General features: G+C 67.4%; 49 protein-coding genes and 2 pseudogenes (1 of these 51 only partly in view). 30 read left to right on the top strand and 21 right to left on the bottom strand.

The window, feature by feature from the left end:
- Nucleotides 1-3,487, bottom strand: the 5' portion of a protein-coding gene (locus tag HB681_RS03375) for a M48 family metallopeptidase (protein WP_213953364.1). Its footprint begins 365 nt before the window's first position; 3,487 of the gene's 3,852 nt are visible here — the first part of the coding sequence; its start codon is at nucleotides 3,485-3,487; its stop codon lies off the left edge, out of view.
- A gap of 121 nt (nucleotides 3,488-3,608) precedes the next feature.
- Between HB681_RS03375 and HB681_RS03370 the strand changes: the two genes are divergently transcribed.
- The 6 genes from HB681_RS03370 to HB681_RS03345 all read left to right on the top strand — a co-directional run bounded on the left by HB681_RS03370 (nucleotide 3,609) and on the right by HB681_RS03345 (nucleotide 8,196).
- Nucleotides 3,609-4,736 carry a sterol desaturase family protein gene (locus HB681_RS03370; protein WP_213953363.1) on the top strand — a complete coding sequence of 376 codons (1,128 nt, stop codon included), beginning with the start codon at nucleotides 3,609-3,611 and terminating at the stop codon, nucleotides 4,734-4,736.
- A complete protein-coding gene (locus HB681_RS03365) occupies nucleotides 4,736-5,521 on the top strand; it encodes a YaeF family permuted papain-like enzyme (RefSeq protein WP_256354107.1) in 786 nt (261 codons plus the stop codon). Before HB681_RS03370 ends, HB681_RS03365 begins: the two co-directional genes overlap by 1 nt.
- A 21-nt stretch (nucleotides 5,522-5,542) precedes the next feature.
- Entirely contained in the window at nucleotides 5,543-6,793 is a 1,251-nt protein-coding gene (locus tag HB681_RS03360; RefSeq protein WP_256354106.1) for an NAD(P)/FAD-dependent oxidoreductase, read from the top strand.
- A gap of 153 nt (nucleotides 6,794-6,946) precedes the next feature.
- Entirely contained in the window at nucleotides 6,947-7,159 is a 213-nt protein-coding gene (gene rpsU, locus HB681_RS03355; RefSeq protein WP_007833691.1) for a 30S ribosomal protein S21, read from the top strand.
- A gap of 94 nt (nucleotides 7,160-7,253) precedes the next feature.
- Nucleotides 7,254-7,703, top strand: a complete 450-nt coding sequence (locus HB681_RS03350) for a GatB/YqeY domain-containing protein (RefSeq protein ID WP_213953361.1) — start codon at nucleotides 7,254-7,256, stop codon at nucleotides 7,701-7,703.
- A gap of 28 nt (nucleotides 7,704-7,731) precedes the next feature.
- Entirely contained in the window at nucleotides 7,732-8,196 is a 465-nt protein-coding gene (locus HB681_RS03345; protein ID WP_213953360.1) for an NUDIX domain-containing protein, read from the top strand.
- A 141-nt stretch (nucleotides 8,197-8,337) separates the two neighbouring features.
- Here HB681_RS03345 and HB681_RS03340 read toward each other — a convergent pair whose 3' ends face one another.
- Nucleotides 8,338-9,084 carry a sulfite exporter TauE/SafE family protein gene (locus HB681_RS03340; protein ID WP_213953359.1) on the bottom strand — a complete coding sequence of 249 codons (747 nt, stop codon included), beginning with the start codon at nucleotides 9,082-9,084 and terminating at the stop codon, nucleotides 8,338-8,340.
- A gap of 164 nt (nucleotides 9,085-9,248) precedes the next feature.
- Between HB681_RS03340 and HB681_RS03335 the strand changes: the two genes are divergently transcribed.
- A complete protein-coding gene (locus tag HB681_RS03335; protein ID WP_213953358.1) occupies nucleotides 9,249-10,145 on the top strand; it encodes a LysR family transcriptional regulator in 897 nt (298 codons plus the stop codon).
- Here the strand turns inward: HB681_RS03335 and pmbA are convergent.
- On the bottom strand, nucleotides 10,140-11,522 hold the full coding sequence (gene pmbA, locus HB681_RS03330; RefSeq protein ID WP_213953357.1) for a metalloprotease PmbA: 1,383 nt from the start codon (nucleotides 11,520-11,522) through the stop codon (nucleotides 10,140-10,142). The genes HB681_RS03335 and pmbA overlap by 6 nt on opposite strands.
- A gap of 101 nt (nucleotides 11,523-11,623) precedes the next feature.
- On the opposite strand from pmbA, the gene yjgA reads away from it, so the two are divergent.
- The 3 genes from yjgA (at nucleotide 11,624) to HB681_RS03315 (ending at nucleotide 13,950) form a co-directional block, all read left to right on the top strand.
- The gene (yjgA, locus tag HB681_RS03325) at nucleotides 11,624-12,280 is read left to right on the top strand and encodes a ribosome biogenesis factor YjgA (protein WP_213953356.1); all 657 of its coding nucleotides are present in this window, start codon (nucleotides 11,624-11,626) and stop codon (nucleotides 12,278-12,280) included.
- Nucleotides 12,277-12,870, top strand: coding sequence for a molybdopterin adenylyltransferase (gene mog, locus HB681_RS03320; protein ID WP_213953355.1), 594 nt, complete (start codon nucleotides 12,277-12,279; stop codon nucleotides 12,868-12,870). Before yjgA ends, mog begins: the two co-directional genes overlap by 4 nt.
- Before the next feature lie 63 nt (nucleotides 12,871-12,933).
- Nucleotides 12,934-13,950: a DUF1887 family protein gene (locus tag HB681_RS03315; protein WP_213953354.1), complete on the top strand. Its 1,017-nt coding sequence runs from the start codon at nucleotides 12,934-12,936 to the stop codon at nucleotides 13,948-13,950.
- Between the two features lie 36 nt (nucleotides 13,951-13,986).
- Here the strand turns inward: HB681_RS03315 and cysE are convergent, their stop codons facing one another.
- Both cysE and HB681_RS03305 read right to left on the bottom strand, forming a co-directional pair.
- On the bottom strand, nucleotides 13,987-14,805 hold the full coding sequence (gene cysE, locus HB681_RS03310; protein ID WP_213953353.1) for a serine O-acetyltransferase: 819 nt from the start codon (nucleotides 14,803-14,805) through the stop codon (nucleotides 13,987-13,989).
- Nucleotides 14,789-15,556 carry an RNA methyltransferase gene (locus tag HB681_RS03305; protein WP_213953352.1) on the bottom strand — a complete coding sequence of 256 codons (768 nt, stop codon included), beginning with the start codon at nucleotides 15,554-15,556 and terminating at the stop codon, nucleotides 14,789-14,791. The genes cysE and HB681_RS03305 overlap by 17 nt, the downstream gene beginning before the upstream one ends.
- Before the next feature lie 113 nt (nucleotides 15,557-15,669).
- Here HB681_RS03305 and HB681_RS03300 point away from each other — a divergent pair, with 113 nt between their 5' ends.
- From HB681_RS03300 to HB681_RS03255, 10 genes are all read left to right on the top strand, one after another.
- Nucleotides 15,670-16,686, top strand: coding sequence for an inositol monophosphatase family protein (locus HB681_RS03300; protein ID WP_213953351.1), 1,017 nt, complete (start codon nucleotides 15,670-15,672; stop codon nucleotides 16,684-16,686).
- An 8-nt stretch (nucleotides 16,687-16,694) separates the two neighbouring features.
- Complete coding sequence (locus HB681_RS03295) at nucleotides 16,695-18,968, top strand: FUSC family membrane protein (RefSeq protein WP_345944613.1); 2,274 nt, start codon at nucleotides 16,695-16,697, stop codon at nucleotides 18,966-18,968.
- A gap of 34 nt (nucleotides 18,969-19,002) precedes the next feature.
- Nucleotides 19,003-20,109 (top strand): mechanosensitive ion channel domain-containing protein, encoded by a 1,107-nt coding sequence (locus HB681_RS03290; RefSeq protein ID WP_213953349.1) that lies wholly within the window; start codon nucleotides 19,003-19,005, stop codon nucleotides 20,107-20,109.
- Nucleotide 20,110: 1 nt separating this feature from the next.
- Nucleotides 20,111-20,287: a hypothetical protein gene (locus HB681_RS03285; RefSeq protein WP_213953348.1), complete on the top strand. Its 177-nt coding sequence runs from the start codon at nucleotides 20,111-20,113 to the stop codon at nucleotides 20,285-20,287.
- A gap of 4 nt (nucleotides 20,288-20,291) precedes the next feature.
- Nucleotides 20,292-20,717 carry a DUF1810 domain-containing protein gene (locus tag HB681_RS03280; protein WP_213953347.1) on the top strand — a complete coding sequence of 142 codons (426 nt, stop codon included), beginning with the start codon at nucleotides 20,292-20,294 and terminating at the stop codon, nucleotides 20,715-20,717.
- Nucleotides 20,718-20,806: 89 nt separating this feature from the next.
- On the top strand, nucleotides 20,807-21,400 hold the full coding sequence (locus HB681_RS03275; protein ID WP_213953346.1) for a PadR family transcriptional regulator: 594 nt from the start codon (nucleotides 20,807-20,809) through the stop codon (nucleotides 21,398-21,400).
- Nucleotides 21,401-21,402: 2 nt separating this feature from the next.
- Entirely contained in the window at nucleotides 21,403-22,239 is an 837-nt protein-coding gene (locus HB681_RS03270; protein WP_213953345.1) for a siderophore-interacting protein, read from the top strand.
- A gap of 127 nt (nucleotides 22,240-22,366) precedes the next feature.
- Entirely contained in the window at nucleotides 22,367-23,365 is a 999-nt protein-coding gene (locus HB681_RS03265) for a tripartite tricarboxylate transporter substrate binding protein (protein ID WP_213953344.1), read from the top strand.
- A 7-nt stretch (nucleotides 23,366-23,372) separates the two neighbouring features.
- Complete coding sequence (locus tag HB681_RS03260; RefSeq protein WP_213953343.1) at nucleotides 23,373-24,701, top strand: sulfatase-like hydrolase/transferase; 1,329 nt, start codon at nucleotides 23,373-23,375, stop codon at nucleotides 24,699-24,701.
- Nucleotides 24,702-24,819: 118 nt separating this feature from the next.
- Entirely contained in the window at nucleotides 24,820-25,335 is a 516-nt protein-coding gene (locus HB681_RS03255; protein WP_213953342.1) for a hypothetical protein, read from the top strand.
- A 39-nt stretch (nucleotides 25,336-25,374) separates the two neighbouring features.
- Here HB681_RS03255 and HB681_RS03250 read toward each other — a convergent pair whose 3' ends face one another.
- Both HB681_RS03250 and HB681_RS03245 read right to left on the bottom strand, forming a co-directional pair.
- Nucleotides 25,375-26,910: a DHA2 family efflux MFS transporter permease subunit gene (locus tag HB681_RS03250; protein WP_213953341.1), complete on the bottom strand. Its 1,536-nt coding sequence runs from the start codon at nucleotides 26,908-26,910 to the stop codon at nucleotides 25,375-25,377.
- A complete protein-coding gene (locus HB681_RS03245) occupies nucleotides 26,907-27,374 on the bottom strand; it encodes a MarR family transcriptional regulator (protein WP_213953340.1) in 468 nt (155 codons plus the stop codon). The genes HB681_RS03250 and HB681_RS03245 overlap by 4 nt, the downstream gene beginning before the upstream one ends.
- 137 nt (nucleotides 27,375-27,511) lie before the next feature.
- Between HB681_RS03245 and HB681_RS03240 the strand changes: the two genes are divergently transcribed.
- The 5 genes from HB681_RS03240 to HB681_RS03220 all read left to right on the top strand — a co-directional run bounded on the left by HB681_RS03240 (nucleotide 27,512) and on the right by HB681_RS03220 (nucleotide 33,604).
- Complete coding sequence (locus tag HB681_RS03240; protein WP_213953339.1) at nucleotides 27,512-27,856, top strand: helix-turn-helix transcriptional regulator; 345 nt, start codon at nucleotides 27,512-27,514, stop codon at nucleotides 27,854-27,856.
- The gene (locus HB681_RS03235; RefSeq protein WP_345944612.1) at nucleotides 27,846-29,177 is read left to right on the top strand and encodes a HipA domain-containing protein; all 1,332 of its coding nucleotides are present in this window, start codon (nucleotides 27,846-27,848) and stop codon (nucleotides 29,175-29,177) included. The genes HB681_RS03240 and HB681_RS03235 overlap by 11 nt, the downstream gene beginning before the upstream one ends.
- Nucleotides 29,178-29,296: 119 nt before the next feature.
- Nucleotides 29,297-31,891: a DNA mismatch repair protein MutS gene (gene mutS / locus HB681_RS03230; protein ID WP_213953338.1), complete on the top strand. Its 2,595-nt coding sequence runs from the start codon at nucleotides 29,297-29,299 to the stop codon at nucleotides 31,889-31,891.
- 33 nt (nucleotides 31,892-31,924) lie between these two features.
- A complete protein-coding gene (locus HB681_RS03225; RefSeq protein ID WP_213953337.1) occupies nucleotides 31,925-32,752 on the top strand; it encodes a proteasome-type protease in 828 nt (275 codons plus the stop codon).
- A 45-nt stretch (nucleotides 32,753-32,797) separates the two neighbouring features.
- Nucleotides 32,798-33,604, top strand: coding sequence for an alpha/beta hydrolase (locus HB681_RS03220; RefSeq protein WP_213953336.1), 807 nt, complete (start codon nucleotides 32,798-32,800; stop codon nucleotides 33,602-33,604).
- Between the two features lie 19 nt (nucleotides 33,605-33,623).
- On the opposite strand, the gene HB681_RS03215 is transcribed toward HB681_RS03220, so the two are convergent.
- The gene (locus tag HB681_RS03215) at nucleotides 33,624-34,406 is read right to left on the bottom strand and encodes an IclR family transcriptional regulator (protein ID WP_213953335.1); all 783 of its coding nucleotides are present in this window, start codon (nucleotides 34,404-34,406) and stop codon (nucleotides 33,624-33,626) included.
- A gap of 19 nt (nucleotides 34,407-34,425) precedes the next feature.
- A complete protein-coding gene (locus HB681_RS03210; protein WP_213953334.1) occupies nucleotides 34,426-35,196 on the bottom strand; it encodes an IclR family transcriptional regulator in 771 nt (256 codons plus the stop codon).
- Between the two features lie 162 nt (nucleotides 35,197-35,358).
- On the opposite strand from HB681_RS03210, the gene HB681_RS03205 reads away from it, so the two are divergent.
- The 4 genes from HB681_RS03205 to HB681_RS03190 all read left to right on the top strand — a co-directional run bounded on the left by HB681_RS03205 (nucleotide 35,359) and on the right by HB681_RS03190 (nucleotide 40,617).
- The gene (locus HB681_RS03205; RefSeq protein WP_213953333.1) at nucleotides 35,359-36,525 is read left to right on the top strand and encodes an acyl-CoA dehydrogenase family protein; all 1,167 of its coding nucleotides are present in this window, start codon (nucleotides 35,359-35,361) and stop codon (nucleotides 36,523-36,525) included.
- 133 nt (nucleotides 36,526-36,658) lie between these two features.
- Nucleotides 36,659-38,863, top strand: a complete 2,205-nt coding sequence (locus tag HB681_RS03200; RefSeq protein WP_213953332.1) for an acetate--CoA ligase family protein — start codon at nucleotides 36,659-36,661, stop codon at nucleotides 38,861-38,863.
- 55 nt (nucleotides 38,864-38,918) lie between these two features.
- On the top strand, nucleotides 38,919-40,256 hold the full coding sequence (locus HB681_RS03195; protein WP_213953331.1) for an MFS transporter: 1,338 nt from the start codon (nucleotides 38,919-38,921) through the stop codon (nucleotides 40,254-40,256).
- Nucleotides 40,257-40,326: 70 nt separating this feature from the next.
- Nucleotides 40,327-40,617, top strand: coding sequence for a DUF1330 domain-containing protein (locus HB681_RS03190; RefSeq protein WP_213953330.1), 291 nt, complete (start codon nucleotides 40,327-40,329; stop codon nucleotides 40,615-40,617).
- A gap of 75 nt (nucleotides 40,618-40,692) precedes the next feature.
- Here the strand turns inward: HB681_RS03190 and HB681_RS03185 are convergent, their stop codons facing one another.
- The 4 genes and pseudogenes from HB681_RS03185 to HB681_RS03175 form a co-directional block, all read right to left on the bottom strand.
- Nucleotides 40,693-41,517, bottom strand: coding sequence for an undecaprenyl-diphosphate phosphatase (locus HB681_RS03185; protein WP_213953329.1), 825 nt, complete (start codon nucleotides 41,515-41,517; stop codon nucleotides 40,693-40,695).
- A 53-nt stretch (nucleotides 41,518-41,570) separates the two neighbouring features.
- Nucleotides 41,571-42,218: an aspartate/glutamate racemase family protein gene (locus tag HB681_RS03180; protein WP_213953328.1), complete on the bottom strand. Its 648-nt coding sequence runs from the start codon at nucleotides 42,216-42,218 to the stop codon at nucleotides 41,571-41,573.
- A 10-nt stretch (nucleotides 42,219-42,228) separates the two neighbouring features.
- Nucleotides 42,229-42,397, bottom strand: a pseudogene (locus tag HB681_RS37905) (amino acid ABC transporter substrate-binding protein); the annotation flags it as partial.
- Between the two features lie 4 nt (nucleotides 42,398-42,401).
- Nucleotides 42,402-43,745: an aspartate aminotransferase family protein gene (locus tag HB681_RS03175; RefSeq protein ID WP_213953327.1), complete on the bottom strand. Its 1,344-nt coding sequence runs from the start codon at nucleotides 43,743-43,745 to the stop codon at nucleotides 42,402-42,404.
- Nucleotides 43,746-43,879: 134 nt separating this feature from the next.
- Between HB681_RS03175 and HB681_RS03170 the strand changes: the two genes are divergently transcribed.
- Nucleotides 43,880-44,746, top strand: a complete 867-nt coding sequence (locus HB681_RS03170; RefSeq protein WP_213953326.1) for a MurR/RpiR family transcriptional regulator — start codon at nucleotides 43,880-43,882, stop codon at nucleotides 44,744-44,746.
- A 124-nt stretch (nucleotides 44,747-44,870) separates the two neighbouring features.
- On the opposite strand, the gene HB681_RS03165 is transcribed toward HB681_RS03170, so the two are convergent.
- The 8 genes and pseudogenes from HB681_RS03165 to HB681_RS03130 form a co-directional block, all read right to left on the bottom strand.
- Nucleotides 44,871-45,128, bottom strand: a complete 258-nt coding sequence (locus HB681_RS03165) for a hypothetical protein (RefSeq protein WP_213953325.1) — start codon at nucleotides 45,126-45,128, stop codon at nucleotides 44,871-44,873.
- Between the two features lie 80 nt (nucleotides 45,129-45,208).
- The gene (locus tag HB681_RS03160; RefSeq protein WP_213953324.1) at nucleotides 45,209-45,895 is read right to left on the bottom strand and encodes a response regulator; all 687 of its coding nucleotides are present in this window, start codon (nucleotides 45,893-45,895) and stop codon (nucleotides 45,209-45,211) included.
- Nucleotides 45,892-47,454: an ATP-binding protein gene (locus tag HB681_RS03155; protein WP_213953323.1), complete on the bottom strand. Its 1,563-nt coding sequence runs from the start codon at nucleotides 47,452-47,454 to the stop codon at nucleotides 45,892-45,894. Before HB681_RS03155 ends, HB681_RS03160 begins: the two co-directional genes overlap by 4 nt.
- A gap of 39 nt (nucleotides 47,455-47,493) precedes the next feature.
- On the bottom strand, nucleotides 47,494-48,150 hold the full coding sequence (locus HB681_RS03150) for an ATP-binding protein (RefSeq protein ID WP_213953322.1): 657 nt from the start codon (nucleotides 48,148-48,150) through the stop codon (nucleotides 47,494-47,496).
- 187 nt (nucleotides 48,151-48,337) lie between these two features.
- The gene (locus tag HB681_RS03145; protein WP_213953321.1) at nucleotides 48,338-49,846 is read right to left on the bottom strand and encodes an efflux transporter outer membrane subunit; all 1,509 of its coding nucleotides are present in this window, start codon (nucleotides 49,844-49,846) and stop codon (nucleotides 48,338-48,340) included.
- Nucleotides 49,843-53,046 (bottom strand): efflux RND transporter permease subunit, encoded by a 3,204-nt coding sequence (locus HB681_RS03140; RefSeq protein WP_213953320.1) that lies wholly within the window; start codon nucleotides 53,044-53,046, stop codon nucleotides 49,843-49,845. Before HB681_RS03140 ends, HB681_RS03145 begins: the two co-directional genes overlap by 4 nt.
- 607 nt (nucleotides 53,047-53,653) lie before the next feature.
- Nucleotides 53,654-56,785: an efflux RND transporter permease subunit gene (locus HB681_RS03135; protein ID WP_213953319.1), complete on the bottom strand. Its 3,132-nt coding sequence runs from the start codon at nucleotides 56,783-56,785 to the stop codon at nucleotides 53,654-53,656.
- 115 nt (nucleotides 56,786-56,900) lie between these two features.
- Nucleotides 56,901-57,108, bottom strand: a pseudogene (locus HB681_RS03130) (efflux RND transporter periplasmic adaptor subunit); the annotation flags it as partial.

The following is a 57,108-nucleotide window of genomic DNA, read 5'->3' as shown; positions in this document are numbered from 1 at the left end:
GGGCTTGCGCCTTGAGTGCCGCGGCGACGGCCGCAGGCCCGGCGCCGTCGGACGCCCCGACCATCAGCGCCAGCCGATGTTCCGGCGCCGACGGGGCCTCGGCGAGTGCGAGCGCCCTGTCGAGTTGGCCCCGGTCCAATGCGGCGTAGCCAAGCGCTGCCCCGTCCGATACCGACAAGTTTCCACCGCGCAACTCGACCAGGGTCTTGAGCACTTTGGAATGAGCAGCCAGGTCGGCAAGATCGGCGCCCTCGCCACCTTCGATGCGGCGGATGCGCGCCAGCTCCATCGACACGGCGTTGCGCAGCGGCGCACTCCTCGCCGCCGCTTCCAGCGCCTGCCGCGCCTGCGGCCAGGCCTGCTCGGCAGCCCACACATGGGCGGCCGCGTAGGCGAACCAGACGCTGTCCGGATACTGGGCCGCGCCGCGCTTGAAGGTCGCGTCCCGCACCGCTTCATCGCCGATGCAGCGCACCGTCAGATAGACCAGGTCGCCCTGGTCGGGGCGTGCCCGCTGCAGTTCCCGGTGGCGGTCGCAAATACGCTGTCGCTCACCGGGCGTTGCTTCATCCTGCAGTGCTCGCAGCGCGACGACTTCATAGGGGTTGCGCTGCAGCCGTTCGCGCAGGATCGCATCGCGCCCCGGCAAGGCTTGCGCCAGCATGACCCAGTCGAGCAGATCGCCAGATTCCACGTCGTCCCAGCGCGCATGCATCGCGATCAGCGCGTTGCGCTCCGCATCGCTTTCCAGCAGGCCGAGGTTCTCGCGCACCGAGCGCGTTTCGGCGGCGCTCAAGGCTTCGCGCGTGCCACCGCCGCCCGAGGTCCTGATCTGCTTCGGCGGCGCTTCGAGCACATGTTGCGCCGACGGGCTCGACCAGCGCGGCGCGCCCAGCAGCCTGGCCGGGCGGGCCGCTGCGTCGCCATAGGTCGCCGTCCAGGCCACCAGGGGACTGGCGCCCGCGATGTTGTAGACGTAGCGCGCGCCGACCTGTCCTGGCGTGACGGTCAGCGATTCGATCTCCGCGCCATCGGTGGTGCGCGCCGTCAGGGCGAGCGGCTGGTTGGCCTCGACCTCGAACTGCCTCGACGCACCGGCCGCCAGCACCGTCCGCTGCCCGCCCAACTGCACCTCGACATTGCGACCCAGGCCGTTGAAGGCCGTGACCCGCGACGTACCCCAGGACGTGCTCACGCCCATCAGGCTGGCAACGACGCCACCCGCCACGGCAATGCGCGCAGTGCCGGCCCACCATCCATCGGCGATCTGGAACCGCGACCACGCGTCGAGCCTCAGTTGTCGCGGCCGCTCCTGTCCGGTGACCAGCGTGTCGTAGCGCTCCGGCGTGACAGGCATCAGCGGCGCATCGCCCGCAGGCTGCCGCGCGATGGCCGCGTCACGCAGCCGTGCCTCCGCCAGCAGCAGGCTGTCCAGCGCCGCACGCCTCAGACAGCGCAGGGCGCGCGTGATCGGATTGAGCCAGCTGTCGAGCGCTTTCAGCCACTCGTTGAAGTTCTCGTGCGACGGAGGCACGAAATCGAAATCGCCAATGTCCAGCATCTGCTCCCAGCTCGCATGCCCGAGCAGCGCCATCACCTCGGGGCCTGGCAGCATGCAACTGCGCTCGCGCGAGACCTGCGACATCAGCATGAACAAGGCGCCGGCGTCACGCAAGGCGCGCTCCGCATCCTTGGGGCTGGTCTTGCGCTTGGCCGTGACCATCGCGACCGTGTTCTGCAGGACGGCGTGCATGTCGAGCAGGTTGGCTTCGGCGTGCTCGGCGTAGTGCAGCAGGCGCAGCAGGCCGAACCAGCTGGCCTCCCACTCGGCGCCTGCCCTGGAGGCCAGCACGCGGCAGGTGCTGCGGCACAGCCTGTCATGCGCGGCCAGCGCGCGTTCGATGTCGGCGATCTCCCGCGTGACCTCCTCGATCACGCCCGCGAGATCGCGCCGCCTGATCGGGCGTCCACGATGTTCCAGCCGCGTGCCCGCGCTCACGGCGGCGCCGTTGCGAAGCGCGGTCAGCGCGGCGCGCTCGTGGCACAGCGCGTCCAGCCTTTCGAGGTCGCAGGACAGCGACTCGGGGTACAGCTGCGTCGAACCATGCGCGGGCCCTTCCGGATCGAACAACTGTTCCGCCGTCGTCGCCGATCGCGTGACGGCGCGGGCCAGGTAGAGCCCGCGGTATTGACGGCGGTAGGACTCGCGGTCGTACTCGGCATCGAGCGCCGCTTGCGAGGCTTCGCGCGAAGCCACGGCCGGTGCCGGTTCGATGTGGCGGATCAGGCTGGCGCAGATCCGCTCGCGCAACGCATGCGGCTCGTTGAACAGGGTCCAGCTCGACTCGCCGCGCAGCTCCGCCGACAAGTACACGCTCTTGGCGTTCTCTTCGCGCTCGTGGCTGGCCGGGTGCGTCGACCACATGCGCGACATCTGGATCTTGTCGCGCTTGAAGACCCGATGCGCCGCCGGAGCCGACGATGCGGGCGGCACGCCGTAGCCGGGATCGTCGTAGACCGCGCGCAACTTGACCAGCACGCGGGCCTGGATGTCGTAGAGGTCGGCCGTCGCCTGGCCTTTCTTCAACTGCTGGTTGGCGAACTCCAGTGTGCGGTCCCAGGCCGTCTCGGCCGCCTGCATCCTGTAGAGCGCATGCACCAGCGCATCGCTGCCCGCCAGGCCCACGGCCACGCGGTCGGCCTGGAACTCCATCTCGCGCGACAGCGCGCGGTCGGCCAGCACCACCACGCGGAACAAGCTGTCCACCAGCGAGCGGATGGCCCACACCAGCAGCGAGAACATCCAGCCCACCCAGGCTACGCGGATGTCGGCGCGCGACAGGCCGCCGAGGAAGTTGTCGAAGCGGTCGCGCTTGGCCACGACGTGCCCGGCAATCTGCTGCGCCAGGTAAACCCAGCGCCCGACCGCCATCGTGCGCTGCGCGAAATGCCCGAACTCATGGGCCAGCACGGCCTTGAACTCCGACACCGTCAGCATGTTGACCAGCGCCAGCCCGATCTCAAGGTTCTTGCGCGAGGGCAGCAACAGGTTGGCCAGCGACAGGTCGTAGAACACCGCCGCATTGACGCGGGTCGAAAGGTACACCTTGTGCGGCCTCGGCGCATTGGCTTCGTCGGCCAGGCGGTGCAGGAAGGCGAACAGGCGCGGTTGTTCCGCGGCAGAAATCTCCGTGAGCGAACCCAGCTCGCCGCGCCGCACGAACACCAGCGCCTTGAGCATGAAGAAGGCCAGGAAGCCTGCCGCCACGCCCACCGCCAGTTGCCGCACGCCGTCGGGCGAGCCATGCAGCGACGCCCCGATCAACACCCATGCCTTCCAGGCCAGCCACCCTGAAAAACCCAGGTAAGCGGCAACAAATGCCAGCAATGCCGACATCGCGAGCCAGGCTTGCCGGCGGTACGCAGCGGTAGCCCTGACAATCGCATCCTTCCCCGCGTCCGGACCTGCCGGATACAACGCATCCATGTTATGAGCTCCCTCCGGCCGGGGATGCGACGAGGGAATGACCCACTGACAATCGCAACCGGCTGGTTCAAAAATAATGACAGGGATGATCCATCTGTCACCCGATGGCGGAAAGCTAGAAATGCTCGAAAAACTCAACGAATTCAGTGAGAGCCACGGTGAACTTCAACCGGGCAAGGGATTAGTCACAGGAACCATCGCGCTGACCCTCGGCATCCTGTGCTTGCTGGGCGTGCTGGCCTTCCATTTCCCGCAATACCTCACGACGCCGGAGCTGCGCCGCAGCTACAACGTCGACGTGATGCGCTTCATCCTGCTGGCGGCCATGGTGATCGCGGGCGGCATGTCGCTGGTCAACGTGATCTTCAACCGGGCACGCTGGCTGTCGGCCTTCGCGTTCCTGCTGGTCGCGGCCGCACTGCTGCTGGGCGGCCACAAGGTTCCGGTGGACAGCAACTTCCCCGACCACACGCCCTACATCGGGCTCGACTGGTTCATCCTCGACCTGCTCGGCTCGTCGCTGATCTTCATCTTCATCGAGAAGCTGTTCGCCTACCGCAAGGAGCAGCCGGTGTTCCGCGACGAGTGGCAGACTGACCTGCACCACTTCATCGTCAACCACATGATCGTGGGCTTCGTGCTGCTGGCGACCAACCTGCTGGTGCACAAGCTGTTCGGCTGGGCGGCCCACGACGGCATCCGCGGCTGGGTGGCCAACCTGCCGTTCTGGGCCGGGCTGCTGCTCATCATCCTCGTGGCCGACCTGGTGCAGTACTGGACCCATCGCGGCTACCACGAGGTCCCGCTGCTGTGGCGCCTGCATGCGGTGCACCACAGCGTGAAGAGCATGGACTGGATGGCCGGCTCGCGCCAGCACATCCTCGAGCTGCTGATCACCCGCACGCTGGTGCTCGCGCCGATCTACGTGCTGGGCTTCAGCAAGGAAGTGATCGACGCGTACATCGTGGTGGTCGGGTTCCAGGCGGTCTTCAACCATTGCAATGTGAACGTGCGCCTCGGGCCGCTGCGCTACATCATCGTCACGCCCAACTTCCACCATTGGCACCACAGCCAGGACGACGAGGCGATCGACAAGAACTACGCGGCGCACTACGCCTTCCTCGACTACCTCTTCGGCACCGCCGTGAAGAGCACCAGGCTGTGGCCCGAGCACTACGGCGTGGTCGGCGACTACGTGCCGAACGGCTTCTTCAAGCAGCTCAAGTTTCCGTTCGTCTGGAAGGGATGATGAGACTTCCAGCCATGGTCGCCGCGACTTGCGCGGCGCTGTTGATGTCAGCCTGCGCCTCGCGCGTGGACCTTCCGATCCGGGACACGCCGCCAGCCCTTCGCATCCAGAGTTCGGCCATTGCGCCCGGCAACGGCGGGGAACTCATCACCGTTGCCGCGCTCGAACCCGGCGACATCCTGCTGACCTCGGTCGCCACCATCAAGTCGTTTGGGATCCGCCTCGGCAGCTTCGCGCCGGTGAGCCATGCGGTGCTCTACCTGGGTGACGGGCGCATCGCCGAGGCCGTGGGCAGCGGCGTGCGCGCGCGCGGCCTCGACGAAGTGATCGCAGAGGAACAGATGGTGGTGGCCTTTCGCGCGCCCGGCCTCGACGAAGCCCATGTCGAGCGCATGCGCGCCTGGGCCTTGTCGCAGGTGGGCACGCCCTACAACACCGTCGGCGTGATGCTGGATGCACCCTTCGTGCTGAATCGCCGCATGTGCGAGTTGCCGCTGGTGCCGTCGGCGGTCAGCAACTTCTGCGTCACCGGCATGGCCACGGTGCAACTGGGCGCCAGCCGCAACGACCGCTTCTTCTGCTCCCAGTTCGTGCTGGAGGCCTACAACCAGGCCGGCAAGCCGATCACCACCGCCGACCCGCGCTGGGTCAGCCCGGCCGACCTGCTGCACATGCGCGAAGGCGACGTGCCGTCGATCCCGGCGACGCAACCGCTGCGCTACGTCGGGCATCTGAAATACAACCCGATGCCGGTGATCACGGCGGATGGGGCGACGTCGCGATGAACGTCTGCAGGACCGTTGACCATGGCTGACGCAATGAATTTCGACGTCGTGGTCATCGGTGCTGGCGCCGCCGGCCTGTTCTGCGCGGCGCAGGCCGGCCAGCGCGGCCGGAAGGTGCTGCTCATCGACCACAGCGAACGCATTGCCGAGAAGATCCGCATCTCGGGCGGCGGACGCTGCAACTTCACCAATCGCGACCTGGACCCGCGCGCGCCGCAGAAGCACTTCGTCGGCGAGAACCCGAATTTCTGCCGGTCGGCGCTGTCGCGCTATACCTCGCAGCAATTCATCGCCCTGGTGGACCGCCACGGCATCGCGCACCACGAGAAGCACAAGGGCCAGTTGTTCTGCGATGGCCCGTCGCAGCAGATCATCGACATGCTGCTGGCCGAATGCGCCGAGGGCGGCGTCACGCACTGGCAGCCGTGCAGCGTGAAATCGCTCGCGTATTCGGCGGCGGATGGCAAGGCCACGGGCAGCTACCAGGTCGAAACCAGCCGCGGTGCGGTCGAGGCCGCGAACATCGTCGTCGCCACAGGCGGCCTGTCGATCCCGCAGCTTGGCGCGAGCGATTTCGGCTATCGCATCGCGCGCCAGTTCGGCCTGGACGTCATCCCGCCGCGTCCCGCGCTGGTGCCGCTGACTTTCGCCGGCGAAGGCTGGGCGCCTTACGCCGGCCTGGCTGGGCTGGCGCTGCCGGTGCAGATCGAGACCGGCGCCAGGAAGGAGCGCATGTTTTTCCTGGAAGACCTGTTGTTCACGCACCGCGGACTGTCAGGGCCGGCGGTGCTGCAGATCTCCAGCTACTGGAAGGAAGGCACGCCCCTGACCATCGACTTCGCACCCGGTGTCGACGTCGCCGCCGCGCTCGGCGAGGCCAAGGCCCGGTCGCGCAAGCGGATCAACAACGAACTGGCCTCGCTGGTGCCTTCGCGCCTCGCGGACGCCTGGGTGGGCGAGGAACCGGCCCTGCAGCGCCCCATCAATGAAGCAGCCGACCGCGCGCTGCAGGCACTGGCCGAGCGCATCGCCCGCTGGCAGATCACGCCCGCCGGCACCGAAGGTTACAAAAAGGCCGAGGTGACGGCCGGCGGCATCGACACGCGCGAGCTGTCATCGCAGACGATGGAGGCAAAGAAGCAGCCCGGCCTCTACTTCATCGGCGAGGTGGTCGACGTCACGGGTTGGCTCGGCGGTTACAACTTCCAGTGGGCCTGGGCCAGCGCGTTCGCCTGCGCCGGGGCGCTGGCAGCCGTGCGCGGCAACGGCTGAGCCTTGTGCAAAAAGCTGCCCCATAGCCTTTTGTTGCTATAATCTTTGGCTAACTTCTGGCCTCCCCTCAACGGCCGCCCAAAATTTTCAGTTGAGGAACCCCGGCCCGGGGCCTCGATCTCTCCGGGCCAAATCCAGTTCAACGATTCATCAATGACCACCATCCGCGTTAAAGAAAACGAGCCCTTCGACGTCGCACTGCGTCGCTTCAAGCGCACCATCGAAAAGCTCGGCCTGCTGACCGACCTGCGCGCCCGCGAGTTCTACGAAAAGCCGACCGCCGAGCGCAAGCGCAAGAAGGCCGCTGCCGTCAAGCGCCACTACAAGCGCGTGCGCAGCATGCAGCTCCCCAAGAAGCTGTACTAAGCACAGCTTCCGCTGGCCGCACGCCAGTGATCCGAGCCGCGCCGGGGTAACCTGCCGCGGCTTTTGTTTTTGCTTCCCCTCCCCAGGATTCGCCATGAGCCTCAAAGAAAAGATCACCGAAGACATGAAGACCGCCATGCGTGCCAAGGACTCCGAGCGCCTCGGCACCATCCGCCTGCTGTTGGCCGCCCTGAAGCAGAAGGAAGTGGACGAGCGCGTTGAATTGGACGACGCGATGGTCGTGGCCATCGTCGACAAGCTGGTCAAGCAGCGCAAGGATTCGGTCGCCGCCTTCACCCAGGGTGGCCGCCAGGACCTGGCCGACAAGGAAGCCGCCGAGATCAAGGTGCTGGAGGTCTACCTGCCGCAGCGCATGAGCGCCGACGAAGTGGCGGTCGAGGTCAAGGCCATCGTCGCCGAGCTGGGCGCCAAGGGCCCCGGCGACATGGGCAAGGTGATGGGCACCGTCAAGACCAGGCTCGCCGGCAAGGCCGACATGGGCCAGGTCAGCGCCGCGGTCAAGGCGGCTCTCAGCGGCGCATGAGCGCGGGCATCTTCGCCCGGGCTGAGGCATGACCCGTCCCGTCCTCAAGGCCTGCGCCTGCCTTGTGGATGCACAGGGCCGCCTGCTGGTGTTCGACCACCCGGTCGACGGCGGTATGCAATTGCCCAAGGGCACGGTCGAGCCGGGCGAACATCCGGAAGATGCCGTGCGCCGCGAACTGCTCGAGGAGTCGGGCATCGCGTACACCGGCGACCTGCAAGACCTCGGCACCCTGGACCGCCATTGCGAAGCCGGCGTCGAAGGCAACAAGCGACGCCACCCGCAGCTCTGGCACCTGTACCTGATGCGCAGCAGCGCGCCGCTGCCGGAGGCCTTCGAGCACGTCGCCATGGGCAGCCCGGAAGAGGATGGGCTCGTCTTCTCGTTTCGCTGGCTCGCCCCGCAGGACAACACGGACGACTTCGCCTTGCCCTACCGCCGGGTCATCGAGCGCGTGCGCGCCGCGCTTCGGGCGCAGGCCTCAGCCCGATAGTGCGCCAGGCCGCACTGAGGCGATCCCAGTGTTCCGTGCGACTTTGCAATCAAGCGCAGAACAAGGCGGAGCGGCGCAGGCAGTGCTGTAGCACGGCAAGGCGGTCCAACGCAGTGATGCGTTTTTGATTGCGAAGTCGCATCAGTGGGCCCACTGCCGGCCCGCCATGTAGGCGCCGAGCAGCGCGAGACCCACGAAGAAGCAGCGCCGGAAGGCGGCCACCGGCAAGCGCTGCCGCAACGCCGAGCCGGCGACCATCCCGAGCAACGCCGGCAGCAGCATCGGCAGCGACGCTTGCAACGCCGCGCCGGCAAAACCGCCGCTCAGGGCCAGGCCCAGCGCGAGGGCCAGTGTCGACGTGGTGAACGACATGCCCATGGCCTGGATCAATTCGTCCTTCTCCAGCCCCAGACCCTGCAGATACGGAACGGCAGGCAGCACGAAGACCCCGGTCAATGCCGTCAGCAGGCCGGTCAGGGCGCCGGCCACGGGGCCCATCCAGTGCGCATGACCTGCCGGCACCTGCACTCGCCAACCCGCGAGTCCCCACACCGCGTAGCCGACCAGCGCCAGCCCCAGCAGCACCGACGCCCATGCGCCCGCAGGCGCGCCGAACAGGACGGCCCCGCCGAGCGTCCCCGCGACGATGCCGACCTGCATGCCGCCCAGCCGTCGCAGCATCGCCGCCAAGGTCGAGCGCGGCCCCGCCTGCCACGCGTTGGTGACCAGCGAAGGAACGATCAGCAGCGCGGCCGCCTGGGCCGGCGGCATCCACAGCGCCAGCAACGCCATCGACACGGTGGGCAGCCCGAGCCCGATCACGCCTTTCACCATGCCCGCCAGCACGAACACGGCCGCGGTCGCCACCCATGTGGTCCAGATCGTCATGCAATGCCTCTTTCTTCAACCTTGATGGAAAGGCAAGTCTGCCGGCGAAGCCGGAGGCCGAAAATGCGGATCTCGCGCAGCCAGCCTCAGGCAGGGACTGAGCCCCCGACCGGGCCGCCTCTGGCCCGATCGATTGGCGAAGCACCCGTGCTACCTTGGCATCCATGCGATTCGACCTGACCGACCTGCGGCTGTTTCTCAATGTCGTCGAAGCCGGCTCCATCACCGCCGGCGCCGAACGCACGCACATGACGCTCGCTTCTGCCAGCCAGCGCGTGCGCGGCATGGAGGACGCATTGGGCAGTCCGCTGCTGCTGCGCCATGCCCAGGGCGTGACGCCCACCGAGGCCGGTCGCACGCTGCTGCACCATGCGCGGGTGGTGCGCCAGCAGATGGAACAACTGCACGGCGAACTGGGCGACTACGGCACCGGCCTGCAAGGCCATGTCCGCGTGCAATGCAACACCTCGGCCATGACCGAACACCTGCCCGCGCCGCTCGCGCGCTTCCTGGCGCTGCATCCGCGCGTTTCGGTGGATCTGGAAGAGCGCGCCAGCCAGGACATCGTGGAGGCGCTGCATGGCGGCCTGTGCGACATCGGCATCGTCTCGGATGCGGTCGACACCACGGGGCTCGCGCAGTTCGTGTTCCGCCGCGACGACCTGGTCCTGGTCGTGCCGCGCGGCCATGCGCTCGCGCGGCGCCGCCGCGTGGCATTGGCCGATGTGGTCGGCAGCGAATTCATCGGCCTTGCCAACGGCAATCCGCTGCAGGAGCACATTGCCCAGCAGGCGCGCCGCATGGGCAAGCGGCTGAACTACCGCGTGCGCGTGCGCAGCTTCGAGTCGGTCTGCGGGATGGTGGAACAGGGCATCGGCGTCGGCATCGTGCCGCTCACCGCAGCCGGGCGATGCGCGGCAACCATGAAGATCCGGTGCGCCGCCCTCAGCGACGACTGGGCCGCGCGCACGCTGCTGGCCTGCGCGCGCCGCGTGGAAGAACTCTCACCCAACACGCGCCGCTTGCTGGACCACCTGCTGTCGCAAGGCGCAAGCCTATGAGCCCGCGACCTTCATGCGATTGACCAGCAACGAGCCGGTCGACTTGGCGCCATAGTTGTAGACGTCGGCGCCCACCGCCTCGATGCCCATCAGCATGTCCTTGAGGTTGCCGGCGATGGTGATCTCCTGCACCGGGAACGCGATGCGCCCCTTCTCGACCCAGAAGCCGCTCGCGCCGCGCGAGTAGTCGCCGGTCACGTAGTTGACGCCCTGCCCCATCAGCTCGATCACGAACAGGCCGGTGCCGAGCTTGGCGAGCATGGCGTCGAGGTCATCGCCTGCCTGCGTGAGGCGCGAGCGCAGCGTCAGGTTGTGCGAGCCGCCGGCATTGCCGGTGGTCTTCATGCCGAGCTTGCGAGCGGAATAGGTGCTGAGGAAATAGCCTTTCAGCCGGCCCGCATCCACCACCTTGCGCGCCTGGGTCGTCACGCCTTCGTCGTCGAAGGGCGAGCTGCCCTTGCCGCGCAGCACGTGCGGGTCTTCCGCCACGTCGATGTGGTCGGGCAGCACCGCCTTGCCGAGCGAATCGAGCAGGAAAGTGCTCTTTCGATAGAGCGCACCGCCGCTCGTGGCCTGCACCAGTCCGCCGAGCAGACCCGCGGCCAGCGGCGACTCGAACAGCACCGGGCATTCGATGGTCTTGATCTTGCGCGCCTTCAGCCGGCTCAACGCCCGCTCCGCCGCGTAACGGCCGATGGCCGCCGGCGCCGCCAACTCATCGGCCGAGCGCATCGAGCTGTACCAGGCATCGCGCTGCATGTCGTCGCCCTTGCCGGCGATCGGCGCAACCGAGATGGAGTGGCGCGAACTGGCATAGCCGCCTCGGAACCCATGCGTGTGCGCACTGAAGAAATGGCTCTGCTGCGCCGAGACGCCGGCGCCTTCGCTGTTGGTGATGCGCTTGTCGGTCGACAGCGCCGCCGCTTCGCATTCGAGCGCGATGCGCGCGGCTTCCTCGCTCGTCACCGCCCAGGGATGGAACAGGTCGAGATCGGGCTGCTCCTTGACGATGTCTTCCTCGTCCGGCAGGCCGCTGACCGGGTCCTCCGCGGTGAAACGCGCGATGTCGTAGGCCGCCTGCACGGTCTGCGCGATGGCAGCCTCGGAGAAGTCCGAGGTGCTGGCATTGCCGCGTCGGTGCCCCACGTAGACCGTGATGCCGAGCGACTTGTCGCGGTTGCGCTCGACGTTCTCGAGTTCGCCCTTGCGCACCGAGACGCTGAGCCCGCAGCCTTCGGACGCCTCGGCGCCGGCATCCGTGGCGCCGAGCTTTCTGGCATGCGCCAGGGCCGTATCGACCAGGTTTTCAAAGAAGGGGCGGCTGTAGGCAAAGCCGGTTTCCGCTTGCGCGGGCGATGTCTTCGGGGTGGTCTTCATGTAGTGGCTATGATACTTGCGCCCCCTGTGTCGGATGACCTGTCCCTTTCCGAAGACTCGTTCCGGAGCCCCCGAACCAGCCTCAATCCCCTCGCCTGCACATGTCACGCAAACCCAAAAAAGGCTATTTCGTCCGCGGCCAGTTCATTGCCGAAGGCAGCGAACTCGACCTTGAACTCAAGCGCGAGCTCAAGGGCACCGACGAAGCCAGCAAGACCGAACTCAAGCGCGAAAGCGCCGAACTGCAGAAGATCGGCGAAGACCTGCTGACCCTGCGCGCCGGCCTGTTCGACCCGCTGCCGCTCGGCGAGAAACTCGCCGACGCGATCCACGAAGCCAAGCGCATCACCAACTTCGAAGGCAAGCGCCGCCAGATGCAGTTCATCGGCAAGCTGATGCGCGGCCTCGACCCCGAAGTACTCGACGCCGTGCGCGCCGCGCTGGCCGAGCAACACCGTGCCCCCGCCGAGGAGACTGCCATGCTGCATGAAGCCGAACGCTGGCGCGACCGCCTGATCGCCGATGACGACGCCCTCGGCGGATGGATCGAAACCCATCCCGCCACCGACGCACAGCAACTCCGCGCCCTGGTCCGCCAGGCCCGCAAGGACATCAAGGCCGGCCCGCCCGGCGAAGCACCGCGCCAGGGCAAGGCCTACCGCGACGTTTTCCAGATCGTGCGCGAGCAACTGGCCGCGCACGGCAATGCCGACCATGCGGCCCAGTCGGAAGACCTGGAGCGCGAGGACGATGCATGAGCGGATTCGATGAAGTGCGCATCGGCATCGTCTCGGTCAGCGACCGCGCATCGAGTGGCATCTACGAAGACAAGGGGCTGCCGGCGCTGAAGGATTGGCTCGGCCGCGCACTCCTCAACCCGATCACCTTCGAAGCCCGCCTGATCCCCGACGAGCAGGCGGCCATCAGCGCCGCCTTGATCGAACTCGTCGATGCCGGCTGCTCGCTGGTGCTGACCACCGGGGGCACCGGCCCTGCCCTGCGCGACGTGACGCCCGAAGCCACGCTGGCCGTGGGCCACAAGGAGATGCCCGGCTTCGGCGAGCAGATGCGCCAGATCAGCCTGCATTTCGTACCGACCGCGATCCTGTCGCGCCAGGTGGCCGTGATCCGCGACAAGTGCCTGATCCTCAACCTGCCCGGCCAGCCGAAGTCGATTGCGGAAACGCTGGAAGGCTTGAAGGACGCCGAGGGCAAGCAGATCGTGCCGGGCATCTTCGCCGCGGTGCCCTACTGCATCGACTTGATTGGCGGCCCGTATTTCGACACGGACGACAGCGTCTGCAAGGCGTGGCGGCCGAAGGCGGCGATCCGCGCGACCACGAGGTAATTTTGCAACGGACCGCCGTGCTGCTGGACGCAGCATCAGCCAAGAAAAACAGCCAAACGATTCATGCCCATCTACCGTTGCAACAAGTGCGGGTTCGTTTCTGAAGACGCAATTACGCCTGTGGGCATCAAGACGCTGTGCGGTCGCTGCGGCACACCGAGCACCGTCTACGGAACCGTGTTCTACGTGGAAAAACTGGTGGAGCGCTACTTCGCGGCCTTGCGGGAAGTCGCCGCCTTGCAGCAACCAGACAAGGCTGCGGCCGGCGGTGAAGTCGCAGCACTGACGCCGCCCGAAGCCGTCGCCACCCCTGAACAAACACTGGCGGACGCGGATGCTCATAGTTCAGCGGCGCTGGCGACAGCCACGCAGCACGCGCCATTGCAAGCCTGGTTCAAGTCCCGCCAGATCGACGCCCAGTTCGATCACGCCCTCGTCGATACCACCGGTTTCTTCGACGACGCCGCCCGCACACTCGGCGACGACTGGGCGTTGTTTTCCGAGTTGGTAGACCGTGTGCGTTTTGCCTACCGCAAAAGCCACAGCTGGGTGAACCTCGAGCTTGCAAGCCTGAGCCAGAAAGACGCGCAGGCCATCAATACACTGTGCCGCCAGTTCTACAGTCACACGTTCTTCTCACGCTACCACTATCAGAAGCAGGAAAAAATTGTTCGCCTGACGCTTCAGACGGCACCTGCAGTGCGTCAGTTTTTCGATGGCGGCTGGCTCGAGTGGTACGCATTTGTAGAGTTGATTCAGCACGCAAGGGCACGCAATCGTGGCTTCTCGTGCGCACGTGGCGTGAAGGTCGTTTTCCCGAACGAAGACCTGCACGAACTCGATGTCGTTCTGCTTCCCGAAGGGCAGTCGCCGATCTGCGTGGAATGCAAGTCGGGTGAGTTCCGGCGCGACATCGACAAGTACCTGCGTCTGCGCAAGCGCCTCGGCATCGAGCGAAGCAGGTTCATCGTCTGCGCCGCTGACCTCACCGATGAACAAGCGGCGGGCTTGACTGCGATGTACGAACTGACGTTTGTCAATCTTTCATCGCTGAAGCGGCACGTGGACGCTCTTCTTTGACGGAGATGGCGCAGCTTTGATCGGAGATGACGAGAGCTACTTCCCCACCAGCTCCGTCAACTTCTCCGCCTCGAAGCACTCATCCCGCGCCGCATCCGTCGGCACGCAATCCGACTTCTTCCCGCGCTCGGCCGACAGCGTCTCGATCGCCTGCCACAGCAGCGCAATCTGGTGCTCCTGCGACGAGGCGTTGTCGATCAGCCCGCGCATCGCCAGCGACAACGGATCGTCGCTCTGCGACACGCCATAGGCCAGGAAAGTCTCGCCGTTCTCGCCCGATGCACGATCGGCCTTGGCCGGAATGATCCGCGCCGGAATCCCCACCGCAGTTGCGCCCGCAGGCACCGGCTTGATGACCACCGCATTGGCGCCGATGCGCGCCCCATCGCCCACCGTGAAGCCGCCCAGTACCTTGGCGCCCGCGCTCACGACGACATTGCGCCCGAGAGTCGGATGCCGCTTCGTGCCCTTGTAGAGCGACGTGCCGCCGAGCGTCACGCCCTGGTAGATCGTGCAGCCGTCGCCGATCTCGGCCGTCTCGCCCACCACCACGCCCATCGCATGGTCGAAGAACACGCGCTCGCCGATCTTCGCGGCCGGGTGGATCTCGATGCCCGTCATCCAGCGCGCGAAGTGCGCGATGAACGCGCCCAGCCAGCGCAGCCCACGGTTCCAGCACCAGTGCGCCGGCCGGTGCAGGACCACGGCATGCAGGCCGGGATAGAGCGTCAGCACTTCCCAGGCCGAATGGGCGGCCGGGTCGCGCTCGAGGATGCACTGGATGTCGGAGCGGATTCGGGCAAACATCTTTGGGTGATATCGATAGGGGGAACGCAGTCTAAGGTGCGCCGGCATCACCTACGGGCGCTGTGGATTCCCCGTCCCGCGGCGGCCGATGCGGGTCGACCATCGCCTTGGCAATGCCGCGCAGGATGTGGATTTCCTCCTGCGTCGGCTGGGCGCGATTGAAAAGCTGCTGCAAGCGCGGCATCAGTTTCTTCGGCGCGGCCGGGTCGAGAAAACCGATCTGCACCAGTGAACGTTCCCAGTGCGCCAGCATGCCGGCCACGGCCTGTGCATCGGCCGGCAGTTGCACCGGCGTGGCATCGCGGACCTCGAACCCGCCCAGCGCCAGCCGCCATTCATAGGCGACCAACTGGATCGCCGCGCCCAGGTTCAGCGAGCCGAACGAAGGATCGGCCGGGATGCTCAGCGCCACGTTGCAGCGGTACACGTCCTCGTTGCGCATGCCAAAGCGCTCGGAGCCGAACAGGAAGGCCACATGCTGCTCGCCGCCCCTGCCCAGCGGCTCCAGGTGCTCGCGCGGCGTGCGCGTCGGCGGGCCGAAGTCACGCGGGATCATCGCCGTGGCGCACAGGTGCGTGATGCCGTCGAGCGCCTCGTCCAGCGTCTCGACGATGCGGGCATTGGCCAGCACATCCAGCGCGCCGCTGGCCCGCTGGATCGTCTCCTCCCGCCGCAACACGTTGGCCCAGCGCGGGGCCACCAGCACCAGGTCGCCGAAGCCCATGGTCTTCATGGCCCTCGCGGCGGCGCCGACATTGCCGGCATGGCTGGTCTGGATCAGGATGAAGCGGGTGCGCATGGATTCGATCGGGGCTGAAAGGGGCCTGCGGGTAAACTCGGGGGATTGTCGCCGCCCGCATCGCCGGGTCGTATCCACCGGGCCACGCGGCCCCGCGTTCTTTCTCACAGTCCATGTCTTCACCCAATCTGCATCCCATGATCAATGTGGCCATCAAGGCCGCACGCGCCGCGGGCGCCATCATCAATCGCGCCGCGCTCGACGTCGAGGCCGTGCGCGTCTCGCAGAAGCAGGTGAACGACTTCGTGACCGAGGTGGACCACGCGAGCGAACGCGTGATCATCGAGACCCTTCTCACGGCCTACCCCGGCCACGGCATCCTGGCCGAGGAATCGGGCACCGAGCACGGCGCCAAGGATTCGGAATTCGTCTGGATCATCGACCCGCTCGACGGCACCACCAACTTCATCCACGGCTTTCCGGTGTACTGCGTGTCGATCGCGCTGTCGGTCAAGGGAAAGATCGAACAGGCGGTCATCTACGACCCGAGCCGCAACGACCTGTTCACCGCCACCAAGGGCCGCGGCGCCTTCATGAATGACCGCCGCATCCGCGTGAGCAAGCGCACCCGCATGAACGAGTGCCTGATCTCCACCGGCTTCCCGTTCCGTACCGGCGACAACTTCAAGCAGTACCTGGCCATCATGGCCGACCTCATGCCGCGCGCCGCCGGCCTGCGCCGCCCCGGCTCCGCCGCACTCGACCTGGCCTACGTGGCTGCCGGCTTCAGCGACGCATTCTTCGAGACCGGCCTGAACCCGTGGGACATCGCGGCGGGTTCGCTGCTGGTGACCGAGGCCGGCGGCCTGATCGGCAACTTCACCGGCGAGCCGGACTTCCTCGAGCAGCGCGAATGCCTCGCCGGCAATCCGAAGATCTATGGCCAGTTGGTGCCGCTGCTGACCAAGTATTCGAAGTTCGCCGGGGTCGACGACAAGATGGCGGCCAGCGACCGCATCCGCGCCGTCGACTCGTCGAGAGACCTCTACGCGCGCAGCACGGTCGACTTGCAGCAGTCCGATGGCGATGCCGGCGCCTCTGAAGCCGCACCCGCCGCAGCACCGGCGCCGCGCAAGCTGACCCGCGCCCGTCCGCCCGTCGTCGCGCCAGCCGATCCCGCCGGCGAGTGATGCAAGGGGTGGCGCCACACGCCGCTGCGGCGCTGCGCACCCGCGCCGCGCTGCGGGTTGCGTTGAGCCACTATGTTGCGAACGGCCTGTCGGTTGCGCTCGGGCTGTTCCTGATCTCCGGCCTGATGCACCTGTGGCTGGGCGCCATTGCGAGCGCCGCGGCCACCGTCGGCGTGATCGTGACCACGCCGCCCGATCAACCCAGTCCGCGGCGCGGCAAATTCCTGCAGATGCTGCCGGCGCCGCTCCTGTCGATGCCGCTGTTCTTCGCGGTGCAGATGCTGCACACCATGCCGATCCGGCTGGGCATGGTGTTGATTCCCGCCACCTTCCTCGCCTTCAGCGCCATGGCCTGGGGCAAGCGCGGCATCCCGATCGCCATCGCCGTGATGTTCGCGATGATCTTCTCGATGGCGACGCCGGCGCCCACGGGCCTGCATGAAGCGCTTGAACGCACCGCCCATTTCGGGCTCGGCGCCGGGCTCTACGTGGTCTATTCCACGCTGGCCAACCTTGCGCTCAACGGGCGCTATCGCACGCAGTTGATCGCGGACGTGCTGTATTCGATGGCGGCGCTGATGCGCACCGAGGCCAGCCAGTTCAAGGCGCCTGACGAGACGAGCGACGTGCGCGACACACCCGCGCCGCTGCTGGGACAACTGCTGCAGCAAACGGCTGCATTGGCCGACCAGATCCAGGGGGCGCGGGACATCGTGCTCGAATCGCCCCGAACGCCACACCGCCAGCGGCTGGCCGGCATGCTGGTGGTGGTGCTCGAGATGCGCGACCAGTTGCTGGCCAGCGAACTCGACCTGGATGCGCTCACCGCGCTGCCCGAGCATGCGCCGGCCTTGGCCGAGATGCGCAGCGTGCTGGAAGCGCTGTCCGATGAAGTCGTTGCGGTCGCGGACGCGATGCTGATGTTCCGCACGCCGGACGCACTAGCCGACCTGCGGCCGCGCCTGTCGATGATCCGCCTGCCCACGGACAACCCGCATGCCCCGCCGCACGCGGGGCCCTCGCCGGCCGTGCTGGCGCGCGGGCTCGCGAACCGCATCGGCCACATCAATGACGAGGTGCTGCGGCTGAACAAGCTCATGCGCCACGAGATCGAACCCGACCTGGCCGTGGTGCGCGCCAACTGGCGCGTGTTCGTGAGCCCGACCGCATGGTCGTGGCGGCCCTTCCTGGCGCTGTGGCATTGGGATGCCCCGCCCCTGCGCCATGCCATCCGGGCCACGCTCGCGATCGCGGTCGGCTATGGGATCGCGGTGTGGATGCCCTGGGGCTCGCACGACTACTGGATCCTGCTGACCATCGTGGTGGTGCTGCGCGGCAGCCTGTCCCAGACGCTGGAGCGGCGCAATGCCCGCGTGGCCGGCACCTTGCTGGGCTGCGTGCTGGCCGTCGGGCTGCTGGCGACGCATCCGTCAGCCATGATGCTGCTCATGTGCGTGACCTTCGCGCAGGCCATTGCGCATGGCTTCGCGGTGCGCAAGTACCTCGTCACGTCCGTGGCCGGAACGGTGCTGGGCCTGGTGCAGGCACACCTGCTGAACGTCGGCGCGAGTCCGACCTTCGCACTGGTGGAGCGAATTGCCGACACCTTGATCGGCGTCGCTGTCTCATGGGCCTTCTGCTATGTGCTGCCGTCGTGGGAGCGCGGCCAGATTCCGGACCTGGTGCGGCGCACGCTGGTGGCGCAAGCGCTGCACGCACGGCTCGCGCTGGGCCTCGGCCAACTTCACGACATCGACAACAGCATCGAACTCGACTGGCGGCTCGCGCGGCGCGAGGCCTTCGACAGCCTCTCCGCGCTGGTGCAGGCCACCCAACGCTCGCTGGCGGAGCCGCGCGCCGTGCAGCCGCCGCTCGAGCCGCTCGAACACCTGCAGGCCCATAGCTACCAGTTGCTCGCGCAGCTCAGCGCCATCAAGTCGATGCTGGTGCTGCGTCGCGACCGTCTCACGCCCGGCGAAGTCGAAGGGCCGCTGATGCGCACCGCGGAGCGCATCGAATCGCTGATCGGCAGCGCACCCATCGCGTCCTCGCCGCTGCCCACGAGCGCGCCCGCCACCGCATTGGGCGGGGCGATCCCCCTGCCCGACCCCTTCGAGAACGACATCAGCCCGTGGCTGCTGCGCCGGCTCGACCTGGCCACCGGCATTGCGACCCAGCTTCGTGATGATGCGGCGCGGATCCTGCAGCCATCGACCGAGACGGCCACCACAGCGGGTGCCGCCACGTCAGCCGCCGGTACGGCCCCGCACGAGGCGGCATGAGCATTGCCGGACAGCTCCAGGATACGAAGGTTCCATGAACGCCCAATTGGTGTTGCAGCACCCCTGGTTCGGCACCTGGCTGGCCGCGCTGGTCGCGGTGCCGGCGGCGCTGATGGCCTATCGCATCGGCGGGCTGGTATTGATGCGCGTGACGCGGCCGACGCCGGGGTTGCATGCGATGGTCGACAAGGCGCGCTCGGCCGCGCGTTGGGCGCTGCCGCTGGTTGCGTTGCAGATGGTGTGGCAAGCCGCGCCGGACGACCTGCGCTACATCAACACCGTGCGGCACCTGAACGGGCTGTTGGTGATCACCGCGCTGACCTGGCTGCTGGTGCGGGCCATCTCGGGCTTCACCGAAGGCCTGCTGACCAAGTACCCGGCGAACGTCGCCGACAACCTGAACGCGCGCCGCATTCATACGCAGGCGCGGGTGTTGTCTCGCTTGGCCCTGGGGATGGTGCTGGTGGCGGGTGTGTCGCTGGTGCTGATGACCTTTCCGGGAGCGCGGCAGGTCGGCGCCAGCCTGCTGGCCTCGGCCGGCGTCATCGGCCTGATCGTCGGCCTGGCGGCCAAGCCGGTGTTCAGCAACCTGATCGCCGGCTTGCAGATCGCGCTGGCGCAGCCGATCCGCATGGACGACGTGCTGGTGGTCGAGGGCGAATGGGGCACGGTCGAGGAAATCACCGGCACCTTCGTCGTGATGAAACTGTGGGACGAGCGGCGCCTGATCCTGCCGCTCAGCTATTTCATCGAGAAGCCCTTCCAGTGCTGGACGCGGCACACCGCGCAGCTGCTGGGCTCGGCCTTCATTTATGTCGACTACGGCACGCCCCTGGCGCCCTTGCGCGCCGAGCTGGAGCGCATCGTTCGCGCCGCGCCCGAATGGGACGGCCGCACCTTCGTGCTGCAGGTCACCGACGTCACGGAACGCAGCATGCAGTTGCGCATGCTGGCCACCGCGGCAACGGCGGGGCAGGCCTTCGACCTGCGCTGCCGCATGCGCGAAGGAATGATGACCTTCATGCAGCGTGAATACCCACAACACCTGCCCAAGCTTCGGACCGAGGATTCCGACACGGGGCCGTATGCTGCAAGCCCGCCGACGCCTGACGAATTGCCGGCCATCGCCTCAAGGAGCTGATTTGAAGATTCTGCTTGCCTCCACCCTCGCGGCCCTGCTCTGCCTCGTGGCAGGCTGCGGCAGCGCACCTTCCTCCCCTGCGAGCGGCAGCGAGGGCGCGGGTACCTCGACCGGCGGCAGCGGCGTCGAGGTTTTCGGCACCATCGACGCGGGCGTCTCGCACTACCGCACGCGCTAGTTCCATGACCGCGCCGGGCGCCCTGCAACGCTTCGTCGACGCGCAGGCGCCGGTGTACGAGACCGTGCTGGCCGAGCTTCGCGCCGGCCGCAAGCGCAGCCATTGGATGTGGTTCATCTTTCCGCAACTCGACGGGCTGGGCCACAGTGCCATGGCCCGGCGCTACGCGATCGCTTCGCTGGCCGAGGCGCGCGACTACCTGCGGCACCCGCTGCTCGGCCCACGGCTGGAGGCTTGCAGCGCGCTCGTGCTCGACGTGGCCGACACGCCGCTCGACCTGATCCTGGGCCCGCCGGACGATCTCAAGTTCAGGTCGTCGATGACGCTGTTTGCGGCGGCGGCGCCGGAGAAGCAGGTGTTCGACGCCTGCCTGCGCAAGTACTTCGGCGGCATCCCGGAGCCTCGCACGCTCGCGCTTCTCGAACCCTGAACGCATCAGGGTCGTTGTCGCTTTCGACTTGATTTAGACTCGATTTAGATATATCGTAACTGCATCAAATCAAGCAAAGAGGACAGCCAATGCGTCACTTCAGGAATTTCGAACACTGCATCCGCCGTGGCGAGCACGGCGACGGCCCCGGCGCTGGCGGTCGGGGCCGCGGCGATCACCATCGCGACGGCATGCGCGAGGGCATCCGCGGCGGTGGCCGCGTGTTCGGCCACGGCGGCCTGCGTTTCGTGCTGCTGCAACTCATCGCCGACAAGCCGAGCCATGGCTACGAGCTGATCAAGTCGATCGAAGACCGCCTCGGCGGCAGCTACAGCCCCAGCCCGGGCACTGTCTACCCCACGCTCACGCTGCTGGAAGAACTCGGCTACCTCACCGTGGACGAGGCCGATGCCGGCGGCCGCAAGCGCTACAGCATCACCGAGGCCGGCCGGGCCTTCCTGGCCGACAACCGCGTGACTACCGACGCGATGCTGGCCCGCATGCAGGGCGGCGTCGACGGCGCCGGCCCGCGCGGCGGACGACCGCCGCAGGTCACGCGCGCCATCGAGAACCTCAAGCTCGCCATGCGCATGCGGCTGTCGCGCGAGCCCCTCACACCGGCGCAAGCCAGCGCCTTCGCCGCCGTGCTCGACAGCGCGGCCCAGCAACTGGAACAGATCTGACGATGAGCACCGAAACCCTTTCCACCCTGCCCGACCGCCTGCCGCAGCGGGTGCGCCACCCGCTGCGCTTTCGCAAGCTCGAAGTGCGCACTGTGCAACGCGTCACGCCGCACCTGGTCCGTATCACGCTCACCGGCGATGCGCTGGAAGGCTTCACCAGCCTCGGCTTCGACGACCACGTCAAGCTCACGCTCCCCGATGCTGTGACCGGCGTGCTCACCGTGCCGACCATCGGCGCCGACGGCAGCCCGAGCTGGCCGCCGGGCCCCAAGGCCGTGATGCGCGACTACACGCCGCGCCGCTTTGATGCCGAGGCACGCCTGCTCGAGATCGACTTCGCGCTGCACGAGGCCGGCCCTGCTACACGCTGGGCCGAAAGGGCGCAACCGGGCGATGCCATCGGCATCGGCGGGCCGCGCGGCTCCTTCATCGTGCCGATGGATTTCGATTGGCACCTGCTGGTCGGCGACGACACGGCGCTGCCCGCGATCTCGCGCCGACTGGCCGAGTTGCCCGCCGGCGCGCGTGCGCTGGTGCTGGCCGAAGTCGACGGACCGGCCGACCGCATCGCACTGGACAGCCGCGCCGCGGTCGAGGTGATCTGGGTGCACCGGGACGATTTCGGCGCCAACCCATCGGAGCCGCCCTTGTTGACCGCTTTGCGGAAGGCGCGCCTGCCGACGGGCGACTTCCACGGCTGGGTGGGCTGCGAATCAGCCGCCGCCAAGGCCGTGCGCGCCTGGCTCGTCAACGAGTGCGGCGCCAATCCGAAGTGGATCCGCGCGTCGGGCTACTGGCGCCGGGGCGCCGCAGCAACGCATGACTCGCACGACGAGTAGGCCGCGTCCGGCCGCGCTCGCACGGCAAGACGAAGCACGGGCCATCGGGGTAAGCCCGGTCTGGTCGATGAGATGAATCGATCGTCCGCGCTCTAAAGTGAGCCGAAGCCCACAAGGAGAGACATCGATGCGCATCGGACCCGACCTGCAGCGCCGCCGCCTGAACACTGCCCTGGCCGCCGCCGGCGCCATGGCCTTTGCGCCGTTCGCCGCGGCGCAGAACGCCATCGCGCCCGGCACGCCCATCAAGGTGCTTATCGGCGTGCCCGCCGGCGGCACACAGGACGTGCTCACGCGCGCCATCGCGCAGGAAGTGAGGGACTCGCTCGGCCCGCTCATCATCGACAACCGCTCGGGCGCGGCGGGCCGCATCGCGGTCGAAGCCGTGAAGTCGGCGGCGCCCGACGGCCGCACGCTGTTGCTGGGCACGGCCGGCATGATGACCATGTACCCGAGCGCCTACAAGAACCTCACGTACGACCCGGTGAAGGACTTCCAGCCGATCATCAACGCAGCCCGCTTCGAGCTAGCGCTCGTGGTGAACAAGGACGTGCCGGCCAACACGCTGGCCGACTTCATCACCTGGGCCAAGGCGCAAAGCGGCGCCGTGAGCTTCGCCTCGTATGGCGCCGGCACGCCATCGCACTTCCTCGGCGAGATGCTCAATCGCGGGGCCGGGCTGCAGATGGTGCACGTGCCTTATCGCGGCTCGACACCGGCACGGCAGGACGTGATGGGCGGCAGCATCCCGGTCTACTTCGACACGGTCGGCGGCGCCCTGCAGATGCTGCCGAGCGGTCGCGTGAAGGTGCTCGCGACGAGCGGCGACAAGCGCTCGCCGCTGATGCCGAGCCTGCCGACCTTCGTCGAGGCCGGCTACAAGGACGTGATCGCCACCGCGTGGTTCGCCTACTTCGCGCCAGCCAGGACACCCAAGCCCGTCGTCGACCAGTTGCGTGCCGAATTCATGCGCGCCGTGAACACGCGCGAGGTGCGCCAGCAGCTGCTGCAGAACGGCATGTACCCGGTCGCCGACAACGCCGACGCGCTGCTGAAGACCATGCGTGAGGACACCGCGCGCTGGGCCGGCATCATGAAGGCCGTCAATTTCCAGGCAAACGATTGAACGTGGCATGAACAACGAATCCAGGCGCCCCAACATCGTCTTCATCGTGGCCGACGACCTCGGCTTTGCGGACCTCGGCTGCTATGGCGGGCGCGACGCGAGCTTCGGCCCGGTGTCGCCGGTGCTGGACGGCCTGGCCGCGCGCGGCATGCGCTTCACCGACGGCTATTCGAACTCGCCCGTCTGCTCGCCGACCCGCTTCGCGCTGATGACCGCGCGCTACCAGTACCGCCTGCGCGGCGCGGCCGAGGAGCCGATCAACAGCAAGTCCCGCGGTAGCGCCACGCTGGGCCTGCCGCCGGATCACCCGACGCTGCCGTCGCTGCTGCGCAAGGCCGGCTACCGCACCGCGCTGGTCGGCAAGTGGCACCTGGGCTACCCGCCCGCCTTCGGGCCACTGCAATCGGGGTATGAAGAATTCTTCGGACCGTTGTCGGGCGGCGTCGACTATTTCACCCATTGCGACTCGCGCGGCACGCACGACCTGTATGAAGGCAACGAGGAGGCGATGAAAGAGGGCTATCTCACCGACCTGTTCTCCCATCGCGCCGTGGACTACATCGAACGGATGAGCGCGCAGGCCGACCCGTTCTTCCTCTGCCTCACCTACACCGCGCCGCACTGGCCCTGGGAGACCCGCGTCGATGCCGGCATCGCGCCGCAGGTGGCCGACAACCTGTTCCACCTCGATGGCGGCAATGTCGAGACCTACCGGCGCATGATCCATCACATGGACGAGGGCATCGGCTGGATCATGGCCGCGCTCCGGAAGGCCGGCATCGCCGACGACACGCTCGTGGTGTTCACCAGCGACAACGGCGGCGAGCGCTTCTCGGACAACTGGCCGCTGGTGGGCGGCAAGATGGACCTGACCGAAGGCGGCATCCGCGTGCCGTGGATCGCGCATTGGCCTTCCACGATCCGCCCCGGCGGCGAGAGCGCACAGCACTGCATGACGATGGACTGGTCGGCCACGATGCTCGACGTGGCCGGCGCGACGGCGGACCCGGCCTGGCCGCTCGACGGCGTGTCGCTGCTGCCAGTGCTGCGCGACCCGGCGCACGTCTTTCCGAGGCCGCTGCACTGGCGCATGAACCACCGCGACCAGCGCGCGCTGCGCGACGGGGACTGGAAATACCTGCAGGTCGACGGGAACGAATACCTGTTCAACATCCCGGCCGACGCGCGCGAGCGGGCCAACCGCGCCAGGCGGGAGCCCGATAGGCTGGCCGCGATGCGCGCCGACTGGCTGGCCTGGAACGCCACCATGCCGCCCATTCCTGCCGATGCCACGGTCAGCCTCGGCTATTCCGCCAAGGACATGCCGCAGCGTTGATACGACTCCGCAATGCGCCAGATGGCGCTGGCCATTTGTCCGGTTGACATTTAAATACACGGACTCGCAGAATTCACCGCACTTGAATACTTTAGAACTAGCCGCGGAGTGAACTGCAATGGATCTACTTGAGAAGTGGCAACTCATTGGCTGCATGGTCACAGCCATCGTCGTGCTGGCCTTCCTCTACTGGGGATGGAACCAGAAGGCCATCAAGAGCGAGGCGGCGCGGCGCATCGAAGCCGCACGCATCCGATCGGGCCACGTACCCCTCGAAATCCCGACCACGCGCAGCGGCCTGCGAAGCGCCGGCAACACCGACGACCCCGACACGCTGCCCGAATGGTTCATCCAGGGCTCCGGCGAGCACGCCATGGTCGACGAGACGCCGCGCATGCAGATCCGCTACCTGGACGTCGATGGCAAGAAGGTGCAGAACGTGCTCCAGGTGGAGCAGCTCGACCTGCAGAAGAAGCTGATCGTCGGGCACACCGACATCCCCGGCGACGTGCGCAAGATCTTCCTGCACCAGGTGCTGGCGGCGCGCAGTGCGGAGACGGGGCAGCGCTTCAACCTCGACACGTGGGTGGAAGCCGTGCGCGTGGCGCGGCGCCGGCGCGGGCTGGCTCATTAGGCTCGCCCCCAGCTCGCCGCGCGGCGGCTCACGAAAGGGTCAGTGGGGCACTTCGACCGCCGCACCGGCAGCCGGTCCGCGCTTCGGACTGCGGATCATCAGCAGCAACGGGATGGCCGCAAGCGTGATCACCATCATGATCCCGAAGTCGTTGAGGTAGCCGATCAGCGCACCCTGGCGCGTGACCTCCGCGTTGAGCAAGGCCAGGCCGCCGATGGTGTCGGGGTTCATCATGGACGGAAGGCTGGGCAGGCCGAGGTTGCCCGGCGACACCGTCGCCGCCAACTGCGCATGCGCCTTGCTGGAGCCTTCGGTCAGCAGCGCCTGCACGATCGAGATGCCCACGCTGCTGCCGATGTTGCGCAGCAAGCTGAACACCGGCGTGCCCTGGTTGCGCAGCCGCGGGGCCAGCGTCGCGAAGGTGGCGGTCGACAGCGGCACGAAGGTGAAGCCGATGCCCAGGCCCTGGATGAAGCCGGAAACGACGATCAGGGTGCTGTCCATCTGCAGCGTCAGGCGCGTCATCTGCCAGAGCGAGAACGCCGTCAGGCTGAAGCCGACGGCCATGATGGCCCGCACGTCGTACTTCTGCACCAGGCGGCCCACCAGGATCATCGCGATCATCGTGCCGATGCCACGCGGCGCCGTCACCTGGCCGGTGTAGATCACCGGGTAGCCCATCAGGCCCTGCAGGAAGTTGGGCAGCAGCGCCATCGTCGCGAACAGGATCATGCCGACGATGAAGGCGAACAGCAGGCCGGTGACGAAGTTGCGGTCCTTCAGCAACTCGCGGTCAAGGAAGGACACGCCGCGCACCGTCCAGGTGTGGACCACGAAGAAGCCGAACGCGACCAGCGCGGCGGCGGCCTCGAGCTTGATTTCCCAGGAGTCGAACCAGTCGAGCTGCTCGCCACGGTCGAGGAACATCTGCAGCATGCCGATGGCCAGCGACAGCGTCACGAAGCCGAAGATGTCGAGCTTCTCGCCCTGGGGCCGGCTCTCCGGCAAGTAGCGCGCGATGCCCCACAGCGCGAACAGGCCCACCGGCAGGTTGATGAAGAAGACCCAGCGCCAGTCGAAGTTCTCGGTGAGCCAGCCGCCCAGCAGCGGCCCGAGGATCGGCCCGACCATGATGCCGGCGCCCCAGATCGCCATCGCCTGGCCGACCTTCTCGCGCGGGTTGATGTCGAGGAGCACGGCTTGCGAGAGCGGGACCAGCGCGGCGCCGAAGATGCCTTGCAGCAGCCGCGCGCCGACGATCTCGACCAGTGAGCCGGCCAGCCCGCACAGCGCCGAGGCAATGGTGAAGCCGACCACCGAGATGATGAACACGCGGCGCCGGCCCCAGTGGCCGCACAGCCAGCCGGTGAGCGGCAATGCGATGGCCGACGCGACGATGTAGGAGGTCAGCACCCAGGTGATCTGGTCCTGCGACGCCTGCAGGCTGCCTTGCATGTGCGGCAGCGCGACGTTGGCGATCGTGGTGTCGAGCGCCTGCATGATGGTCGCCAGCATGATCGAGATGGTGATCATGCCGCGATGCGGGATGTTGGCGTGGTTCACGGGGGTGGTCATTCCTTCGCCTCCGACTCGCTCGCCGAGGCTACGAGACCGCTGCGCACCTTGCCGAGCAAGGCGATCAATTGAACGCGTTCCGCCGGCTCCAGCACGCTGAGCGTCCTGGCCTGCAGACTGTCGCTGATGGTCAGCGCGCCATCGAGCGCCTTGCTCGCGCTGGCCTCCAGGTGAATCTGGTTGACCCGCCGGTCGGTTGCGCTGGGCTCGCGGCGGATCCAGCCGGCCGCAACCATGCGGTCGCACAGCGTGGCGACCGCCATGGTGCTGAGGCCGAGGCGTTGCGCCAGTTCGGTCTGCGACAGCGCGGCCTCGTCGTCATTCATCGCCAGCACGCCGAGCAACCGGCATTGCGCCCGCGAGAGGCCGATGCGCTCGCGCGCGAGGCGGTCGAAGGCCTCGCCATGGAGCTTTGCCACGTCGTTGACCAGGAAGCCAAACCGCTGCGTGAAATCTCTTTTCATAAGCCCACCTATTATAAGTATGCTTATGATTTTGGGTGCACAGGCTATCAGCAAAACGCTGGCCAACCACGCCGGATTGCACACAATCGATTCGACTAATAAAATAGCGACTAACTCGCTTAAACACCATTTTATTGATGCCAAGGCACACCCCCTCGCTCGTTGGCCTGCCTGCCCCCGTGCAGGCGTCGCTGCTGCGAGCGGGCCAGCGGCTGCGCGCACACCGCGTTCAACGCGGCTGGACGGTGGCCGAAATGGCCGAGCGCCTGTTCTGCTCGCCAACCACTTGGCGGGCGCTTGAAGCGGGCAAGCCGGGCACCAGCATCGGACTCTTCGTGCAGGCGCTGTGGCTGTTCGGGGAACTGGACACGCTGGACGCGGTGGCCCCCGCACCAGCCGGACTGGCGTCCAACCGGCGGGTGCGTCGACCGGCCGGCAAGGTGGCCCCCGGCGTGATCGGAGAAGCCGAGCGTGACTTCTGAGCCCGGTGCCGTCGAACGCAACGTCTACGTCGGCATTGCGCAAGAGCCCCCAGGACCGGGCGGTGCCCGGCCCGCCCCTCGCGGGGGATTGAGTCGAGATGGCAGCGCTACGTCGACTCAAGAGACGCCCGACGATGTGCAGCCGGTCGGGCTGCTGAAGCTGGCTCGGCACGGGGTGATGGAGTCCGGCGAATTCGCCTATGGGCGCCGCTACCTTCAGCAATCCGGCGCACAAGCGCTGAACCCTGACCATCTCCCCCTGCGCGATGCCGCATTCGTGCTGCCCGAGCGGCGCGTGCGCGACGGCGGGGCCATGCCCCTGACCTTGCGCGATGCGCTGCCGGACAGTTGGGGACGCAAGGTGCTGGAAGTGCAGCAAGGCCGGCCGCTGTCGGACCTCGACGCGCTGCTGCTCACCAATGAGGACCGGGTCGGCGCGATGGTGTTCGCCGAGTCATTGCCCATCCGGCCAGATGCACCGGCAACCACGCTCCTCTCGCTCGAAGACCTGGCGGAAGCATCAAGGCGCATCGAGGCCGGAATGGAGGTCACGCCACGCATGCAGCAACTGCTGCGAGGCGGCAGCCTGGGCGGCGCGCGACCCAAGGCGACGTTCGTGCATGAGGGTCGACGCCACATCGCCAAGTTCGCCTCGCGAGGCGACGAGCACGACATGGAAATCGTCGAAGCCGCGACGCTCGGGCTGGCAAGGACCTGCGGGATCGACGTGCCGAGCTTCCTGCTGCAGCCCCTGGCGATGGGCCACGCCTTGCTCATCGAGCGCTTCGACCGCATTGGCCCCGTGATGGACGAACGCCGCCTGCACTACCTCTCGTCCTCCGCGTTGCTGGACGTGCCCTACGAATCCAGCGGTGGCAGCTATGTCGAACTGGCCCAGTTGCTGCGTCGACTTTCCGCCAGCCCGGAGCAGGACGTCCGCGAACTGTTCCGTCGAATGGTGTTCAACCTGTGCGTCGGCAACAGCGACGATCACGTCAAGAACCACGGTGCGCTGCGTCAAGGCAATGGCTCGTGGCGGCTGGCGCCTGCGTTCGACCTGGTCGCGCAGTTGGACAGCCACACCGGCTACCAGGAACTCGCGATCCTGCCGGGCCAGCACGCATCGACCCTTGCGTTGGCGCACGAGGCCGCACCGCATTTCGGGCTGGCGCCCGCGGGTGCCGATGCGCTGATCCAGTCGATCGGCGCCACGGTGGCCGACCGGGCGCAGGCGGCAATCCAGGCCGCCGGCGGCAACGCCGCACTCGTCAAGCGCTTCACGGACTTCGTCGGGCAACAAGCCGAGCGCATCCGCGCCTGAATGTCGCGGAAAATCCCCGCCAGACATCTATCGCCCGCGCCGCCCGGCGTCGGCCTTCCAGGAAACGGATCCCCGCGTTGACTTCGATAGCGCCAGCCGAGCTGGCATCCCACACTCCCATGATGGTGCAGTACCTGCGCCTCAAAGCCGACCATCCGGACACCCTGCTCTTCTACCGGATGGGCGATTTCTACGAGCTGTTCTGGGCCGACGCCGAGAAGGCCGCGCGCCTGCTCGACATCACGCTCACTCAACGCGGTCAGTCGGCCGGCCAGCCGGTGGTGATGTGCGGCGTGCCCTTCCATGCGGTCGACACCTACCTGGCCCGGCTCATCAAGCTGGGCGAGTCGGTCGCCATCTGCGAGCAGGTCGGCGAGGTCGGCGCGAGCAAGGGGCCGGTCGAGCGCAAGGTGATGCGGGTCGTCACGCCCGGAACGCTGACCGATTCCGAGTTGCTCAACGACCGCAGCGAATCGCTGCTGCTCTCCGTGCATGCCGGCACGCGCAATTTCGTCGGGCTGGCCTGGCTCAGCGTGACGGGCGCGGACCTGCACCTGGCCGAATGCCCGGCCGATGCGCTCGAAGGCTGGATCGGCCGCATCGCGCCGAGCGAGGTGCTCTACAGCGCCGAGGTCACGCCGGCCTTCGAGAACCGGCTGAAAGCGGCGCGCTCCGGCACCGCGCCTTTCACCTTGTCGATCCGGCCGGCCTGGCAGTTCGATGGCGGGCTCGGCGAACGCAAGCTGAGCGAGCAACTGGCCAGCGTGAGCCTCGCCGCGTGGAATGCCGAAGGACTGACGAATGCGCATGCCGCCGCCTCGGCCTTGCTCGGCTATGCGGAACACACGCAGGGCCGCGCGCTGACGCATTTGCAGAAGCTCGTGGTCGAACGCGATGGTGAACTGATCGAGCTGCCACCCACCACGCGCCGCAACCTCGAACTCGTGCAGACGCTGCGCGGCGAGGATTCGCCGACGATGTTCTCGCTGCTCGACACCTGCATGACCGGGATGGGCAGCCGCCTGCTCAAGCGCTGGCTGCTGGCGCCGCGGCGCGACCGCAGCGAGGCGCAGGCCCGACTGGAAGCCATCGCCGCGCTGCAGACCGCGCCCGCGGGCAGCACCGTGCTGCCCTGGCGCACGCTGCGCGAGCAACTCAAGAACACCAGCGACGTCGAGCGCATCGCGGCGCGCATTGCCTTGCGCCAGGTGCGGCCACGCGAACTGGTGGCATTGCGCCTCGCGCTCGCCAAGACGGAGCAATTGGCGCCCGCACTGCCGGGCTTCGCCGCGCTGCTCGCCGACATCTGCAACGACTTCGCCGCACCGCCGGGCTGCGCCGAATCGCTGGTCGGCGCGATCAAGCCCGACCCTTCCGCGCTGGTGCGCGACGGTGGCGTGATCGCCATCGGCCACGATGCGGATCTCGACGAACTGCGCGCCATCAGCGACAACTGCGACGACTTTCTCCTCAAGCTCGAAATCGAGGAGCGCGAGCGCACCGGCATCAGCAACCTGCGCGTGCAGTTCAACCGCGTGCATGGCTTCTACATCGAGGTCACGCAGAGCATGCTGGCCAAGGTGCCCGACAACTACCGCCGCCGCCAGACGCTGAAGAATGCCGAGCGCTTCATCACGCCCGAGCTCAAGACCTTCGAGGACAAGGCGCTCTCGGCGCAGGACCGCGCGCTGGCCCGCGAGAAGTTCCTCTACGAGCAACTGCTGGATGCCTTGCAAGCCCACGTTCCCGCGCTCACGCGCCTGGCAACCGCACTGGCCACGCTCGATGCCCTCTGCGCACTGGCCGAGCGCTCGCACACGTTGAACTGGCGCGCGCCCTCGTTCGTGGCGCACCCGTGCATCGAGATCATCGGCGGCCGGCATCCCGTGGTCGAGGCGCGCCTGGCCGAGAAGTCCGCCGGCAACTTCATCGCCAACGACACGCGCATGGGCCCGCAGCAACGCATGCAGGTCATCACCGGCCCCAACATGGGCGGCAAGTCGACCTACATGCGGCAGGTCGCGATCATCGTGCTGCTGGCTTCCATCGGCAGCCACGTGCCGGCCACCGCCTGCCGGCTCGGCCCGATCGACGCGATCCACACCCGCATCGGCGCGGCCGACGACCTGGCCAATGCGCAATCGACCTTCATGCTGGAGATGACCGAGGCCGCGCAGATCCTGCACGGGGCCAGCGCGCAGTCACTGGTCCTGATGGACGAGATCGGCCGCGGGACCAGCACCTTCGACGGCCTCGCGCTCGCGGCAGGCATCGCGGCGCAACTGCATGACCGCACCAAGGCCTTCACGCTGTTCGCGACGCACTACTTCGAGCTGACCGAGTTCCCGGCCACGCACCATGCGGCCGTCAACATGCATGTGAGCGCGACCGAGTCGGGCCGCGACATCGTGTTCCTGCACGAGATGCAGCCGGGCCCGGCCAGCAAGAGCTACGGCATCCAGGTGGCGCGCCTCGCCGGCATGCCGGCCGCCGTGGTGAACCATGCCCGGCAGGCGCTGGAAGCACTGGAGGCGCAGCAGACTCAGACGCGTGCGCAGGTCGACCTGTTCGCGCCGCCGCCCGAGGTCGCGCCGCCCGCAACCAGCGCCGTAGAATCCGCGCTGGCTGCGCTCGACCCCGACGCGATGAGCCCCAGGGAGGCGCTCGAGGCCCTCTACACACTCCAAAGATTGAACGCACGAAGCCAGGGCTGAGGAACGGGCCCGTTTCGTGCACAGAGACTGCTCATGACATATTGCGTAGGCATCAAACTGAACGCCGGCCTGGTGTTCCTCTCCGACTCGCGCACCAACGCGGGAGTCGACCACATCAGCACCTTCCGCAAGATGATCTGCTACGAGCAACCGGGCGACCGCTTCATGGTGCTGCTGTCGGCGGGCAACCTGAGCATTTCGCAATCCGTGCGCGAGATCCTGCAGATCGAGGAACTGCAGGAGCCCAACGGCGGGCCGCCCATCACGATCTGGAACGCGAAGAGCATGTTCGACGCGGCCCGCGTGCTCGGCTCGGCCGTGCGCCACGTGTATGACCGCGATGCCGAGGCGCTGAAGCATGCGGGTCTGGACTTCAACGTGTCCTTCATCTTCGGCGGCCAGGTCAAGGGCGAGGGCATGCGCCTGTTCCTCGTCTACTCCGCAGGCAACTTCATCGAGGCCACGACCGAGACGCCCTACTTCCAGGTCGGCGAATCGAAGTACGGCAAGCCGGTGCTCGACCGCGTGCTCACGCCCGAGACGCCGCTCGACGAGGCCGCCAAGTGCGCACTGGTGTCGATGGACTCGACCATGAAGTCGAACCTCTCGGTCGGCCTGCCGCTCGACCTGGTGGTCTACGAGGCCAACAAGCTGCAGACCGATCGCGTGATCTGCATCGATGCCGAGAACCCCTACTACCGCATGATGCACAACAGCTGGGGCCAGAAGCTGCGCGAGGTGTTCGACAGCATCGAGGACCCGGTGTGGGACGACTCGGCTTCCGCGCATCCCCTGAAGATGCCGGCCGCGCGCCACGGCGCGCTGCGCAAGATCTCCACGCCTGAAGAAAAACTGATCTGAGTCCCGGTACCGTTCGGGCGCGCCCGGCGAACGGGCGAACAACATATGCCTTCCATCGTCTTCTCCCACGGCAACAGTTTCCCGGCCAGCACCTACCGGGTGATGCTCGACAGCCTGCGCAATCGCGGCTTCGAGGTCGATGCCATCGAGAAATTCGGACATGACCCGAAGTACCCCGTCACGGACAACTGGCCGAACCTGGTGCAGCAACTCGCCGACTTCACGAAGGCGCGGATCGGCAAGAAAAAGGGCGGCCCGGTGTTCCTGGTCGGCCACTCGCTCGGCGGGTTCCTGAGCCTGATGTGCGCGGCCCAGCATCCTGAACTGGCGAAAGGCGTGCTGCTGCTCGACTCGCCGCTCATCGGCGGCTGGCGCGCGGACACGCTGAGCCTGGCCAAGCTCTCGCCCTTCATGCGGGCCATGTCGCCCAGCGTGGTGAGCCGCAAGCGCCGCACCACCTGGGCCCATCGCGACGAGGTGTTCGAGCACTTCCGCACCAAGAAGGCCTTTGCCAGGTGGGACGAGCAGGTGCTGCACGACTACATCGACCACGGCACGCTGGATGCGGAAGACTCGCGCGTGCTCAGTTTCGACCGCGATGTCGAGACGGCCATCTACGACACCGTTCCGCACAACCTGGGCAGCCTGCTGCGACGTCATCCGCTCAAGTGCCCGGTCGCCTTCATCGGCGGTCGCCAGTCGCGCGAGATGAAGGCCGCGGGGATGTTGATGACCGAGAAGGTCACGCACGGGCGCATCAGCATGCTCGACGGCACGCACCTGTTCCCGATGGAAAAGCCCATTGCCACGGCCGCGGCGGTCGAGGCGTCGCTGCGCAACCTGCTGGGCTGAGCGGTCGGGGCCGCCGTGCCTACCGCAGTCCCAGCGCCACCTCGACGCTGCGCACCAGCGTCACCAGACGCAGCCCCACGCGCTGTTGCGTGTCGGGTGTCGCGGCCCGGGCCGCGGGCACGGTGCAGTTGAAGACCACGATCTCGGAATTGACCAGCCTGGACATCGGCACGGCGACCGCAAGCCGATCCGGCTGGAAGTAGCCTGGATTCGTGCAGTAGCCACGCGATGCCATCTCCCGCATCGTTTGCGGCAGCCGCCGCGCATGCTCCGCGAACAGCTTGGGATATCGCACCTTGATCTGGTTGAGCGCCGACTCGCGTTCGATGGGGTCGGCACGGGTGAGCCATGCGCGCCCGATGGCGGTGGCGATCAGCGGCATCGATGCGCCGATGTCGATGAGCGGCGCATCGCCTTCCTCCGACCGGGCAGTATCCATGTAGACCATTTCGGCGCGGTCCCGGATGCCGATGCCGACAGTGCCCCCTACTTCGCTCGCCAACTCGTTCATCAGCGGCCTGGCCACCTGTCGCAGGATCATGCTGGCCAGCAACGGATAGCCCATCGACAACACGGCCGCGCCGAGGCGGTACTTGCCCAGCTTGATGTCGTGCCGCAGGTAGCCCAGCGCGGTCAGCGTAAAGCAGAGGCGCGACACCGTTGCCTTGTCGAGGCCGGTGCGGGCGACGAACTCCCTGTTGCCGAGCAGTGGCTCGCCCGGCTTGAAGCACTGGAGCAACTCGAGGCCGTTGGCCAGTGTGCTGGCGAACTGCTTGTCCTGCGGGAGGTCGTCGGCGGGCATGGTGCGTCGTCCGGGCGGCTCAAAGCCCGGCATTTTCATGGTGAGCAAGCCAGGCGCTTTCCACTTCGCGCACCAAGCGCTGCAATGCCGGCGCCACCTCGTCTTCCAGCATCCTGCGCCCCGACAGCACGGCGGGCACGCCGCATGTGAAGACAAGGGTTTCGCTGTCGACCTCCAGCCGCATCGGCACGGCGACGGCATGGATGTCCTGCTGCCAATCGCCCTTCGAAAAGCAGGCGCCGGCGTCGGCAAAGCGACGCAGCGAATCCTGGACTGCGCGGCCGTGCTTCTTCCAGGCAGTCGGGTCGTCGGCCTGGATCTGCCGGAGCACCTCGCAGCGCTGGTCCTCGTCGGTGCCCGCCAGCCAGGCCCGGCCCATGGCGGTGTCCAGCAACGGCAGCGATGCGCCGATGTCCGGCCTGAAGGCGATCGACTCATGGCCGCGGCAGGTCTCGACGTAGACCATGGCGGCGCGATCGCGCATGCCCAGCGACACCGAGCCGTGCGCCTGGTCGGCCAGGGCTTTCATCAAGGGGCGCGCCAGTTGCCGGACGGTCATGTTGGCCAGCAAGGGATAGCCCGCCGACAGCGTGGCCGAGCCCAGGCGGTAGCGTTTGTGCTCCGCGTCGTACTTGAGGAAGCCGAGTTCGCCCAGCGTGTAGGTCAGGCGGGACACGGTGGCCTTCGACAAGCCGGTCCGCTCGGCGAATTCGCGATTGCCGAGGGCAGGCTCGCCGACCTTGAAGCATTTCATGATCGACAGGCCATTGGCCAGGCTGGTCGCGAACATCTGGTGGCGCGGAGGATGCGGTGTTTTCAATGGGAAATGCGTCGCGGCGGTCGGTTGGATGGTGTTTAACATAGAGAAACACGCGGCTCTGAAAGGCTCGCATTCTCCTACATTTCCTGCACCGGCCCAGCGACCGCGGGCTCAACCAGACAGGAGACAAAGATGATTCGAGACACCCAGGGTTTTGAGGTTTTCATCGGCAAGCTGCGCGATTTCGTCCGCACGCGGCTGGTGCCCAACGAGGCACGCGTGGCCGCCGCCGACGAGGTGCCAGTCGACGTGGTGAGCGACATGGCCGCGAACGGGCTGTTCGGCTATTCGATTCCCGAGGCCTATGGCGGCGCCGGCATGACCACCGAGGAACTGGTGCTGGCCGCGATGGAGTTGTCGCAATGCTCGGTGGCGTTTCGTGCCCGCGTCGGCACCAACACCGGCATCGGCTCCGAGGCGCTGGTGGCGGAAGGCTCGGAAGCGCAGAAGCGCCGCTACCTGCCCGACATGGCGAGCGGCAAGCTGACCGGCTGCTTCGCGCTCACCGAACCCGAGGCGGGCTCGGACGCGACGGCCCTGCGCACGACGGCCGTGCGCGACGGCGACCACTACGTCCTCAACGGCACCAAGTGCTTCATCACCAACGCGCCCATCGCCGGCCTGTTCACCGTGATGGCGCGCACCGCGCCGGACAACCCTGGCGCAAGCGGCGTGTCGGCCTTCCTGGTGGAGCGCGAGACGCCGGGCCTGAGCACCGGCAAGCCCTACAGCAAGATGGGACAGGCGGGCTCGCCGGTGTCCGAGGTGCACTTCGACAACTGCCGCGTGCCCGCCGCCAACCTGATCGGCGGCGAAGAGGGCAAGGGTTTCCGCACGGCGATGAAGGTGCTGAACAAGCAGCGCATCCACCTGGCCGCGCTGTGCATCGGCCCGGCCATCCGCATGCTCGACGACGCGATCGCCCACACGGCCAGCCGCAAGCAGTTCGGGCAGCCCGTGGGTGCATTCCAGCTGGTGCAGGCGCTGGTCGCGGACTGCCAGACCGAGATCCATGCGGCGCGCGCACTCGTCCTCGAGACGGCCCGCAAGCGCGATGACGGCAAGGACGTGACGATGGAAGCATCCATCTGCAAGTACTTCGCTTCGGAGATGTGCGGACGCGTCGCCGACCGCTGCGTGCAGATGCTCGGTGGCTACGGCTTCATCTCCGACAACAGCATCGAGCGCTTCTACCGTGACGTGCGGCTGTTCAGGCTCTACGAAGGCACCAGCCAGATCCACCAGATCAACATCGCGAAGCGCACCTTCAGCGCCGCAGGCCACGACCTCACAGCCTGACCCGCAAGGCCTGTTCATCCAGGCCTGACCCACGAACCCCGGCGACCGACTGCCGCGTCGCCCTCCCCCCGATCTCGCCAGCGCGGCAAGGCGGACCGGGTGCCCCTGTGCGCCGTCTTTCCAGGAACCCTTCATGTCTTCGTTCATCCCATTCTTCAACCCACGCTCCGTTGCCGTCATCGGCGCATCGCAGGACCTCGCATCCATCAGCGGGCAGCCGATCGCGCATCTGAAGTCCAAGGGCTATACGGGCGAGATACTGCCCGTCAACCCGCGCTACTCGGAGGTGGCGGGCCATCGCTGCTATCCGGATGTCGCCTCGCTGCCCATGGCACCGGACGTTGCGGTGATCGCCGTCGCGGCCAGGCGCGTGGCCGGCGCGCTGGCCGACCTGGGCCGCAAGGGCTGCCGGTTCGCGGTCATCCTTTCCTCGGGCTTTGCCGAGGCGGGCGAGGAAGGCGCGCAGGCGCAGCGCAACATCGCCGGCACGGCCCGCGAATTCGGCATGCGCGTGATCGGGCCCAACTGCCAGGGCTACATGAACATCAGCGATGGCATTCATGTGGGCTTCGGCGCCCCGTACGGGGCGACCTATCCGGCGGGCCATCTCAGCCTCACCTCGCAGAGCGGCGCCTTCGGCAATTCGATCGTGATGCTGGCCAGCCAGGAGGGCATCGGCTTTCGTCACTACGTGTCGACCGGCAACGAGTCGGTGACGACGTCGCTCGACTTCATGGACGCGATGATCGACGACCCGCAGACGCATGTCATCGCCGGCTATGTGGAGGGCTTCCAGGATGCGCACCGGCTCGTGGGCATCGGCCAGCGCGCGCTGCGTGCGGGGAAGCCGATGCTCGTCTGGAAGGTGGGCACGTCGGAAGCGGGCGCAAGGGCCGCCGCCTCGCACACGGCCAACCTCGGCGGCGCGATGGCGCTGTACCGCGCCGCCTTCAGGCAGGCCGGCATCATCGAGGTGAACGATGTCGGCGACCTGGCGGACTGCGCCAAGGCACTGCTGCCGCGCCGCTTTCCCAGGGGCAATCGACTCGCGGTCGTCACGATCTCCGGCGGCGCCGGCATCGCGATGGCGGACCGTGCTTCCGAGGGCGGCCTGCAATTGCCGGCACTCGACGCATCGACCGTGAGCGCGCTGAAGCAGGTGCTGCCTTCGTTCGCGGCGGTGGCGAATCCCCTGGACGTGACGGCGAGCCTGCTGGCCGATGCCAGCCTGCTGAAGGTGACGCTAGAGAAGCTGGCCGACGATCCGAACGTCGACATGATCGGGCTGGCGCTCGCGGCCGCCAGCGGCAAGCTGGCCGTGGAACTGGCCCGCGAGATCGTCCGCGTCTCGCAGGAGCGCGACATGCCGATCCTCGTGGCGTGGAATGCCGACCCGGCCAACGTGCAGGAGGCCTACGACATCCTCGACGCGGCCGGCATCCCGCGCTACCAGTCGCCGGTGCGTTGTGCGCGTGGCGCCAGCGCGCTGTGGGCCTTCGAGGCGGCGCGCACGCGCATTGGACAGCAGTCGGGCGAGAAGCCGCTCGTCCTCCATCGGCCCGAGGTGCGCGCTTCCATCGTCGGCCGCCGCACCGACCTCACGGAGTACGAGGCCAAGCAGGTGTTGAGCGCCTACGGCATCCGTGCGACGCAGGAAGCGCTGGCGGCGAACGCATCGGACGCGGTCCGAATGGCCGGAGCCATGGACGCGCCGGTCGTCATGAAAATCCAGTCGACCGACATCCCGCACAAGACCGAGGCCGGCGGCGTGCGCCTGGGCGTGCAAGGCGACGACGCGGTGGCGCTTGCCTTCGACGAGATCATGCGCAATGCCAGGGCCCATGCGCCGCAAGCCGCGCTCGACGGCGTGCTGGTGCAGGAGATGGTCGGCGACGCGCACGAACTCATCCTCGGCGTCAACAACGATCCGCTGTTCGGTCCGGCCGTGATGGTGGGCTTCGGTGGCATCTATGCCGAGGTCATGAAGGACGTGAGCTTCCGTATCGCGCCGCTCGTGCGGTCGGAGGCCGAGGCGATGCTGCGCGAACTGCGGGCCTTTCCGATCCTGGATGGCGCGCGCGGTCGTGCCAGGGCCGACATCGACGCCGTGGTCGACACACTCATGCACCTGTCCGCCCTGGCCATCGACCTGCGCGACGTCGTGCATGAACTCGACATCAACCCGCTCTTCGTGAAGAAGGCCGGCGAAGGCGTGAGGGCCGGCGATGCGCTGGCCAGGCCGCTGGTCCAGGCGCACCTGCATCCGCGCCTGCATCCGCAAGTCGCCGAGCCTCAATCGCCAGAAGTCGCGGTCGCGGCGACCCACACCGATCGCTGAAGCCGGCCGTTCCACACCAGACATATCGACCCATAACTATTCGGAGCCAAATCCCATGTCCATCGCACAAACCCACCCATCGCCGATGGGTGCAACCCAACCCGCCAGCGAGGTCGAGCAGACCTATCGCAAGGTGACCTGGCGGCTCATGCCGTTCCTGATCATCTGCTACATCGTCTCGTACCTCGACCGCGCCAACATCAGCTTCGCCAAGCTGCAGTTCATGAACGACCTGGGCTTCAGCGAGGCGGCCTACGGCCTGGGCGCGGGGCTGTTCTTCGTCGGCTATGTGCTCTTCGAGGTGCCGAGCAACGTGCTGATGCAGCGCATCGGCGCGCGCCGCACGCTACTGCGCATCATGGTGCTGTGGGGACTGATCTCGAGCGCGATGATGTTCGTGAATTCGCCGACGGCCTTCTACGTCATGCGCTTCTTCCTGGGGGCTGCCGAGGCGGGCTTCTTCCCGGGCGTCATCTACTTCCTGACGTGCTGGTTTCCGTCGGCGCGCCGTGGCCGCGTCACGGGCTTCTTCATGATGGGTGCGGCGGCCGCCGGCATCATCGGCGGACCGGTGTCGACGTGGATCATGGTGCACATGTCGGGCCTTCACGGCCTGCACGGCTGGCAGTGGCTGTTCCTCCTGGAAGGGATGCCGGCGGTGATCCTCGGCGTGGTCGCGTACTGCTTCCTGTGCGACAAGCCCGCCGATGCCGCATGGCTGACGACACGCGAGAAGGCCATCGTGCTGGGCGACCTGGCGGCCGAAGAACAACAGGCACCGGGGAAGAAGGGCCACGGCTTGCGCAACGCGCTTTCCAATCCCAAGGTCTACGTGGGCATCGCCGTGTACTTCTGCGTGCTGGTGTCGTTCAACGCCATCGGCTTCTGGGCGCCCACCATCATCAGGGACATCGGCGTGAAAGACCTGGTGGATGTCGGCTGGCTGTCGAGCCTGGTGTTCCTGGCCGGCGCGCTGGGTACGTATTTCATCGGGTACAGCTCCGACCGCAAGATGGAGCGTCGCTGGCACCTGGCGGCGAGTTGCGCCGTGGTCACGCTCTGCTTCGCGCTGTTGCCGCTGGCCCATCACAGCGTGGCGCTCTCGATTGCGCTGCTGTCCCTTGCGGCGGCCGCCTCCTACGGCAGCTTCGTCGTGTTCTGGACCCTTCCGCCGAGCTTCCTGCCGGGCGACTCGAAGGCGGGCGGCATCGCGCTGATCACCAGCCTGGGCGGCATCGGCGCCTTCGTCAGCCCGACGCTGGTGGGCGCCATGAAGGCCAGCACCGGCAGCATCTACATGGGCCTGACGATCCTGGGCGCAATCTCCCTGGCGGGCGCACTGCTCATGTTCTTCACGACGCAACGTGCCGGCATCGCGCAAGCCGGAAGATGAAACGGGTCTTGCCGTGAATCGAGACACGCGGCACAGTCGCTCGTCTACATTCGAATTGAAACGAGTCCCCATGCCAAAAGCCTACTGGGTAAGCGCCTACCGTGCGGTCAACGATCCCGACAAGCTTGCCGCCTATGCGAAGCTGGCCGGCCCGGCACTTACTGCCAACGGCGCGCGTTTCCTGGCGCGCGGCGAGCCGTCCAAGGTCTACGAACTCGGCCTGATGCAGCGCACGGTGTTGATCGAATTCGACAGCGTCGAGCAGGCCATGGCGGCGCACGACAGCCCGGCCTACCAGGAAGCCCTGGCCGCCCTGGGCGACGGCGCCGACCGCGAGATCCGCATCATCGAGGGCATTTGAGCGCAACAGCGCGGCGCAGCGCGCCAACGCGAGATCGCCTGCCGGCCGGAGCTTCGAGAAAGCCTCTTCGGCCCTTCAGTCGGCCCACACCACCAACCCGCTCCACGCCGTCGCCAGCACCACGATGCCGAAGGCGATGCGATACCACGCGAACGGCACGAAGTTGTGCGTGCTGATGTAGCGCAGCAGCCAGCGCACGCACAGCCACGCGCTGATGAACGAGAAGGCCAGCCCGACGCCGAACAGCGGCAGGTCGGCCACCGACAGCAGCGCGCGCTCCTTGTAGAGGCTGTAGACCGCCGCGCCGATCAGCGTGGGGATGGCCAGGAAGAACGAGAAGTCCGTGGCGGCCTGCCGGCTCAGCCCCAGCAGCATGCCGCCGATGATGGTCGAGCCGCTGCGGCTGGTGCCGGGAATCATCGCGAAGCATTGCACCAGGCCGACCTTGAGGGCGTCCCAGGGCGTCATGTCGTCGACGTTCTCGATGCGCACAGAACCCGGCGGGCGCTTCTCGGCCCAGAGGATGATGAAGCCGCCGATGATGAAGGTGCTGGCCACCACTGCCGGAATGAACAGGTGCGCCTTGATGTACTTGCCGAACAGCAGGCCCAGCACCACGGCCGGCAGGAACCCGATGAAGATGTTGAGCGCGAGGCGCTGCGCCTTGGCTTGCCTGGGCAACGCGACGACGGTCGAATGGATCTTCTGCCAATAGACCAGGATGACGGCGAAGATCGCGCCGGTCTGGATGGCGATGTCGAACACCTTGGCCTTGTCGTCGTCGAAACCCAGCAACGACCCTGCCAGGATCAGGTGACCGGTCGATGAAATCGGCAGGAACTCCGTCAGGCCCTCGACGATGCCCATGATGGCGGCCTTGACCAGCAAAACAATATCCACGCGCACTCCTTGAAAGAGCGCCGATTATCGCGAGCCAAAGTGCCGCAGGACGGTCAGCCGGCGTTCAGCTTGTGCCGCATTGCCCGAACCGCGCTGTCGACGGTCGTCAGCACCGGCACGCCCGATGCCTGCTCGCACGCCACTCGCGCGCGGGCCATGCTGAACTGGGCCAGTGCGATGCGGGCGCAGCCACGGTCGGCCAGCGCCTTCGCTTCTGCGGCGATCAACGCATCGTGCCGCGCCGCGTCCCCCGCATTCAAGGCGTCCAGGGCGCCATCGACCATCGCAAGCTCCAGTTCCACGCTCTCCGGGAATTCCGGCGGCATCGACAGGAGCGTCGGTCCGAAGGTCGCGATCAGCCCCAGCCGCCCCTGCCCCTGCACGGCCTCATCGACCATGGCCTCGTTGGGCTTGAGCACCGGAATGGCGAAGTGCGTACGCGCCACGCGCTCGATGCAGGCGCCGAAGGCCGAACAGGTGAACAGGATGCCCTGCACGCCCGTGTCGACCACGTACTGCCCCAGCCGCGCAAAGCGCTCGTGCATGGCCCCGTCGAGTTCGCCGCCGCTGCGCGCGAGGTCGGCCGAAAGGCTGTCGTCGAGCACGTTCATGCGCACCGCCTCGGGCCAGTCGCGCGCAAAGGCCTGGTTGATCGGATCGATCGAGTGCGTCAGGGCGTGGATCAGTGCGATGCGAGTCATTGCGGTGGGCTCAGATTCCCTTCGACGACGGGTTCGCGAAGGCGTCCTTCGTCCCGGCATCGAGGGGTAGTGGATGTGATGTTCTTCGGCGGGATCGGCTGCCTGAACCACTGATCGTAGAGCTTTTCCCTCCCGCCGGATTTCATCATGCCACCGACCATGCGGTCCACCAGGGCCCTGGCGTCAGGCGGTCTGGGCCGCGGCGACCCGCGTGACCGCGTCGATCGACTCGGCCAGCACGGTCGCGATCTTCTGCAGGTCCGGCCGGGACGCGATGAACGGTGGTGCGAGCAGCACGTGGTCGCCCTGTCGGCCATCGACGGTGCCGCCGAAGGGATAGCACAACAGGCCTCGCGCCATCGCATCCTTCTTGAGGCGTGCATTGACGGCCTGCCCCCGATCGAAGGGCGACTTGCTCCCCCGGTCGGCAACGAGTTCGACGCCCCAGAAGAAGCCGCGCCCGCGGATGTCGCCCACGTGCGGGTGGGAGCCCAGCGCCTTGCGCAGCATCTGGCCGAACAGCACGCCGTCGTCGCGCACCTTCGCCAGCAGGTCGTCGCGATGTATCACCTGTTGCACCGCCAGCGCCGCCGCGCAGGCCACGGGATGGCCAAGGTAGGTGTGGCCATGCCGGAAGAAGCCGCTGCCCTTCGACATCGCCTCGACAATCTTCTTCTGCGCGAGCACGGCGCCGACAGGCTGGTAGCCGCCGCCGAGCCCCTTGGCGATCGTCACCAGGTCCGGCACGACGCCCTCCTGCTCGCAGGCGTAGAGCGTGCCGGTGCGGCCCATTCCGCACATCACCTCGTCGAGGATCAGCAGCACGCCGTACTTGTCGCAGACCGCGCGCACCGCCTTGAAGTAGCCGGGCACGGGCGCCAGCACGCCAGCCGTGGCGCCCCCGACGGTCTCCGCCACGAAGGCGATCACGCGGTCGGCGCCCTGCGCGAGGATGGCCGCTTCGAGCTCGGCCGCCAGCCGCAATCCGTAGGCCTGCGCCGTTTCGTCGGCACGCTGCTCGCGGTAGGGATAGCACGGCGCCACGTGCGTGGCCGGGATCAGGATGGGCGCGAACGGCGCGCGCCGCCATTCGTTGCCGCCCACCGCCAGCGCGCCGAGCGTATTGCCGTGGTAGCTCTGGCGGCGCGCGATGAAGTGCGTGCGCTGCGGCTGGCCGATCTCGACGAAGTATTGCCGCGCCATCTTGAGCGCCGACTCCACCGCCTCCGATCCGCCGCTGACCAGGTACGCGTGGCTCGTGCCTTCGGGCGCGGTGCGGATCAGTTCGTCGGCCAGCTGCTCGGCGACTTCGGTGGTGAAGAAGCTGGTGTGCGCATAGGGCAGCCGATCGATCTGCGCATGCATGGCGGCGAGCACGTCGGGGTGCGCATGGCCGAGCGAGGACACGGCCGCGCCGCCCGAGGCATCGAGGTATTCGCGCCCCGCGGCATCGCGAATGGTCACGCCGCTGGCGGCGACGGCCACGGGCGGGGTGTTGCGCAAGTGGCGATGGAAGACATGGGTCATGGAAGGCCCCTCGACGGGCGTGTAATCAATGTTCTGGGTTGATTATTGTGTGGAACATATGTTCCGTCAACGTCGAGGTTGCAACAATCATTGGTACATTCGTTCCAAAACCCGAAGCAGTTGAAAGAACCCCGATGCCTGTCAAGGACGACCTGCGTCAGCGCTATGCCGATCTGAGCCCTGCCCTGCAGCAGGTGGCGAAGTACGTGCTCGACCACCCCAACGACGTGGTGACGAGTTCGATGCGAACCATCGGCCAGCGCTCGCAGAGCACGCCGGCGACGCTGGTGCGTTTTGCCCAGCACCTGGGCTATGCGGGCTGGCCTCAGTTGAAGGAGGCGGTGGCGGGCGAGATGGGCCTCGGGCCGGACGCCTACGGCCAGCGAGCGCGCCAGCTCGTCAGCCGCGCGAAGAGTCCGACGCTGGTCAATGAGATGTTCGAGGCGCAGCGCCACAACCTCGATGCCACCGAGCGCCAGAACGCCGGTTCGCTGCAGAAGGCGGCCGCACTGATCGAGAAGGCCGGCAGCGTGCATGCGGCCGGCTTCCGGGCGTGCTTCCCGGTCGCGTTTTCCTTCGTCTACGTCTGCCGCATGTTCCGCCCCGGCGTGCACATGATCGATGGCCAGGGCGGCTCGCTGGAGATGCAGCAGCGGGCCATGGCCAGGGGCGACGCGCTTGTCGTCATCAGCTTCGCGCCGTATTCGCGTGAGGCCCTGCAGGTGGCCGAGGCCGCGAAGCACGCGGGATGCAAGGTCGTCGCCATCACCGACAGCGAGGCGTCGCCACTGTCACTGCTGGCCGACGAGACCATCCTCTTCGCCGTCCACAGCCCGTCCTTCTTCCCCTCGGTCACGGCAGGATTCGCGGTCACGGAAGCGCTCGTGGAACTGCTCGCCAGCCGTGCCGGCAAGGGCGTGGTCAAACGCATCGACCAGGCTGAAGCGCATCTGTTCGAGTCCGGCGCCTACTTGCAGGCTCCGAAGCCGCGCAAGGGCTGATACGACTTCGCAATCAAACGCATAACTGCGTTGGATCGCCTTGCTGTGCTACAGCACTGTCTGCGGCGCTCCGCCTTGTTCTGCGCTTGATTGCAAAGTCGTATGAATCGTCGGCCCGACTCGGTCACCGCTCCGGCCGCAACACCAATCGGCCCTCGGCATCCCTCTCGCACAAACCGGTGAGCGGCGCCTCATGGCGCCCCGGCAATGGAAGACGCGCACCGTCGAATTGCCCCACGCAGGCTTCGCGCATGCCGGGTGGCGGGGCCGCGTCCGCACGCATGTGCGCGGGCGGCCCCATCGACGGCAGCGTCGACATGACGAAGCAGCCCGCCAACGCGAGCGCCATGACGGCAGCCACAAAGCAATCGGTGGTTTTCATCGGACCAGTGTGGCCGCTGATCTTGGAGAAATCGCGGAGGCATCGCGATGCCGGGCGGCGTGATCACACGCCCGTATCGATCAGCCGGCCGGTGCCTCGAAGGCGAAGCCGACGCCATACACCGAACGAATCCAGTCATGGTCCGGTGCGGCTGCAGAGAGCTTGCGGCGCAGGTTCTTGACATGGCTGTCGACCGCGCGCTCGGTCACGTCGACGGTGTCGTCGTAGGCGAGTTCGAGCAATCGCGCACGCGAGAAGATGCGCCCCGGATGCCGCGACAACGCCTGCAGCAAGCCGAACTCGCGCCGTGTCAGGTTGAGCGCGACGCCGTTCAGCGTGGCGCGCCAGTGCGCATCGTCGAGCGCCAGCGGCGTCACGCCCGGGCCCTGCCGCGCGGCACCCTCGGCACCCGTCCTGCGCAGCACGGCCTTCACGCGCGCCAACACCTCGCGCGGCGAGAAGGGCTTGCAGACATAGTCGTCTGCACCCAGTTCCAACCCAAGCAGGCGATCGACCTCCTCGATGCGCGCGGTGAGCATGATGACCGGATGGCTGGTGTGCACCCTGGCTTGCCGCAGCACGCTCATGCCGTCCAGGTGCGGCAGCATGACGTCGAGCAGGGTGAGGTCGGGCGGGTGCTCGAGCATCGTCTTCAGCGCGGTGCGCCCGTCGGCCGCGTGCTCGGCTTCATAGCCGGCGTGGCGCAGGTAATCGAGGAGCACCGAGGCGATGTCGTGCTCGTCCTCGACGACAAGGATGCGTGTCACTGCGATGCTCCCGTGCCGACCAGCGGCAATGCCAACACGATGCGCACCCCGCCCAGCGGCGATGCGGTGGCCTCGATGGTGCCGCCATGCTCCTCGACGGTCGTGCGGCAGATGGACAGGCCCAGGCCCGAGCCGCCGGTCTCGCGGCTGCGAGAGCCTTCGCCGCGGAACAGGCGCTCGAACATGCGCGACAGCTCGTCCGGCGCAACGCCCGGTGCGCTGTCGTCCATCTGGATCACCAGGCGCTGTCCTTCGGGGGATTCATCGATGCGCGCATCCAGTTGCAGGAGGCCGCCCGCATCCGTATAGGCCAGCGTGTTGTCGAGCAGGTTCATGAACACCTGGTGCAGCCGCCGCGCATCGCCGTCGACCAGTGGCTGCACCTGCGCGGCCAGCGCCTGCACGGCATCGGCATCGACGCGGATGCCGCACTGCGCGAAGCGCTCGCGCGTCATCGTGACCGCCTCCATCAGCAGCGCGAGCGGATACGCCGCCGCGCGCGTCGGCGGCGCCAGGTCCTGCGGCTCGCGCATGCTGCTGCGCAGGTCGTCGACCAGCTGGCCCAGGCGCATCACCTGGCGATGCAGGCGCAGCGCGGTGCGGTCGTCGAAGCTGCGCACGCCATCCTGCAGCGCCTCGATCTCGGCGCGCATGGCGGACAGCGGCGTGCGCAGTTCATGAGCCACGTCGGCCAGCCAGGCGCGACGCGATGCCTCGATGGTGTCGAGCCTGGCGGCCATGTCGTTGAAGGTGCGGCCCAGCAGTGCGAGCTCGTCAGTGCCCTGCACCGGCACGCGCGTGACGGGGCGCCCGCTGGCCACGTCGCGCGCGGCTTGCGTCAACGCGTCGATGGGGCTGAACCAGCGCCGTGCCAGCAGCCACGAGAGCGCCAACGCCAGCACCAGGCCGGCCAGGCCGGTCAACATCACGATGCCGGACTGCCGCGCAACGAAGGCGCGATCCGCCTCGCTCTTGAGGCCCTCGAGCGGCGCCAGCGCCAGGTAGCCGACGACGCCCTTCCCCTGGCGGATCGGCAGGCGCGCGGCTTCGCCCGGATCGGCCGCCATGCCGACCAGCGTGGCGCCCGACACATCCACCAGGCTCAGGCGCTGGAACGGCGAATCGCCCGACTGGCGGGCACCGAAGAAGAGCCAGGGCGGCGGTGCGTAGCGCGGCGCGGAAGGCTCGACTGGCTGCCAGGGCGGCGGCCCGCCGTCGCCCGCACTGGGACCGGACGACGGGCGGCGCTGGTACCAGGGCGGCAGGCGGTTGTCGTCGTGGCCGCGCGCGTCCGTGCTCGACAGCCCGAAGTCGCCCATCTGCAGGCGGCGCCAGGCATCCTCGTCGTCTCGCAACTTGTCCCAGCTGCCATTGGCCGCATAGTGCTTCTGCAACAGTTGCACCAGCCAGTCCATGCGGCGGATCTCGATCTCGGCCACGTAGGGTCCGAGGCCGCGCTGCAGGCCGAGGATCGAGAAGCCCGCGAAGATCAGCAGCACCCCGAGCAGCAGCGTGGCCAGCGCGAGAAAGATCTTCTTCGAGAGCGTCAGGCGGGGCATCTGTTCATTCGGCCCACGACCTCATCTTGCGGCAGCCGACTACCGGCATGGCGTCGCTTCCACCGCCGGCGTCGATGCATTTGCCACCAGCGCGCACAGTGGCAGGCGCAGGGTGAGCCCGAGTTCGCCCGTGGGTGCGGGTGCCACATAGACGCGGCCTCCATGCTCGTTCGCGACGCGCTGGCAAGTCGCTGCGCAGGCGCCGACGCTGCCGTGCGCGGATTCGCGTGGCCCATTCGAGGCACGCAAGAACAGGCGCGCCAGCGCGGCGTACTCGCCGTCGGCCCCGGCGTCCATGAAATGCACCACGGCCTGCTCGCCCTCCGCCCGCGCCAGCACCTTCAGCGTGCCGCCGTTCTTCATCGCGTGTGTCGCGATGGTCACGACCTGCGCGAGTAGTTGCCGGATGACCGTCTGCTGCACGAAGACGGGCAACGCGGCGCAGGTGAGTTGCAGCTGCAACGCGATGCCGCCGCGCTGCAGCAGCGCCGAACAGTCGCCCGGCATGGCGCGCAGCAGCTGGATCAGGTCGGTATCGACGCGCGGTTCCATCGCCATCTGCGCGGCGGGTTCCGTCGCCATCTGCGCGACGGGTTTCGGTGGGCTTGCCGGCACGGCCGCCCTCGTCTCCAGCATGCGCCAGAAGACCATCAATGCGGTGGCGGAAAACGCCGCCAGGAAGTGCGGGCCGGTCATGTCAGAACGCGTGGCGCGTGCGCGGACGACTGCGCGGAGACCAGGCCAGCACCCAGTGCTGCCGTCGTTGCCGGGAGGATTCGTTTCATTCAGGTTCTCCGTTGAGGGATTGCGTCGCGTTGCATGCGATGTTGAACAGCGAATGCGGAGGCAATTGGGAGGCTGCGTAAACGCGGGTGCGACGCGCTCAGCGAGCGGAAACGGCGGCCTTGTCCGTCTGCGTGACCTTGTCCGTGACCTTGTCAGTGGCGTTGTCGGTGGCCTTGTCCGTGGCCTTGTCCTGGAGCCAGTCGGCCCCCCAGCCGCCGCCCAGGCCCTGGATCAGGCCCACCGCCGCGGCCTGCCGGCTGACTTGCACCTGCAGCACGGTACGCCGCGCGCTCAATGCCGACGCCTGTGCAGTGACCACGTCCGTATAGCTCACCTGGCCCGCGCGATAGCGGTTGAGAAACTGTTGCTCGGTCTTGTCCGCCGCCACAGAGGCTTCGCGCCGCAGCGTTTCCTGCTGCGCCAGGCTGGCCGTGGCCGTGAGCTGGTCCTCGACGTTCTGGAAGGCCGTGAGCACGGTCTGGCGATAGCCCGCGACAGACGCCGCGTGTGCGGCCTTCGCGGCATCGACACGCGCCCCGATGGCGCCCGCATCGAACAGCACCTGGGAGGCCGAAAGCCCGAAGGACCACACCAGTTGCGGCGCACTGAACAGGTCCTGCCAGCGCAGGGAGGTGGTCCCTGCGGTGGCACTGAGCGTCAGGCTCGGATAGTAGGCGGCGCGTGCGATGCCGATCTGCGCATTGGCCGCCGCAACCGCACGCTCTGCGGCCGCAATGTCCGGTCGGCGTTGCAGCAAGGTCGATGGAATGTCCAGCGGCACGATGGGCACCACCGGCTTCCATGCGCTGAGCGCGACCAGGCTGAACTCGGCCGGCGCAGCGCCGACCAGCACGGCGATGGCATGCTCCAGCGTGTCGCGCGTGCGCCTCAGCACCACGCGATCGGCGCGCGCATTGACCAGTTGCGTCTGCGCCTGCAGCACGTCGCTCTGCGGCGCAATGCCGGCCTCGTAGCGATTGCGGGTGATGGTGTAGCTGCGCTCGTAACCTTCGATCGTGTCGTCCAGCAGCAACCCTTCCGCGTCGGCTTCGCGCAGCGAGAAATAGCTGGAGGCCAGCAGGCCGATGGCCGACAGGCGCGCCGCCGCCAGGTCTGCCGCACTGGCTTGCGCCTGTGCCTGCGCGCTGTTGACGGCGGCGCGCAGGTTGCCCCAGATGTCGGGTGTCCAGTCGGCGTCGAGCGACACGCCCGCGGAGCCCGCGACGATGGGAACGCTGCGGTCGCCGCTGCGCCGCGCGTTGCCCGACAGGCCCAGCGTCGGGAACAGGCCCGCGCGCTGCTCGCGCACCAGCGCCTGGGCCTGGTCGTAGTTGGCAACCGCTGCCGCGATGTTCTGGTTCGACACCTGCACGCGCGCGGCCAACTCGTTCAATTCCGCGTCGCCGAACACCTTCCACCATTCGCCGCGGTCGTCGGCATCTGCTGGCGCAGCCACGACCCAGCCTTGCGCGGCGGGCGCTTCCTTCCAGGTGTCGGGCGAGACCGTCACCGGCTTTTCATAGGTCGGCCCGACGGCGCAGCCGGCCAGCAACATGGTCAGCGCGAGCACGACGGGTTTGATCAGGATGGAGTGCGGGGCAGTCATGACGATAGGCCGGCGGAACGGCTCAAGTACTTTTCGTTGGCGGAACGGCGGCGCAGCTTGTCCATGAGCACGTAGACGACCGGCGTGGTCAGCAGCGTGAGCAGCTGGCTTGCGATGAGGCCGCCGATGATCGACACGCCCAGCGGCTGCCGCAGCTCGGCGCCCTGGCCGAAGCCGATGGCCAGCGGCAGCGCACCGAGCGCAGCGGCCACGGTGGTCATGAGGATCGGGCGGAAGCGCAGCAGGCAGGCCTCGCGCACCGCCTCGGTGGCCGTCAGGCCGCGCGCGCGTTCGGCGTCGAGCGCAAAGTCGATGATCAGGATGGCGTTCTTCTTCACGATGCCGATCAGCAGGAACACGCCGATCAACGCGATGATCGAGAAGTCCATGCGGAACAGCAGCAGCGCCAGCACCGCGCCCACGCCGGCAGAAGGCAGGGTGGTCAGCACAGTGATGGGATGGATCAGGCTTTCATAGAGCACGCCCAGCACGATGTAGATCACCACCAGCGCCGCGAGGATCAGGAAGGCCTGCTGGCCCTGCGATTGCTGCGCGCTCGCCGCCGTGCCGCTGAAGCTGCCGCGCACGTTGATCGGCATCGCGATGTCGGCGCCGGCCTGCTCGACGATCGCGCGCGCCTCGCCAATCGAGACGCCCGGCGCCAGGTCGAAGGAGATGGTGCTCGAAAGCTCGCCGCCCTCGTGGGATATCGATGTGGGTATCGCACGCTCCGACATCGTCGCGACCGTGCTCAGCGGCACCATCGTGGTCGTGGTGTTGGCCAGCGGCGACCCGGTCGACGCGCCGCGCAGGCCCGGGTTGGCCGAGGTGAGCACCGGCACGTTGCCGCTGGTCACGGCAGGGTCCGAAGGCACGTACAGGTCCTTGAGCTCCACCGGCCCCCGCATGAAGCGCGGCGCCCATTCCATGATCACGGCGTACTGGTTGAGCTCGTCGTAGATGGTCGCGACCGAGCGCTGGCCGAAGGCGTTGTAGAGCGAGTTGTCGATCGCGCTCGAGCTCAGGCCCAGGCGCGAGGCGCTGTCGCGGTCGACGTTGACGTAGGTCTCCACGCCATTGTCGGACTGGTCGCTGTCGATGTCGGTGAGCGACTCTTCCAGCTTCAGCCGGTCGGCCAGCTTGCCGACCCAGGTGCGCAGGTCCTTCAGGTTGTCGCTCTTGAGCGTGTACTGGTAGGTTGAGTTGCTGGAGCGCCCGCCCATGCGCAGCTCCTGCACCTGGCCGAGGAACACGCGCAGGCCGGTGAGCTTGTCGAGTTGCGGACGCAGCCGCGCGATGACCTGCGGGCTGGTCGCATCGCGCTGGTTCACCGGCTTGAGGTTGACGAACATGAAGCCACCGCCCGCACGGCTGCCGCCCGCGAAGCCGACCACCGTGTCGACCGCCGGGTCGGCGCGCACGATGTCGACCGCCTGCTTCAGCTTCTCGCCGAGCGCGATCGAGGAGATGCTCTGGTCGGCGCGCAGGCCGCCGTTGAGCTGGCCGTTGTCCTGCTGCGGAAAGTAGCCCTTGGGCACGTGCTGGAACAGGTAGAAGTTCAGCCCGATCACGGCCACCAGCACCAGCATCACGATGGTCTTGCTGTGCAGCGCCCAGTCGAGGCTGTGCTCGTAGATGCGAAGGATGAAGTCGTAGCTGTTCTCGGCCCAGCGCACCGGCCAGGCCTTGCGGCGCTGCGGCGCGTGCGGGTCTTCCTTCGGCTCGGAGGAGAGCAGCCAGGCGCACATCATCGGCGTGGTGGTCAGCGAGATCAGGAGCGAGATCAGCACGGCCGCCGACAGCGTGATCGCGAACTCGCGGAACAGCCGGCCCACCTGCCCATCCATGAACAGCAGCGGTATGAACACCGCCACCAGCGACAGGCTGATCGACAGCACGGTGAAGCCCACCTCGCGCGCGCCGAGCAGCGCGGCGTCGAACCGGTTCATGCCCTCCTCGATGTGGCGACTGGTGTTCTCCAGCACGACGATCGCATCGTCCACCACGAAGCCGGTGGCCACGGTGAGCGCCATCAGGCTGAGGTTGTTGAGGCTGAAGCCCAGCAGGTACATCACGCCGAAGGTGCCGAGCAATGACACGACGGTGGCGACCGCCGGCACGATGGTCGCGCGCGCCTTGCGCAGGAACAGGCCCACGACCAGCACCACGAGCACGATCGAGATCATCAGCGTGCCCTCGACCTCGCGCAGCGATGCGCGGATGGAGTTGGTGCTGTCCGAGGCCACTTCGACGTTAATGTCCTGCGGCAGTTGCGCGCGCAGTTCAGGCAGCAGGTCCCGCACGCCATCGACGGTCTCGATGATGTTGGCGCCGGGCTCGCGCGTGATGAGGATGATGATGGCCGGCTCGCCGTTGAAGAGCCCGGTGGTGCGCCGGTTCTCGACGCCATCCACCACGTTGGCGACATCCGACAGGCGCACGGCTGCGTTGTTGCGCCACGCGATGATCATCGAGCGATAGTCCGTCGCGCGCAGACCCGGCGAGGGCGTGTAGATCTGCAGCCGCCGCCCTTCGCCTTCGATCGCGCCCTTGGGCCGGTTGGCGTTGCTGGCCTGGATGGCGGCGCGCACGTCCTCGGTGCTGATCCCGTATTGGTTGAGCGCATAGGGCTGCAGCTCGATGCGCACCGCCGGGAGCGAGCCGCCACCGATCTCGACATCGCCCACGCCCGGCACTTGCGAGACGCGCTGGCTGACGATGTTGGACACCGCGTCGTAGATCTGTCCCGGCGTCTTGGTCTTGGAGGTGAGCGCCAGGATGATGACGGGCGACGAGGCCGGATTGGCCTTGCGGTAGGTCGGGTTGCGCCGCAGCGTGGCGGGCAGGTCGACGCGTGCCGCATTGATGGCGGCTTGCACTTCGCGCGCTGCGCCGTCGATGTTGCGAGAGAGATCGAATTGCAGGCTGACGCGGCCGGAGCCGGTGGAACTGCTCGACGTCATCTCGTTGACGCCCGCGATGGTGCCGAGCCGCCGTTCCAGCGGCGTGATGACGCTGCTGGCCATGGTGTCGGGGCTGGCGCCGGGCAGTTGCGCCGTGACCGAGATCGCCGGGTAGTCGACATTGGGCAGCGGCGAGACCGGCAACACGAAGAAGGCCGCGATGCCGGCGAGCGCGATGCCGATGGTCAGCAGGACGGTGGCTATCGGTCGCTTGACGAAGGGGCTGGAGAGGTTCACTGGCCTGCTCCTTGACCGGACTCGTCGATGCGCTCGTGCGTGCGTTCCAGGGTGCGGTCGTGGGTGCGGTCCGGGGTATGGTCCGGGATGCGTCGTCGGGCGGCATGCCGCACGGCGCGTGCGACCCTACTGCGCCGGTCGCTTCGCGACTCCCCTGCGCTGCTCACGCTTGGCGGGGTCCACATGAACTCGCTTCGCTCAAACAGCATGTGGCCCTCATCCGCCAAACGCTGCGCTGCTCGGCGGCGCAGAAGGGTCGCCCACCCCGCACCGCATACCACCCGCCGCCGTGGACACGCTCGTGGTGCATCCCTCTTGCTCCCTCTCCCCTCGGGGAGAGGGCTGGGGTGAGGGCTGCCACCTCCAAAGAGGATGGAGCTTCCGATCACCCCCAAGCCCGGTACGCGGTGTGGGTCAGTCGATCCCTTCTGCGGTGCTGAGGAGCGCAGCTTTTCGCGGATCAGGGCCACATGCTGTTTGAGCGAAGCGAGTTCATGTGGACCCCGCGGAAAGCGAGCACCGCAAGGGAGCCGCGAAGCGCCCGCCGCAGTAGGGTCGGCCGGCCCGCACCGCGTGCCGGGCGCTCTCAACGACGAAACGAATGCAGTCACGCAACGACCTCGGATGAAGTCCGCCGACCAAACCGCCGCCCCAGCCGATCGAACGCAAGATAAATCACCGGCGTCGTGAACAGCGTCAGCACCTGGCTCACGATCAGCCCGCCGAAGATCGCCAGCCCCAACGGCCGCCGCAACTCCGCGCCTTCGCCAAACCCCAGCATCAACGGCACGGCAGCAAACAACGCAGCCAAGGTCGTCATCAAGATCGGCCGGAAGCGCAGCAATGCCGCCTGGTGGATCGCCTCCTGCGGCGACTTGCCCTCCGTGCGCTCGGCATCGATCGCGAAGTCGATCATCATGATCGCGTTCTTCTTCACGATGCCGATCAGCAGGATGATCCCGATGATCCCGATCACGCCCAGGTCATTGCCTGTGATCCACAAGGCCAGCAACGCGCCCACGCCAGCCGATGGCAAGGTCGACAGGATCGTCAGCGGATGGATGTAGCTCTCGTACAGCACGCCCAGCACGATGTAGACGCAGACCACAGCGGCCAGGATCAGCCACAACTGGTTCGACAACGACTTCTCATACGCACCCGACGCACCCAGGAAGGTCATCGTCACGCTGGCCGGCATGCCGATCTCCTTCGCGGCCTGGCGGATCGAATCGACCGCCTTGCCCAGCGACACGTTGTGCGCCGTATCGAAGCCCACCGTCGCGGCCGGGTACTGCGCCACATGCGTGATCTGCAGGGGCGCGAGCTGCTCGCGGATCGTCGCCACCGCGGACAAGGGCGTCGGCGCGCCGGTGCCGGTCTTGAGGTTCAGCGTGCCGAGCTGCTGCGGCGTCTCGATCGAATCGGCCTTGGCCTCGAGGATCACGCGGTACTGGTTGGTCTCCGTGAAGATCGTCGACACGATGCGCTGGCCGAAGGCGCTGTAGAGCACGTCGTCGACCGCGCTGGCCGTCACCGCGAGCCGCGAGGCCGTGTTGCGGTCGATGTCGACGTACGCCGACAAGCCCTCCGCGCCGGCATCGCTTGTCACGTTGCGCACGCGCGGCTCATGCTCCAGGCGGGCCATCAGCTTCTTCACCCACTCCGTCACCGTGGCCGAACTCACGCCCTCGATCGACAGGCGGTACTCGGTCGGCCCGCTCTCCGCATCGATGGTCAGGTCCTGCGTCGGCTGCAGGTACAGCGTCACGCCGGCCACCTCGCGCACACGTTCGCGCAGGCGGTTCATCACGTCTTCCTGGTTGCCGTGCCGGGGCTTCAGGTTGACCAGCATGCGGCCGGTGTTGAGCATCGTGTTGTTGGCCGCATCGACGCCGGTGAACGAACTCAGGCTCTCCACATCGGGGTCGGCAAGGATGGCCTTCGCGGCCGCCTGCTGCAGGTCCGACATGCGGTCGTACGACACGTCCTGCGCGGCCTCGATGCGCGCCTGCAACTGGCCCGTGTCCTGCGTCGGGAACAGCCCCTTGGGGATGAACACGTACATCAGGACGGTCAGCACCAGCGTCAGCAGCGCGACGATCATCGTCAGGCCCTGGCGGCGGAACACCCAGCCCAGCGACACGTCGTAGCGTGCAATCACGCCGTCGAAGAAGGCCTGCACCTTGCCCGCCAGGCCGCGCGTCGCGTTGTGCGGCTCGGTCTTCAGCATGCGGGCCGACATCATCGGCACCAGCGTCAGCGACACCACGGCGGAGATGAGGATCGTGATGGCCAGCGTCATCGCGAACTCGCGGAACAGCCGTCCCACCACGTCGCCCATGAACAGCAACGGGATCAGCACCGCGATCAGCGACACCGTCAGCGAGATGATGGTGAAGCCGATCTGCGAAGCGCCCTTGATCGCGGCCGCGAAGGGCTTCTCGCCCTCCTCCAGGTAGCGCGAGATGTTCTCGATCATCACGATCGCGTCGTCCACCACGAAGCCGGTCGCGATGGTCAGAGACATCAGGCTCAGGTTGTTGAGGCTGTAGCCCAGCATGTACATCACGCCGCAGGTGCCGATCAGCGAGATCGGCACGGCCAGGCTGGCGATGATGGTCGCGCGCCAGCTGTGCAGGAAGAAGAAGATCACCAGGACCACCAGCACCACGGCCAGCGCGAGCTCGATCTCGACATGCATCACCGAGGCGCGGATGCCGGTCGTGCGGTCGCTCAGCACCTTCACGTCCAGGCCCGTGGGCAATTGCGCCTGCAGGTCTGGCAACTGTTTCTTGATCGCGTCGACCGTGGCGATGACGTTGGCGCCCGGCTGACGCTGCACGTTCAGGATGATCGCCGGCGTGAGTGTGGGCTCCACGCCCGGCGCCGACGCGTCGCCCGGCCCGTTCACGCCGGACCACGCGCCCAGCTTGGTGTTCTCCGCGCTGTCCACTACCTGCGCCACGTCGATCATGCGCACAGGCGCGTTGTTCTTGTAGGCGACGATCAGGTTCTTGTAGTCGTCCACCGTCACCAACTGGTCGTTGGCATTGATGGTGTAGGAGCGCTTCGGCCCGTCGAAGCTGCCCTTGGCGCTGTTGGCGTTGGCATTCGCAATCGCAGTGCGCAGCGCATCGAGTCCGATGCCGTACGAAGCCAGCGCGCGCGTGTCGGCCTGGATGCGCACCGCAGGCCGCTGCCCGCCCGAAAGCGTGACGAGCCCCACGCCCGAGACCTGGCTGATCTTCTGCGCGAGCCGCGTGTTGACGATGTTCTGCACCTCGGTCAGCGGCATCGTCTTCGAGCTGATGGCCAGCGTGAGCACTGGCGCGTCGGCCGGGTTGACCTTGGCATACACCGGCGGCGCGGGCAAGTCGGCCGGCAGCAGCGAGTTGCTGGCGTTGATGGCGGCCTGCACCTCCTGCTCGGCCACGTCCAGCGTCTCGGTCAGCGAGAACTGCAGCGTGATGATCGACACGCCGGCCGCGCTGGTCGAGCTCATGCGGTTGAGGCCGGACATCTGGCCGAAGTTGCGCTCCAGCGGCGCCGTCACGGTGCGGCTCATCACCTCCGGGCTGCCCCCGGGATACAGCGTCTGGACCTGGATCGTGGGGTAGTCGACCTGCGGCAGCGCCGACAGCGGCAGGAACTTGAAGCCCACCAGCCCGGCCAGCACGATCGCCACCATGAGCAGCGCAGTGGCGACCGGGCGCTCGATGAACGGGCGTGATGGACTCATGGATGCCTCCACGTGCGGCACTTCGCTGCATCGCTGCGTTCCGACCGGGTGCGCGCTGGTCTGAGGCGGGCCGGCAATGCGCCGACCGCCATGCGCCTGGCCCCGAGGTTCGTGCTCATTCCGCCTGGCGCCGCGGGCGCTCGCTCATGCGTTGCCAGCGCTCCAGCGCGGCCGGGTCGCCACGATCGATGGCTTCGAGGAAGCGCTTGCGGCGCTCCAGTTGCTCGGGATCGTCCTTGGCCGAATCGAGCATGCGCTGGCGCTGCTCCGGGGTGGGCGGCTTGACGGCTGCGACAGGGGCGGCCGGCGCGGCAGCGGCTGCT

It is taken from the genome of Variovorax sp. dw_954 (genome assembly GCF_018449755.1).
Taxonomy (GTDB): domain Bacteria; phylum Pseudomonadota; class Gammaproteobacteria; order Burkholderiales; family Burkholderiaceae_C; genus Variovorax.
The sequence above is the reverse complement of the archived record's forward strand: the minus strand, read 5'-3'. Positions and strand labels throughout refer to the sequence as shown.

Excerpts from the sequence above, each read along its gene's own strand:
- HB681_RS03150 (WP_213953322.1), bottom strand. The coding sequence starts at position 48,150 with ATGACCGGCCCGCACTTCCTGGCGGCGTTTTCCGCCACCGCATTGATG.
- HB681_RS03245 (WP_213953340.1), bottom strand. The coding sequence starts at position 27,374 with ATGAAAAGAGATTTCACGCAGCGGTTTGGCTTCCTGGTCAACGACGTG.
- HB681_RS03215 (WP_213953335.1), bottom strand. The coding sequence starts at position 34,406 with ATGCCCGCCGACGACCTCCCGCAGGACAAGCAGTTCGCCAGCACACTG.
- HB681_RS03260 (WP_213953343.1), top strand. The coding sequence starts at position 23,373 with ATGAACAACGAATCCAGGCGCCCCAACATCGTCTTCATCGTGGCCGAC.
- HB681_RS03135 (WP_213953319.1), bottom strand. The coding sequence starts at position 56,785 with ATGAGTCCATCACGCCCGTTCATCGAGCGCCCGGTCGCCACTGCGCTG.
- HB681_RS03170 (WP_213953326.1), top strand. The coding sequence starts at position 43,880 with ATGCCTGTCAAGGACGACCTGCGTCAGCGCTATGCCGATCTGAGCCCT.
- HB681_RS03220 (WP_213953336.1), top strand. The coding sequence starts at position 32,798 with ATGCCTTCCATCGTCTTCTCCCACGGCAACAGTTTCCCGGCCAGCACC.
- HB681_RS03300 (WP_213953351.1), top strand. The coding sequence starts at position 15,670 with ATGTCTTCACCCAATCTGCATCCCATGATCAATGTGGCCATCAAGGCC.
- HB681_RS03165 (WP_213953325.1), bottom strand. The coding sequence starts at position 45,128 with ATGAAAACCACCGATTGCTTTGTGGCTGCCGTCATGGCGCTCGCGTTG.
- HB681_RS03370 (WP_213953363.1), top strand. The coding sequence starts at position 3,609 with ATGCTCGAAAAACTCAACGAATTCAGTGAGAGCCACGGTGAACTTCAA.
- HB681_RS03315 (WP_213953354.1), top strand. The coding sequence starts at position 12,934 with ATGCCCATCTACCGTTGCAACAAGTGCGGGTTCGTTTCTGAAGACGCA.
- HB681_RS03175 (WP_213953327.1), bottom strand. The coding sequence starts at position 43,745 with ATGACCCATGTCTTCCATCGCCACTTGCGCAACACCCCGCCCGTGGCC.
- HB681_RS03335 (WP_213953358.1), top strand. The coding sequence starts at position 9,249 with ATGCGATTCGACCTGACCGACCTGCGGCTGTTTCTCAATGTCGTCGAA.
- HB681_RS03200 (WP_213953332.1), top strand. The coding sequence starts at position 36,659 with ATGTCTTCGTTCATCCCATTCTTCAACCCACGCTCCGTTGCCGTCATC.
- HB681_RS03350 (WP_213953361.1), top strand. The coding sequence starts at position 7,254 with ATGAGCCTCAAAGAAAAGATCACCGAAGACATGAAGACCGCCATGCGT.
- yjgA (WP_213953356.1), top strand. The coding sequence starts at position 11,624 with ATGTCACGCAAACCCAAAAAAGGCTATTTCGTCCGCGGCCAGTTCATT.
- HB681_RS03205 (WP_213953333.1), top strand. The coding sequence starts at position 35,359 with ATGATTCGAGACACCCAGGGTTTTGAGGTTTTCATCGGCAAGCTGCGC.
- HB681_RS03195 (WP_213953331.1), top strand. The coding sequence starts at position 38,919 with ATGTCCATCGCACAAACCCACCCATCGCCGATGGGTGCAACCCAACCC.
- HB681_RS03240 (WP_213953339.1), top strand. The coding sequence starts at position 27,512 with ATGCCAAGGCACACCCCCTCGCTCGTTGGCCTGCCTGCCCCCGTGCAG.
- HB681_RS03290 (WP_213953349.1), top strand. The coding sequence starts at position 19,003 with ATGAACGCCCAATTGGTGTTGCAGCACCCCTGGTTCGGCACCTGGCTG.
- HB681_RS03345 (WP_213953360.1), top strand. The coding sequence starts at position 7,732 with ATGACCCGTCCCGTCCTCAAGGCCTGCGCCTGCCTTGTGGATGCACAG.
- HB681_RS03225 (WP_213953337.1), top strand. The coding sequence starts at position 31,925 with ATGACATATTGCGTAGGCATCAAACTGAACGCCGGCCTGGTGTTCCTC.
- HB681_RS03180 (WP_213953328.1), bottom strand. The coding sequence starts at position 42,218 with ATGACTCGCATCGCACTGATCCACGCCCTGACGCACTCGATCGATCCG.
- HB681_RS03190 (WP_213953330.1), top strand. The coding sequence starts at position 40,327 with ATGCCAAAAGCCTACTGGGTAAGCGCCTACCGTGCGGTCAACGATCCC.
- HB681_RS03360 (WP_256354106.1), top strand. The coding sequence starts at position 5,543 with ATGGCTGACGCAATGAATTTCGACGTCGTGGTCATCGGTGCTGGCGCC.
- HB681_RS03365 (WP_256354107.1), top strand. The coding sequence starts at position 4,736 with ATGAGACTTCCAGCCATGGTCGCCGCGACTTGCGCGGCGCTGTTGATG.
- rpsU (WP_007833691.1), top strand. The coding sequence starts at position 6,947 with ATGACCACCATCCGCGTTAAAGAAAACGAGCCCTTCGACGTCGCACTG.
- HB681_RS03250 (WP_213953341.1), bottom strand. The coding sequence starts at position 26,910 with ATGACCACCCCCGTGAACCACGCCAACATCCCGCATCGCGGCATGATC.
- HB681_RS03275 (WP_213953346.1), top strand. The coding sequence starts at position 20,807 with ATGCGTCACTTCAGGAATTTCGAACACTGCATCCGCCGTGGCGAGCAC.
- HB681_RS03265 (WP_213953344.1), top strand. The coding sequence starts at position 22,367 with ATGCGCATCGGACCCGACCTGCAGCGCCGCCGCCTGAACACTGCCCTG.
- HB681_RS03305 (WP_213953352.1), bottom strand. The coding sequence starts at position 15,556 with ATGCGCACCCGCTTCATCCTGATCCAGACCAGCCATGCCGGCAATGTC.
- pmbA (WP_213953357.1), bottom strand. The coding sequence starts at position 11,522 with ATGAAGACCACCCCGAAGACATCGCCCGCGCAAGCGGAAACCGGCTTT.
- HB681_RS03280 (WP_213953347.1), top strand. The coding sequence starts at position 20,292 with ATGACCGCGCCGGGCGCCCTGCAACGCTTCGTCGACGCGCAGGCGCCG.
- HB681_RS03255 (WP_213953342.1), top strand. The coding sequence starts at position 24,820 with ATGGATCTACTTGAGAAGTGGCAACTCATTGGCTGCATGGTCACAGCC.
- mutS (WP_213953338.1), top strand. The coding sequence starts at position 29,297 with ATGATGGTGCAGTACCTGCGCCTCAAAGCCGACCATCCGGACACCCTG.
- HB681_RS03340 (WP_213953359.1), bottom strand. The coding sequence starts at position 9,084 with ATGACGATCTGGACCACATGGGTGGCGACCGCGGCCGTGTTCGTGCTG.
- HB681_RS03270 (WP_213953345.1), top strand. The coding sequence starts at position 21,403 with ATGAGCACCGAAACCCTTTCCACCCTGCCCGACCGCCTGCCGCAGCGG.
- cysE (WP_213953353.1), bottom strand. The coding sequence starts at position 14,805 with ATGCCGGCGCACCTTAGACTGCGTTCCCCCTATCGATATCACCCAAAG.
- HB681_RS03145 (WP_213953321.1), bottom strand. The coding sequence starts at position 49,846 with ATGACTGCCCCGCACTCCATCCTGATCAAACCCGTCGTGCTCGCGCTG.
- HB681_RS03210 (WP_213953334.1), bottom strand. The coding sequence starts at position 35,196 with ATGTTCGCGACCAGCCTGGCCAATGGCCTGTCGATCATGAAATGCTTC.
- mog (WP_213953355.1), top strand. The coding sequence starts at position 12,277 with ATGAGCGGATTCGATGAAGTGCGCATCGGCATCGTCTCGGTCAGCGAC.
- HB681_RS03155 (WP_213953323.1), bottom strand. The coding sequence starts at position 47,454 with ATGCCCCGCCTGACGCTCTCGAAGAAGATCTTTCTCGCGCTGGCCACG.